Here is a 57543-nt window from a genome sequence, read left to right as displayed (position 1 = left end):
TCAGCGTGACAGTGGTGCCGATGTCCTCGGAGCGCAGGGAGCCTGCTGTGCGGGTTCGCAGCACGGTGCTGGATTCCTTCCGTGTGGGGCACTGTCCCGGTGCCCGTCGGGGCGCACCGCGAGACGGGCGGGCGCCGTCGGCAGTCTAGCCCGGGCTCCCAGGCGCCCCGATCAGGCGTGCAGCCCGCGCTGCGCCATCGCCCCCTGGCTCCGCTTCAGCTGGGCCAGGCGGCGCCGGTTGACCACGACGACGATGGACAGCAGCACCAGGAGCGCGCTGAGGGCCAGGATGGAGTGGCCCACGGCGGGAAAGGCGTCCGCGGCCGCGCTGCGCTGCAGGGCGGCGGGAGCCTCGGGCCGCGTGCCCGTCCCGGAGCCACCGACCGTGTTGGCCATGGGTGGTGGGGTGGGGTCCGGCTGCGGGGTGGGTGTGGGAATGGTCTCGGCCCCGCCGATGACGGTCACGCCCGCCACGGTGAAGTAGGGGCTCTTGTTGGTGTAATCGGCGGTGCGCACGGTGGAGGTGGGGACGTCCTGCCCCGCCGACACGCGGAAGCGCAGCCAGTGCGAGCCCAGCCCCACGTAGTCCGGCAACTCGAAGGAGCCCGAGGCGGTGCCGTCCTCCTCGATGCTGATCGTGGCCACGATGGCGGAGGCCTCCGGGGAGGCGGCCAGGGCTCCGTCGTCGATGAGGATCTGGACCGTGGCGCCGCGCGGGAAGCCCGACACGGTGAACATGAGGGTGCCTCCCACGGCCACGGTGGAGGGGCTGACGGTGGAGGCGGTGCCGCTGGTGGAGGGCCCGGTGGACGTATCGGCCCGGGCGGGGGCGCCCTCCGCGGACAGGATGAGCAGCGGGACCAGGGCGATGAGGCACACCGCGGCCAGATCGCGCCCGCTGCGGGGCGCACGGCTCACCGAAGCGATCACCGAGGCGATCCTCGCCAGGAGTACTTCCCGCATGCCCGTCCTTCCTTGCTCACACATCTGCCCATCCCCGGTCTCCTGCTGCAGCGGTGGTCTCATGCCCCGCTCCGGCCTTGCCTGCGGCGGCCGTCCCCCAGCGGCGCCGTGAGGGTCCTTGCGGCTGTCATATCGTCGTCAGCCCCGCAGCACGGCCACCCCTGAGCGGGCCGCCACCAGGAAGCTCGCGGCTCCCAGCACCAGCAGCCCGCCGGCCCCCACGAGCAGCCAGTCGTCGGGCCCGATGTACCCGGGCCCGTCGGCGACGTGGGCCCCGGGCAGGACGCGCGCCTGCCTGGTATCACCGGGCTTGTAGGCGGCCTCGGCGATCTCCAGGCGGGCCCAGCCCAGCAGGACGTTGTCCCGATCGGCCACCACGAGCTCATAGCTGCCCGAGCCGAGAGTGGAGATGTCGATGGCCACCGAGTTGGTGGAATCGACCTGCACCCAGCCCGGGCTCTGGGCCCCGGGGAAGACGAAAACCGAGACCCACTCCCCCTGCGTGACCGCGGAGGAGGGCAGGATGAGGGTCACCAGGTCGCCCTGGCGGGCCCCGGACAGGGCACCCGCATTGTCGGCGCTCAGCTCCGAGGCGCTGAAGACCGGGGCGCGCGGGGTCCCGGCGGGCCGCTGCTGGGGGTCGTCCTCGGCCGGGGGCGAGGGCTGAGCCTGCTGCGCCGCGCCGGGATCGGCCTCACGATTCTCGCCGCCCGGCTCCTGGGAGGCCCGGTCCTGCTCGGGGGCGGGCACCGGCGGGACGGTGGGCGCGGCGGCGGGCGGGGCGATGTCCTCGCTGTCCTTGCTCAGCGCCGAGGAGTGGTCCGGCGGCTCGAAGGGCTCGAGGGCCGGGGGCTCCTGGGGGTCCTGGGGCGCGAGAGGATCGGCCGAGGGCGTGGGCTCCGGCGCCGCGGGCGGGTCTGGGTCTGCGGGCTGCCCCGGGGGCGGCTCGGTGCCCGCTGACGTCGGCTCAGCACTCGGCACCGGCGACACCGTCGGCTGAGCAGTGGGCTGCGGCGAGGGCCCGGGGCCGGGCCTCGTCGTCGGCTCCGCCGTAGGGGCCGTGGTGGGACTCGGCGTGGGCACGGGCCCCGTGGTCGGGGCGGAGGTGGGGGAGGTCGTCGGCTCGGGGCTGGGCGAGGCGGACGGCTCGGGCGAAGCAGAGGGCTCGGGCGAGGGCTGCAGCGACGCAGAGGGCTGCGCCGTCGGCTCAGGACTCGGGGAGGCCGAGGGCTCGGGTGCCGGATCCGGGCTCGGCTCGGGCGAGGGGGACGGTGCCGGCTCCGGTTCCGGCGTGGGCGTCGGGCTTGGCTCCGGCCCGGGCGAGGGTGACGGGCCCGGCTCGGAGACGGTGAAGATGCCCGTGGTCACGACGTCCTCATCGCTGGTGAGGGTCAGGCTGAAGGTCCCCGTGCCGGGGATGTCGGCGCCGTGGTTGAAGGCACGGGCCTCCTCCAGGAGCTGGTCGAAGGGCAGGTCGCCGATGGCACTGCCGGCTTCCTCGCCACTGTCGGCGAGGTAGAGGACATTGCCGGTCTCATACCTCTTGAGCTCATCGGGGCCGTGGAGGTTGACCGTGATCTCGGGGTCGGGCAGTGCGGTGCCGGGAGTCTCGCACCAGCCGGTGGCCGCGATGGACAGGGCCTGGCCCACGGTGTAGGCGGGCACGGCGCCTCCGGCGGGCTCCCCTCCGGGGAGATTGACGACGACGGCGGGGGTGCAGGCCTCCTCGGGCACGTCGACGCCCCTCGGCCCGGGGAGCTCGTCACGCGCACCCGTCTCTTCGACCGCCCGTCCAGCGTCAGGGGCTCCGGTGGCCTGCGCGGTGGCGACGGCCTCGGGAGCCGCCTCAACGCCCGTGGCGGCATTGCCGGAGGCCGGAGCCACGAGCAGGACGCCGAGAGCAGCGGGCATGACAAGCGCAGCGCCGGCCCGCCTCCGCAGGGGGCCGGCCGCGCTCGGCCGCTGTAAGAGTCGCATCGGGTCGTACCGTTTCGTGGGCAGTTCTTGGGATGCTCCTGGATGCCCGATAGGCACCACCTGAGCACTGAGAAAATGAGTAGAATGAGTGGCCGTGTTGACCATCGGACCGTCACGGGACTGCGATCCGAAATCCTCGTCCCCAAGGCACCACGCACCCCATCACAGGCCCATGGTATCGCCATCGGTGACGCGATTCGATATCAGCCGGGCGGCGAAGGGGCCTCTGACCGGCAGCGCAGGATGCCCGGCGTCACAACATCATGAGATCGCTCATTCAGCGTCGACGACCTTTCACTGCGAGCACCTAGAACATCCACGACCCTCATCGTTTAAAAATATACGTTCGTTATCCAGGTCTCTATTCAGTCACAAATGGGCCTTTCTCATCGGGATGACCGGTCGAGCCGGGCCGGGGCGCCGGGGAGCGGCACGCCCGGGAGCAGGCGGGGCATCGACGGCATCGGGATGGTAACGGACCTCACCTGTGACCTGCCCCAGCACCACTGCCGTATCGATGAGGCCTGACGTAGAGTCGCCACCGGAGCGATCCGCGTCTGTTGACCCCGTTCGGGCCTCCCGGCACCGCAGTGCCCGGCGAGCACCCCGTGAGTCTGTGCGTCAAGTCCGTCAGTCACCGAGTTCCACACCGGTGCAGGGCGAGTGTGGTGGGCCAGGTGCGGCAAGAGCGGAGGGCACAAGTCCTCCCCCACACTCCTCAGCAGTCCCCTTCCACGCCATGGGGACAGAGACGGGAAAAACATCATGAGCACCAGCAACGAGCCCTTGAGTCTTGACGCCCTCTTCGCCGCGGAGGCCTCCCGCGGGCAGGACGAGGTCGTCCCACCCCCCACCGCCGAGCCCGGAGCGGCCTCCTCGCCGGATTCCCCCGGCTCACCCCAGGACTTCGCCACTCCCCCCTCCTCGGAGACCCCCGGCGATCCTGAGGACGTCGAGCACGAGGACGAGGAGGACGACGTCGAGCGCAACCTTCCCGAGGCCGACCCCGAGGGCCCCGAGGGCAGCGAGCAGGAGGACGACGGCACTGAGATGGATGAGGAGGAGGTCGACGGCCACGCCCCCTTCATCGACGACGAGCCCGCCGCCCCCGAGACGGGCACCGGCATCGAGGACGGCGGCGAGTCGCCGCAGGAGTCCGGCACCACTTTCGCCGACCTCGGCCTGCCCGCGGACCTGCTGCGCGCCGTGACCGACATGGGCTACGTCACGCCCACCGCCATCCAGAAGGAGGCCATCCCGGTGCTCCTGGCCGGTCGCGACGTCGTGGGCGTGGCCCAGACCGGCACCGGCAAGACCGCCGCCTTCGGACTGCCCCTGCTCGACGCCGTCGACGCCCGCGACCCCGAGGTCCAGGCCCTGGTCCTGGCCCCCACCCGCGAGCTGGCCCTGCAGAGCGCCGAGGCGATCACCGACATGGCCTCGCGCTCACGCGGCCTGGACGTGGTGGCCGTCTACGGCGGCGCCCCCTACGGCCCCCAGATCGGCGCGCTCAAGAGCGGCGCCCAGGTCGTGGTCGGCACGCCGGGCCGGGTCATCGACCTCATCGACAAGGGCGTCCTGGCCCTGGACCAGGTGCGCTACTTCGTCCTGGACGAGGCCGACGAGATGCTGCGCATGGGCTTCGCCGACGACGTGGAGACCATCGCGCAGTCCCTGCCCGCTGAGCGCCGCACCGCCCTGTTCTCGGCCACGATGCCCCCCGCCATCCAGGCGGTGGCACGCCAGCACCTCCACGAGCCGGTCCAGGTCGAGGTCTCGCGACCCTCCTCCACCGTGGCCACGGTCCACCAGACCTATGCCGTGGTGCCCTTCCGCCACAAGATCGGTGCGGTCTCCCGCGTCCTGGCGGTCACCGACGCCCAGGCCGCCATTGTCTTCGTGCGCACCAAGTCCACCGCGGAGGATGTGGCCATCGAGCTGGCCGGCCGCGGCATCCAGGCCGCCGCCATCTCCGGGGACGTGCCCCAGCGCGAGCGCGAGCGCCTGGTCGAGCGCCTGCGCGCCGGCACCCTGGACGTCCTGGTGGCCACCGATGTGGCCGCGCGAGGCCTGGATGTGGACCGCATCGGCCTGGTGGTCAACTTCGACGTGCCGCGGGAGGCCGAGGCCTACGTCCACCGCATCGGGCGCACCGGCAGGGCCGGGCGCAGCGGTGAGGCCGTGACCTTCCTGACCCCCAAGGAGAAGAGCAAGCTCCGCCAGATCGAGCGCCTCACCGGCACCCGCCTGGAGGAGATCACCCTGCCCTCCCCCGCCGACGTCTCGGAGCACCGCGCCGCCAAGCTCCTGAGCCGCGCCGCCGCCCGCCACGAGCGCGGCAGGCTGGGCATGTACCTGCCCCTGGTGCAGGCCACCGCCACGGACCTGGGCATTGAGGCCGAGGATCTCGCGGCCACGCTCCTGGCCCTGGCGGTGGGCGATGAGGGCCCCCAGCGCCGTCAGGACGGTGAGGAGCGCCGGCGCCCTCGCCGCGAGGAGAACCTGGACTCCGAGGGCACCTTCGTCTCGGCGTCCTTCGAGGGCAGCCGTCATGACCGCAAGCGCGGCGAGCGCCCCGAGGGCAAGCGCGGGGCCTCGCGCGGCGGGCGACGTGAGGACGAGGGGCCTGGCACCGTCTACCGGGTCGAGGTCGGCCACCGCGACCGCGTCCAGCCCGGGGCGATCGTGGGCGCCCTGGCCAATGAGGGCGGCATCAGCGGCTCGGATATCGGCAAGATCGACATCCTCCAGTCCTTCTCCCTGGTGACCATCCACACCGATCTGAGCCCCGAGCAGCTCGACATGATGGGTCGGGCGACCTTCGGCGGCCGCGAGCTGCGCATCCGCCCCGACCAGGGTCCCGGGCACGGCTGGTCCGGCCCCCAGGACCGTGGCGAGCGCCGCGCGGGGCCCCGCCGCGACGGCGAGCGCGGGGACCGCGGTGAGCGCGGCGGACGCTGGGACCGGGACGAGCGCGGCGGACGCCGCTGGCAGGACCGGCGCGAGCGCGGGGACCGCGGCGGGCGCTGGGACCGGGATGAGCGCGGCGGACGCCGCTGGGAGGACCGGGGCGGACGCGGTGGACGCGACGTCCGCGGCGGCGACGCCCGGGGCGGGTACCGCTCGGGACGCGACGACCGCGGCTCGGGCCGCTTCGGCGGCAACCGCGGCGGCGGCTACCGCGGCAACCGCGACGCCCGCTGATCCCGGGCTCCTCCGAGCCCGGCACCACTGGCCCGCACCCGCACCCCCTCCCGCGGCCGGAGCCCTGCTGAGACGGGCCCCGGCCGCGGGAATATCGCAGGTGGCGCCACTGTTGGCATCCTGTGACATCGCAGGAAACGGCGGGAAGGCACTCGTGATACTGGACACCCACGTCGCCGGTCTTGTCCCCGCGATCTACCTGTGCGCCGTCGTCGTCCTCGGATTCGCCGCCACCCTGCTGCGGCTGCCGCCTCTGGTGGGCTTCCTGGCCGCGGGCTTCCTCCTGGGCGCCTCCCACGTGCCCGCCCTGGAGGCCGTCCACGTCCTGGGCGAGCTGGGCGTGGCCGTTCTGCTGTTCATGATCGGGCTCAAGGTCGACCTGCGCATCCTGGCGCGCCGCGAGGTCGTGGGCACCGCCCTGGGCGCCATGGTGGGCCTGAGCGCGCTGGGCAGCGCCCTCATCGCGGGGCTGCTCGTCCTGGGCCTTAGGGTCGGGCCCATCACGCCCGCCGGCGTGCTCATCCTCGGCTTCGCCCTGTCCTTCTCCTCCACGGTCATCGTCGTCAAGCTCCTGGAGGAGCGCGACGACCTCAACTCCCTCTACGGTCGCATCGCCATCGGAGTGCTCGTCCTGCAGGACATCGCCGCGGTGCTGTACATGACCGTGGTCTCCGGCGAGATGCCCTCCCCGTGGGCGGTGGTCCTGGTGGGGCTGTGGCCGGCGCGCAGACTGCTGGGCACGGTCCTGGACCGCATCGACCACCGGGAGATGCGCACCCTGTTCGGCATCTCCATGGCCCTGCTGCCGGGCTACCTCCTCTTCTCCCTGCTGGGGATCGACGGCGACCTGGGCGCCCTGGTGGTCGGGGTCCTGTTCGCCTCCCACCCGGCGGCCAAGGAGCTCTCCAGCGCCCTGTTCACCATCAAGGAGCTGCTCCTCATCGGCTTCTTCCTGTCCATCGGCCTGGGCGGCATCCCCGGAGCGGGCGCCTTCGTCCTGGCCGGGGTGCTCCTGGTACTGCTTCCCCTGCGCGCGGTCGTCTACACCGGCCTGGTGCGCGTGTTCGGGATGCGACGGCGCACCTCGGTGCTCACGGGCCTGTCCCTGACCGCCTACTCGGAGTTCGCGCTCATCGTGGTGGCGGTGGCCGCCGAGCACGCCCTGGTGGGCCAGGAGTGGACGGCCGCGATCAGCCTGGCGCTGGCCCTGTCCTTCATCGCCTCCTCAGTGGTCAACCGCCACCCGGCCCGCCTGGTGCAGCGGATGACCGACCGCCTGCCCTCCCGCTCCGACGCCCGGCTCCATCCCGAGGAGCAGGCCCTGGACCTCACCGGGGTGCGCACCGTCATCTTCGGCATGGGCCGGGTGGGGCGGGCCACCTACCAGCGACTCATCGACGACCAGGAGCAGGGCGTGCTGGGCATCGACTCCGACACCACCAAGGTCGAGGAGCTCTCCCGGCGCGGGTGGCGCGTCATCGAGGCCGACGCCACCGACCAGTCCTTCTGGGACAAGCTGGAGGCGGTCCACGCCACCAAGGCGGTCCTGGCCATGCCCGAGCCCGGGGCCAACCTGCACGTGCTGGACTGGCTGGAGCGCTCGAAGTTCGAGGGCCAGGTCCTGGCCATCGCCCAGTTCGACGACGAGGCCCAGGCCATGCGAGAGCGGGGCGTGGACGCGGTGTTCAACATCTACGACTCGGTCGGCACCGCCCTGGCCGAGTTCACCGAGTCCCTGCCCCAGTCCGCCCTGCCTTAAGACGCCCTCTCGTACCTTAGAGCTCCGTCTCGTACCTCTGACCTACGAGATCGATGGCGAAGGTACGAGACGGTGGATGCCGAATACCACGCTGTCGTGGGCCTCGAGTTCCCGGCAGTGCCAGGGCTTGGTGATATGCGAGCGCGGGGTACGGATAGCGACTGCGGGGTGATCGCCATCCGTACCCCGTGATCGCATTCTGGATGGGGGCAGGCACTGGCATGGTCGCCGCGCCGAGGGCGCCCCGCGCCCAATGGCGCGAGGGACCGCGCTGCGTCCGGCATCGGTCGGTGAGTACTCCACGTGCAGGGGAACGGCCGGGATCACCTCCCGGTGCACCAGCCCATGGCTCCCCAGCCGGCGCAGCGTCGCGGTGAGCACCTTCGGCGAGATCCCCTGGAGCCTGCACTGAAGCTCACCGAATCGAAGCGCGCTCATCCAGGGCACCGATGGCCAGGGCCGAACACTTGTTCGCGACCACATCGAGCAGAGCGCGGCACGGGCAGTCCGCCGAGTAGACGTCACCGTGGGCCTGCGGCGGCCCTGCTGGCAGCCCTGTGGGTGGTTATCCCTGATCGCCACGCTCATACGCCCCTTCGCTGCCCGTTATCGTCCCTGGACCAGCCGGTCGAGCAGGCCGACCAACTCGCCCCAGGAGGCCAGCTCCTGGCGCAGAGGCGCCACCATGTGCTCCTCGATGACCCCGCTGATCCGCTGGCGCAGCCGGGCCCGGGCGCGCCGGGAGCGCCGGGAGGCGGCCACCCGGGCGATGCCGCCGCAGATGAGGGCCAGCACCAGGCCCAGGGCGAGGCCAGCCACCAGCAGGATGACGGGCCAGGGCACATGCCCCCACCGGGGCGGGTCGGCGGTGATGAGCAGGTAGCGGTCCATGAGGTGGAGGGCCACCAGCCACAGCCCGCCGACGAGCGCGGTGAGGAAGGCCAGCCATTGCAGGGCGTTGGCCGCCGACCACCATCGGGGCCGGGTCTGCTCCAGGTCGGTGGACACCACGGCCGCGTCCAGGTGCGGGGCCAGGGCCTGGGCGCACGCATCACTGCGGGCCACGGCCTCACCCGCCCACCGGGCGGGCAGGCCCGCGCAGGCGCGCTGGGCGTAGGTGTGGGCGGCGATGCGCAGGGCCCCGGCCGCCGCCGCAGGCGCCTGGGGAAGGGAGCTGGCCGGCAGGGGGGCGCCCTCCTCCCTGCTGCCCGAGGCCCGCCCGGCCGCGGCCTCCCGGCCTGCGCCGCCCAGGTGGAGGACCCCCAGGGGGTCGCGGCGCAGGCGCTCCACCCAGCGCACCGGCAGCCATCCCACGGCGATGCGCGCCCGGTGCCGGTAGGCGCCGGCCACAGCCTCGGCCACCACCTGAGCGCCCGAGGCCCTGAAGGCCGCCGCCTGAAGATCGGTAACGTCGTCGAGCGCTGAAGGATCCGCGCACTGCGGCGGAGCACCCGGCTGCCCCGGGCCCTCCAGCCCCAGTCCGGCGCTCAGGCCCCGCGCCGCGGTGCGGATGTCGGCGCTCAGGCGCCGCGCCGTCGCCGTGCGCGCCTGGGCCACCGAGGCGATGGCGCCGGCCAGCTCGGCCACGCCCTCGCCCGTGCGGGCGCTCAGGGCCATGACGGGCGCCGCGCCCATGCCCTCGCGCTCCAGGAGGCGGGCCAGGTCCTCCAGGACGGCGCTGCGGGCCTGGTCATCGAGCCGGTCCACCTGGTTGAGGGCCACGACGGTGACCTCGGCGTGGGCCGCCATGGGGGCCAGGAAGTCGTGGTGGACGACGCCGTCGGCGTACTTCTCGGGGTCGAGGACCCACACCAGGAGGTCGACCCTGCTGGCCAGGCGCTGGGCGATGGCCCGGTGCGCGAGCTCATCGGAGTCGATATCGGGAAGGTCCAGCAGGATCGTCCCCTCCCCCAGGGCCGGGGCCCCCGGGGAGCCGGGATGCTGGACCCGCTGGCCGATCTCCAGCCAGTCCAGCAGGGCCGTGGCGCCCGGGACCACCGGCCCGGGGCCGATGAGCGCCAGGGGCTGGGAGGTGGTGGGGCGGGTGGGGGCCACGCGGGCCAGCTCGCCGCCCGCCAGGGCGTTAAAGACACTCGACTTGCCCGATCCGGTGGCCCCCAGCAGGGCCACGACGGTGGCCTGGGGCGCCAGGCGACGGCGCTGGCCCGCCCGCTCGATGACCTCGCGCGCCGGGGCCAGATCTTCCTGGTCGATGCCCAGGCCTGCGGCCAGCTCCACGGCGCGCTGAAGGGCCTCCAGGTCTCCGGTGAGATCGGCGTCTGCGGCCGCGATCGCCGCGGCCCCCCGGTCCCCCTGCTCCGGGACGGGTGTGCGTGGGATGCGCATCAGTACTCCTCCCCCGCCCCGGGCCGGCCCAGGGCCTGCGCGGTGGCGTGGCGCGCCGCGGCCATCGCCTGGCGCAGCTCCTCGGCCGGTGGCCGGGGCCGGCGCAGCATCTCGGTCAGGGCCCGGCTACGGGCCTGGAGCAGGGCCTCGACGCGGGCGGTCAGGTCGTCGCGGGCGCGCCGGGTCATGGCGCGCATGGCCTGGTCCCCGAAGACCGCCTCCAGGAGGCGCTGGGCCAGGACGGCGGTGCCCCCCGCAATGCCGATCTCCCCACCGGTCAGGCCCCCGGTGTGGGCGAAGACCAGGATCATCAGCAGCACGCCCGCGCCGTTGACGCCCAGGGACAGCAGCCGGGCGGTCAGGCGCTTATCGGCCGCCTCGGCGCGGATGAGGCCCAGGACCTCCTGCTGCCACCGGCGCACCAATGCGGCGGCCTCATCCTCCAACGGCCCCTGGTGGGCCAGGGCGCCCAGGGCGGCCTCCAGCTGCCCGCCGGCGGTGCCCGAGCGCCTCCAGGCCCGCTCGGTCTCCAGGGCGGCGCGCTGGGCCTCGGCGGTGATGAGCCCCACCAGGGAGGACTCGATGGCCTCCTCCACGCGGGCCGCCGGGGTGGGCCGGCCCCGCAGGGCCGCGGTGAGCCGGTCGCGCAGGCGGCCCACGTGGGCCTCCAGGGAGCGCAGCAGGTCCCCGGTGCCCACGAACTCCTGCCAGCGGGCCAGGACCTCCCCGCGCAGCATGGAGCCGTCAGCGGTGGCCTCCACCACCCGCTCCAGGGCGCCGTCGTGCTCCTCGTGCGCCAGCCGCGAGAGGCGCTCGTACTCCGCCTCCTGCATCTCCAGCTCGACCACGAGGGACTGGCACTGGGCCAGGGCCGCCGCCAGCGCCCCGGCCAGGGTGCGCCGGGCGATGCGGCGGCGCGCATCGGCGTCGGCTGCCAGGGCCCCCAGCCACTGCTGGAGGGGTGCGATGACGTGGGCGGGCAGCAGGCCCCGCTCATCCATGGCGGTCTCGGCGATGGTGAAGACCGGGGAGTCGGCCAGGCCGGCCTCCTCCAGCCGGCGGCGCAGGTCGGCCTCCACCGGCTGCTGGGCGCCGGGCGGTACCCGGTCCAGCACGACGGCGGTGGTCACCTGCCGCTCAGATGCGGCCCTCAGGTGGTCCCAGGGCACGGCGTCGGCGTAGCGGGAGGCGGTGGTCACGAAGATCCACAGGTCGGCGCTGGCCAGCAGGCCCGCCGCCAGCTCCCGGTTGTCCTCGACCACCGAGTCGATGTCGGGGGCGTCGAGTAGGGCCAGGCCGTGGGGCAGCACCGAGCAGGCCCGCAGCTCCAGCTCGCGGGGGGTGTGGCTGGTCGGCGGGCTGGCGGGGGCGTCCTCGGGCACGCGCATGCGTGCCAGGGAGCCCAGGACCCGGTCCCCCTCGAACCAGGGGGCGTCCTCGGGGGCGTGCAGCAGGAGGGGGCGCCGCGTGGTGGGCCGGATCGCCGAGCTGAGGCTGACATGCCGGCCCACGAGGGAGGAGACCAGCGTGGACTTGCCCGCGCCCGTGGATCCTCCCACCACCGCCAGGACGGGGGCGTCCAGGCTGGCCAGGCGGGGCAGGATGTAGTCCCCCAGCTGGTCGCGGACCAGGCGGCTGCGGGAGGCGGCGGCCTGCGCCCCGGGCAGGGAGTAGGGCAGCTCCAGGCCGAAGAGGCGGTCGCGCAGGCCGGTGACGGCGGCCTGCGCCCCCGGCACGCCGGCGGCGCCCTGCCCCTGGGGCGCGCCGGCCGCGGGCTCGTGGGCCGCGGTGCTCATCGTGCCCCGTCGGCCGCCGGGGCAGGTGCAGTGGCGGGCAGGACGCGGGGGGCGGCGTCCTGCTGGGGAGGCTGCCAGGTGCCGGCGGCGGCCTCCACCTGCTCACCGCTGCGGATGTCCTTGACCGAGTCGGGGCCCTCCTGGCCGGGGAACCACACGTAGGGGATGGAGCGCTTGGCGGCGAACCTGATCTGCTTGCCGTACTTGGCGGCCGTGGGGGCGACGTCGGCGCTGATGCCGCGGGAGCGCAGGGTATCGGCCACGGCGTCGGAGGCGGCACGGTGCTCCTCGTCGGTGACGGCCACGAGCACGCAGGTGGGCACCGGCCGGCTGACCTCCAGCAGGCCGGCGCTGACGACCCGGGCCAGCAGGCGCGACAGGCCGATGGAGATGCCCACGCCGGGGAAGGTGCGCTTGCCGTTGGTGGCCAGGCTGTCGTAGCGGCCCCCGGAGCACACCGAGCCCAGGTCCTCGTGGCCCTCCATGAAGGACTCGTAGACGGTGCCGGTGTAGTAGTCCAGCCCGCGGGCGATCCTCAGGTCGGCCACCAGGGCGCCGGGGCGGCGCGCGGCCGCCGCGGCCAGCAGGTCGGAGAGCTCGGCCAGGCCCTGCTCGAGCAGGGCGCTGGGCTGGGCGCCGCCCAGGGCGCTGTGCACGGCCCGGGCCACCTCCTGGGCGTCGGTGCTGCTGATCCCGGCCAGCTCCAGGGCGCGCTCGGCCTGCTCGGGGGTGGCGCCCACCGAGGAGACGAGCTCGCCGCGCACGCCCTCGGCCCCGATCTTGTCGATCTTGTCCACCACTCGCAGCACCTCGATGAGCTGGTCCTGACCCAGGCCGATGGACTGGTAGAAGCCCTGGGCCACCTTGCGGTTGGACACGTGGATGGTCACCGCGGGGATGGGCAGGGCCGCCATCGCCTCGTGCATGATCAGGGGGATCTCGACGTCGTAGTGCAGGGGCAGGGCGCCGTCGCCCACGATGTCGATATCGGCCTGGATGAACTCGCGGAAGCGGCCCTCCTGGGGGCGCTCACCGCGCCAGACCTTCTGGATCTGGTAGCGCTTGAAGGGGAAGGTCAGGGTGCCGGCGTTGTCCACGACGTACCTGGCGAAGGGGACGGTCAGGTCGAAGTGCAGGCCCAGCTGCTTGGCCGGGTCCGCCCTGCCCTCCTGCCCGGCCTGCTCGGCGGGGTCGGCCTGCAGGCGGGTCAGGAGGTAGACCTCCTTGGAGGTCTCCCCCTTGCGGGTCAGCTCGCTCAGGGGCTCCACGGCGCGGGTCTCGATGCCGCTGAAGCCGTGCAGCTCGAAGGTGCGGCGCAGGGCGTCGACGAAGGACTGCTCTACCACCCGCCCCGCGGGGAGCCATTCGGGGAAGCCGGAGAGGGAGGATTGCGCGAGTCGTGCCTGTGCCCGTTCCTGTGCCATGGACGGCATTGTGTCATGGCGGCGGGGCCGGCCCGGACCCGGGCGGTGCGCCCGCCCCATGCGGCCCTTCCCGCGATCTCGCAGCCTCGCCGTCGATCCCGTGGGTCTGAGGGACCAGATGGGGACGAGGGCACGACACGGCGAGCCGCGGAGCGCGGTAGCGGCCGGCCTCAGGCCTTGAGGTCGCCCCCGCGGACCTTGGCCTCGGCCAGGTAGGGGTTGGCGTGGTGCTCGTGGGCCATGGTGGTGGCGGCTCCGTGGCCCGGCAGGAGCACCGTCTGCGGGGACAGGGCGGTGGCCAGGAAGCGCAGGGTCCCCAGCATCTGGACCTGGTCGCCGCCGGGCAGGTCGGTGCGGCCCACCGCTCCCTTGAAGATGACGTCGCCGTCGAGGGCCACGAGGTAGTCGCGGGGCTCATCGAGGGTGGAGGGGTCGGCCTCCATGAGCTCGGGCACCTCGGCCTCGTGGAGCAGGGCGCTCTCGGCCAGAGTGGCGTTGAGCAGGAACAGGCTGGAGCCCTCGGAGTGCCCGGGCGCGGCCACGGCCTGCACGGCGATGGAGGGCACGAGCTCCACGGTTCGGGAGAAGCCCTCGGCGGGGAAGGCCCGGATGTCCTGGGGGGCCAGCCAGGGGGTGCCGGCCAGATCGGCGAAGCCCAGGCCCTCGACGCTGATGCCGGTGGTGGCATCGGGGTCCTCCAGGCGGTAGAGGTCGGGGGCGGGGATGTGGACGGGGACATCGACGGCGTCCTCGGCGCACAGCAGGCCCTCGGCGTGGGCGGCGGCGATGAGCCGCTGGCAGTCCCACACGTGGTCGGCGTGCCCGTGGGTGAGCAGGATGGCGCCCAGGGTCAGGCGGTGGGAGCGCAGGAGCGCCAGGATGCCGGGCACGGCACCAGCCCCGGGGTCCACCACCAGGGCGGGGGCGCCCGGGCCGGGGGCCAGCACGTAGCAGTTGGCGGCGAAGACGGGGGCGATCGTGCGCTCGATGATCATGCCGCCCAGACTACGTGCCCGCGCTCTCCAGACGGAGGCGCCGGCCCCACCAGTGCTCGATGAGCCAGCGGTCGTGACTGGCCACCACCAGGGTGCCGTTCCAGGGCCTCAGAGCCTTCTCCAGCGCCTCCAGGGTGTCCAGGTCCAGGTAGTTGGTGGGCTCGTCGATGAGCAGGATCGCGGGCGCGGCGCCGGCTGCCAGGGCGAACTGGGCGCGCCGCTGGTTGCCCGCGGAGAGCTCGCCGATGGGCGTGGTCCACAGCCGGGGGTGGAGCACGCCCCGGCCGCATTCCCCCACGCCCCCGCTCCAGGTGGCCTCATCGATGCCCGTGTGCCCGGGCTGCGGCAGGTCCTGGGGGACGAGGTGGGCGGGTGAGGCGGTGATCGCACTGCCCGAGGACTGCGCCGTGGGCGGGGCGCCCGTGGCCAGCCACCGCAGGAGGGTGGACTTGCCCGAGCCGTTGGCGCCGGTGACCAGCAGGTGCTCTCCCGCGGCCAGGTCGAGTGTGACGGGGGCCAATCTTCCGGGCACGGCCGCCTGCCGCAGTGCGATGGCCAGCGCGCCATGCTCGGCGGCCGGTGGCAGGGGCGCCAGCCCCAGGTCCAGGGCGTAGCTCCGGGGCCTGCGGACCTCATGTCGGGCCAGGGCGGCCAGGCGCTCATCGTCCTCGGATCGACGGCGGGTGGCGGCCTTCTGGGTCCGATCGGCGTAGAATTTCCTGGCCATCCGGGCCTCGGTGCGGGCGGGGGCTCCCCGGTGCCCGACATGCTCGGAGCGGCGCCGGTGCTCCACCAGGGCGGCCTTGAGGTGCTGCTGGTCGGCGTGGATCCGCGCGTGGGCGGCCCGGGCACGGGCCTTGTCCTTCAGGTAGGTGCTGTAGCGCCCCGAGCACCGGTAGGCGCCGTGGAGGTCCTGCTGCCCCTGCGCCGTGTGGAGGGCGCGCCAGGCCTCGGTGTCCAGGTCGAGCAGGGCCGTGGCGGTCTCGTCGATGAAGGCTCGGTCATGGCTGGCGAAGAGCACCGGGCCCTGCCAGGAGCGTAGGACCTCGCCGAGGAAGCGTGAGGCCTCCTCGTCGAGGTGATTGGTGGGCTCATCGAGGACCAGTGCCTCGGGCCTGGCCAGGAGGGTGGCGCCCAGGGCCAGGCGACGGAGCTGCCCCGGTGAGAGTGACGCCAGTTGCCGGTCCCCCTCCAGGTGGCCCAGCCCCAGGCCGTCGAGCACCTGGGCGGTGCGCGCCTCCAGGGACCAGGCCTCCAGCGCTGTCGCACGGGCCAGGGCGGCGTCGTAGCGTGCCGCCAGGTCCGCCGGGTCCACCCGGTCCTGCCGCCCGGCCTGGGCCATCGCCTGGGCGAGCTCCTCCAGGAGGGCGGTGATCTCGTGGGCCTCGCGCGTCGCCTCGTGCAGGAAGGAGGCCACGGTGCCGGCGGGCCGGCCCTCCGGGCTCGGTGAGGTACAGGCGCCCGGTGCCGTGATGGTGCCGCTGTGCCCGCTCAGGCGCCCAGTGATGAGGTCCAGGAGGGTGGACTTGCCCGAGCCGTTGGGGCCCACCAGGCAGACCCTCTCGCCATCGGTGATCGTGGCGGTGATGTCGACCAGGAGGGGCTCAGCGCTGTGGCTGAAGGAGACGGAGTCCAGGGTGATCGGTGGCATCGTGATCCTCGCGCGCCGGAGTACCGGCGCTCGACGCAGGGGCATGGGGGCTGGGAGCGGATCACGCGATCATGGCCGCATAGTACTGCACCGGGCCACGGGCCCCTGCCGCAGGGCGCCGTGGGGAGCACCTGCGGGCCCGTCATAATCGACGAGCAGGGTGCTCCGTGACACATCCGTGATGCGGTAGGTCGTGGCGATCAGACAAGGATGAGGCGGTAGATTCTCCTTTCCCGACAAGGCAGGAAGAAGAGGCATGAGCATCTGGGGCATCCACAACACCACGATTCCGCACGGCGAGCTGCTGGGCGATGGCAGCACGGGCTTCGTCTCGGTGGGCTTCGACTCGACCCCCGACCTGCAGACCTGCGAGGCCTCCCCCGAGGCCTTCGCCGAGGCCGTCACCCAGGCCTACCCGCAGGCCCGGCCCGCGGTGGTCACCGACCGGGCCGACCAGCTCTACTGCTTCGTGCACGCCATGGCGCCGGGCGACGTCGTCATCGCCCCCGACCCCACCACCCGCACCCTGAGCTTCGGCCGCGTGGCCGGCCCTTACTACTACGAGTCCGAGGCCCCCGAGCACCGGCACCGGGTGGCGGTGCGCTGGCGGCGCACGGGTGTGGCCCGCTCCGTCTTCTCCCGCGACCTGCTCGACGAGATCGACGCGCGCTCCACCTTCTTCCAGGTCACGCTGAGCGCCCCGGAGATCGAGGCCTTCCTGTCGGCCCCCACCCAGGAGGCCTTCGTCGCCCAGCGCCGCGCGGCCCAGGAGTCGAGTGCCGACCAGGGCCAGGACTCCGCCTGGGACGCCCAGGAGACGCGCAGCCCCTTCCCCGACGCCGAGTGCATCGAGCAGCGCACCCTCGACGTCATCGCCGAGCGGCTCGTGCACGGCATCAGCCGCTCGGAATTCACCGCTCTCATCGCCGACCTCCTGCAGGCCATGGGCTACCACACCCGCCCCTGCTACCGCCCGGGCGAGGGCGCGGTGGACCTCCTGGCGCACCGCGACGCCCTGGGGCTGGAGGGGCCGGCGACCAAGGTCCGCTGCCTGCACACGAATATCTCCGCCGGCCGCCCCGAGGCCCAGGCGCTCCTGGGTGCCATGGTCGCGGGCGAGCGCGGGTTCCTGGTCACCCTGGGCTCCTGGACGAGTCAGGCGGCGGCCCTGGAGGCCGAGAACCCCGGCCTGCGGCTCCTGGGCGGCGCCGAGGTCACCGACCTGTTCCTCGCCCACTACGACCGGCTGCCCGCCAGGTGGCACTCCCTGGTGCCGTTGCGCCCGGTCCTGGCGCTGGAGTCCGAGGACGCCGAGGCCCAGGACGCGCAGTAGGGCGTCGGTTGGCGGATCGGGCGTCGCTTCGCGGAATGGACGTACCCTGTAGGTGTCGCCCTTTCCGCCAAGTGTCGCGCCTGTCGCGAAGTGACGCCCAACCTGCACGCCTCAGCCGGTAGCCGCCGGGCCGCGATCGGAGCCCATGCGGATGGGGGCTCGGATCGAGGCCTGACTGCCGCGGCGTGAGCACGTAGAATCCGGGGCACTGCCGCCCTCCGGCGGCACGTACACCACCCGGCGATGCCGGGCGCGCACGGAAGTGGAGCACCGCTCCCAACCCCGTCACAACATGAAGGAGCATCCCCGTGACCGAGCAGAACCAGCCCACCAGCGAGCTGAACCCCACTGCCGCGTCCACCGCGCAGGCGCAGGACCCCGCCGTCGACGACGCCCCCAGCACCAGCGGGGCCAGCGCCCCCGTGACCACCCCCACGGCTGAGCCGCGGGAGCAGCCGGCGGCGACCACCGAGGCCGAGTCCGGTTCCGAGCCTGAGTCCCAGGCGCCCGAGTCCCCCAGCGGCCAGTCCCAGGACGACCCGGCGATCACCGCTGCCGCCGAGCCCGCCCAGGACGGGGCTCCCGGCGCACCGGAGCCCACCGAGAGGCCGGAGCCCGCGCAGACGCCGGCGGCCACCCAGCCGGAGGACTCCGAGCAGCAGGCCGACCAGGGCGCTGCCGAGGAGACCGCCTCCCCCGAGGAGGGCGGCCCTGCCCCGACCCCCGCCCCCGGTGAGGTCCCCGCACCGGGGGCCGCGGCGCCCTCGGCCCCCGCAGCCCCGGCGGAGCCGCCCGTCGACCCCCAGGAGGCCATGGACGCCGCCAAGTGGGGGCGCGTGGACGGCGAGGGCCGGGTCTTCGTGCAGGACGGCGGCGCCGAGCGCGAGGTCGGCCAGTTCCCGGATGCCCCCGTGGCCGAGGCCATGGCCTTCTACGTGCGCCGCTACCTGGACCTCAAGGCCACCATCGACCTGTTCGCCACCCGCCTGCCCCACCTGAGCGTGCGCGAGATCGACTCCACCCTGAAGTCCATTGAGGAGTCCCTGGCCCAGCCCGCCGCCGTGGGCGACCTGGAGGGCCTGCGCGCCCGCTTCGCCGCCCTGCGCACAGTGGCCGCCGAGCGGCGCACCGCCGTGGCCGCCGAGCGGGCCGCCGCCAAGGAGCAGGCCCTCAAGGACCGCACCGCGATCGTGGAGCGGGCCGAGGCCATCGCCGCCCAGGACCCCGCCCGCACCCAGTGGAAGAACTCCGGTGCCGAGCTGCGCGAGCTGCTGGAGACCTGGAAGGAGGCCCAGCGCCGCGGGCCGCGCCTGGACCGCAGCTCCGAGGACGGCCTGTGGAAGCGCTTCTCCCACGCCCGCACCACCTTCGACCGCCACCGCCGCCAGTTCTTCAGCGAGCTGGATGCCAAGCAGTCCAAGGTCAAGGCCGCCAAGGAGGCCCTCATCAAGCGGGCCGAGGAGCTCCAGCACTCCACCGACTGGGCCGGGACCTCGGCGAAGTACCGCGACCTCATGGCCGAGTGGAAGAAGGCCGGGCGCGCCTCCCGCAAGGAGGACGACGCCCTGTGGGCCCGATTCCGCGCCGCCCAGCAGGTCTTCTTCGACGCGCGCCGCGCCAAGGATGAGGCCGTCGACGCCGAGTTCGCCGAGAACCTCAAGGTCAAGGAGGCCCTGGTGGCCAAGGCCGAGGCGCTCCTGCCGATCAAGGACATCAAGGCCGCCAAGAAGGCCCTGCGCCCCATCCAGGACGCCTGGGAGGAGGCCGGCCGCGTGCCCCGCTCAGCCCTGCGCCGCATCGAGGGGCGCATGCGCGCCGTCGAGGACGCCATCCGCGAGGCCGAGAACGCCGAGTGGCGCCGCACCGACCCCGAGACCAAGGCCCGTGCCGAGGGGCTCGCCGGTCAGCTGGAGGACGCCATCGCCTCCCTGGAGAAGGAGCTCGACGCCGCCAGGGCCTCCGGCGATGCCAAGAAGGTCGCCGAGGCCGAGGCGGCCCTGACGGCCCGCCGCGCCTGGCTCGACCAGGTGCGCCGCTCCGCCAAGGCCTGACCGGCCCCGGCACCGGGGGAAGGCCGTGCCGGTGCCGTACCCCGGCCCTCGATCCCGGCCCTCGACCCACGGGATCGAGGGCCGGGGTACGAGATCGAGGGGGCTGGCGGCTCAGCCCCACTGGGCGGCCGCGGGATCCACCCCCTGGGCGAGGGCGTTGGCGTCGATGATCTCCTTGAGCCAGGCCGCCAGGCCCTCGGCGCGCCGATCGTAGTGCCGGGCGAAGCGCTCATCGCCCACATATCCGCGGGCGATGATCACCTGCTTGGCCACGGTGACCTCGAACCAGCGATTGAGCTCGGCGCGGTGGCGCTCGGCCAGCGCATTGGCCTGTGCGCTTCCCGGGGTGACGCCCCGGACGAAGGCCTCGGCCAGGCCCGCCTCCAGGCTCTCTGTGGCCTCATGGGCCTCCATCCAGTCGGCCTTGGACATGCGCGCCTGGCGGCGGGCCGACTCGGCCCAGTCCTCGGTCTCGCCCCAGCGCTGCTCGGCCTCCTCGGCGTAGGCCGGATCCCAGTCGTCTCCCCAGATCTCCGCCTGCTCCTGGACGGTCAGTGCCATCCCGGTGTCCTCACGCTCCATCATGGCCTCCATCATGGTGTCCACGGCGCGGACCATCCGCGCCAGCCGTGCGATGCGCTCCTCCAGCAGCTCGCGCTGGCGAGCCAGGTGGGCTCGGGCATCCATCCCGGTCTCGTCGAGGGCCTCCTTGACCCGGGCCAGGGGCATCCCCGTGGCCCGGTAGACCAGGGCCCGCTGGAGACGGGAGACGTCGTCCTGGGAGTAGAGGCGGTAGCCCGACAGGCTGCGCCCCGAGGGCTTGACCAGGCCGATGGCGTCCCAGTGGTGCAGGGTGCGCACACTGATCCCCAGCAGGCCGGCGGCCGCACCCACGGTCATGCCCGCGCTGTCCTCCCAGGCGCCGGCGCCGCCGTCCTGAGGGCGGTGGTTGTCGTCCTTCATGAGCAGAGCATCTCGCACCCCTCCACCCTCGCGCCTGACGCTGCGTGAGGGTCAAGCAGGCCGCCCCGAGCGGTTTTCCACAGGCCTCCTGCTCGCGCTGCGCCCTGGAGCGGCCGGGCGCACCATGGGGCATGGCCTCCTCACCCGCGTCCCCGCCGGCTCCCCCTGCCCCGCCGCCGCCCGCGAGCCCCCCGGCGCGCCGTGGACGGCTGGGGGTCCAGGCCCTCTGCGTCCCCGGTCATGCCGCCCTGGCCCACCTGGAGCCCGAGCCCCTGGTCCCCATCCTGGAGGCGCCTGAGGACGACGAGCTGCGCCTGCTGCGCTGCCCCGGCCTCGATGAGCGGATCCTCGTGCCCGTCCTGAGCCGCCTCTACCCCGTCGACACGCTGCGCACCCCGGCCGGGCGCGTGGCGGCCCTGGCGCCCTTCCTGCTCACCGACTGCATCCTGCTGGGCGCCAATGCCCTGTGGGTGCACGCCGGCGGCCCGCCGCCGCGCAGCCTGGTGGTCAGCGTCGATGAGAAGGACCGGGCCCGGTGGAGGAGGCACCAGATCCACCGCGCCCACCTGCCGCGCATGGATATCGTCACGGTGGCGGGCCAGCGCTGCGCCACTCTGGCCCGGGCCGCCGTCGATGTCGCGCGCACCGCCCCCGCCGGCGAGGCCGTGGCGGCCATCGCGATGGCCCGGGGCGCGGGAGTCAGCCGGGTCGCCCTGTTCCTGGCACTGACCCACTGCCGGGGCGGGGCCGCCGCGGGGCGCCCGCGCGCCGCCGGGATCATCGAGTCCCTGCTGCCGGCCTCGCAGGAATCAGCCGCCGATCCGCCTCGTGGAGGACAGGGTGCGGCGGGCATCGAAGACGCCGTCGATGCGGCGCAGGGCTGAGAGCATGTGGTCGAGGTGCCCGGCCTCGGCCAGTTCGACGACGAAGCGGCCCTTGGCCACCCGGTCCCTGCTGGTGGCGATGTTGGCGCTGACGAGGTTGACATGCGCATCGGCCAGGGCCCGGGTGATGTCGGCCAGGAGCCCGCCGCGGTCCAGCGCCTCGACCTCGAGCTGGACCAGGTAGGCGGAGTGGGCCTGCTGGGCCCAGCTGACCCCCACGATCCGCTCGGGCTCGCGCTCGAGCTGCTCGACGTTCTGGCAGTCGGCGCGGTGCACCGAGACGCCCGAGCCGCGAGTGATGAAGCCGACGATCGGATCCCCGGGCATCGGGGTGCAGCAGCGGGCGAGCTTGACGTAGACGTCCCCCTCATCCATGCCGGCCACCACCACCCCGGCATCGGCCGTGCGGGGGCGCCGGTGCGCTGCCGCGCGGGTGGGCAGTACGCCCTCGGCCAGGGTCTCCTCGGCGCCGGCCTCCCCGCCCATGGCTGAGACCAGGGTGTCCACGACGTGCTGGGCGGAGATGTGCCCCTCGCCCACCGCGGCGTAGAGGCCTTCGATGTCCCCCTTGTCCAGGGTCTTGGCCACGTCCATGAGCGAGTCGTGGTTCATCAGCCGCTGGATGGGCAGGTTCTGCTTGCGCATCGCCCGGGCGATGGCGCCCTTGCCCTCCTCGATGGCCTCCTCGCGCCGCTCCTTGGAGAACCAGGAGCGGATCTTGTTGCGGGCGCGGGTCGAGCCCACGAAGCTCAGCCAGTCCCTGGAGGGCCCGGCGTTGACGGCCTTGGAGGTGAAGACCTCCACGGTGTCGCCGTTCTCCAGGCGCGTGTCCAGGGGCACCAGGCGGCCGTTGACCCGGGCGCCCACGGTGCGGTGGCCGACCTCGGTGTGCACCGAGTAGGCGAAGTCCACGGGTGTGGCTCCTGAGGGCAGAGAGCGCACATCCCCCTTGGGGGTGAAGACGTAGACCTGGGTGCCGGCCATCTCGTAGCGCAGCGCCTCCAGGAACTCGGCCGGGTCCTGGGTCTCCTTCTGCCAGTCCAGGAGCTGGCGCAGCCAGCCCATCTCGCCTTGGTCGCCGTCCCCGGGCGGGCCGCTCCTGGGGCTGGGGCCCGAGGCGTTGGGATTCTCCTTGTACTTCCAGTGGGCGGCCACGCCGTACTCCGCCATGCGGTGCATCTCGTGGGTGCGGATCTGAATCTCCACGGGGTTGCCGCCCGGGCCCACCACCGTGGTGTGCAGGGACTGGTAGAGGTTGAACTTGGGCACCGCGATGTAGTCCTTGAAGCGGCCGCTCATCGGCGTCCAGCGCGAGTGCAGCGCGCCCAGGACGGCGTAGCAGTCCTGGATGGAGTCCACGATGACCCGCACCGCCACCAGGTCGTAGATGTCGTCGAAGTCCTTGCCCCGCACGATCATCTTCTGGTAGATCGAGTAGTAGTGCTTGGGGCGCCCGGTGACCACGCCCTTGATCCTGTTGACCCGCAGGTCCTCCTCGATCTGGAGGCGCACCTGGCGCAGGTACTCCTCACGGGCCGGGGCCCGCTCGGCCACCATGTGCTCGATCTCCTCGTAGACCCCCGGGTAGAGGGCCTTGAAGGAGCGGTCCTCCAGCTCCCACTTGATGGTGTTCATGCCCAGCCGGTGTGCCAGGGGGGCGTAGATCTCCAGGGTCTCCTTGGCCTTGCGGGCGGCGCTCTCGGCCGAGACGTACTTCCAGGTCCGGGCGTTGTGGAGGCGGTCGCCCAGCTTGATGACCAGCACCCGGATGTCCCGGGACATGGCGATGATCATCTTGCGCACCGTCTCGGCCTGGGCGGCGTCACCGTACTGGAGCTTGTCGAGCTTGGTGACGCCGTCCACGAGCAGGGCGATCTCGTCGCCGAAGTCGGCACGCAGGCGCTCGAGGCTGTAGTCGGTGTCCTCCACCGTGTCGTGCAGGACGGCCGCCGCCAGGGTCTGGGGGGTCATCCCCAGCTCGGCGAGGATGGTGGCCACGGCCACGGGGTGGGTGATGTAGGGCTCCCCGGATTTGCGGCGCTGGCCCGAGTGGGCCTTCTCCGCCACCTCGTAGGCGCGCACGATGAGGCTGGTGTCGGCCTTGGGGTGGTTGGCCCGCACCGCGCGCAGGAGCGGCTCGATGGCCGCCGGGGTGGCGTGCCCGCGGGCGCCGAACCAGGCCAGACGGCTGCGCACGCGGGAGCCGGGAACAACACTGTCTCCCGCCGCGACCGGCTCGCTCTTAGTATCCGTCATTGCCGCATCATATCCGCGCTGGGGCGCTGGCCGCTCACTGGGCGGCTGGTGGCGGCCGTGTCCGGGTGGTCGCTCCGGTCGTGGTGGCGGGGCGCGTGGGCCTAGAAGATGACCACCGAGTCGACCTCGCGGCCCTCCAGCCTGGCGCGTCCTCCCAGGTCGCGCAGCTCCAGGAGCATGCAGATCGCCTCGACCCGGGCGCCGGCCTGCTCGATGAGGCTGATGGAGGCCGCGGCGGTGCCGCCGGTGGCCAGGACGTCGTCGATGACCAGGACGCGCGAGCCGGGCTGGACGGTCTCGGGGCGCAGCTCCATGCGGGCGCTGCCGTACTCCAGGTCGTAGTCCACGCCGATGACCGGGCCGGGCAGCTTGCCGCTCTTGCGCACGGTGAGCATGCCGATGCCCAGGCGCACGGCCAGCGGGGCGGCCAAGATGAAGCCGCGCGACTCCAGGCCGGCGACGGCGTCGATGCGGCCCCGGTAGTGGTCGGCCAGGCCGTCGACGAGCGAGACGAAGGCCGGGCCGTTGGCCAGCAGGGGGGTGATGTCCCGGAAGAGCACCCCGGGCTCGGGGAAGTCAGGGATCTCCCGCAGGTTGTCCAGGACCAGGCGGGTGAGGTCCTCGCAGATCGTCTCGCTGTGGCCGGCCGTGGTCGCTGATGTCATGAGCGCTTCCTCTTCCTCTTGGGCTGGGCGGTCACGCCCAGGTGGTGTCCTGGTACCAGGGGGGATGCGGCCGGTGCGGCGGCCAGGGCCTCCAGGGCCTCCTCGTCGTCGCCGGCCTCCTCCACGCGCTGGCGGCGGGCCTTGGCCACGCGCTCGGCCTGCTCGGTGATCGTCTTCTCGCGCGAGCGCAGGTCCACCAGCAGCGGGGTGGCCAGGAGCACGGAGGACAGGGTGCCGGCGATCATGCCGATGAACATGGTCAGGGCGATGTCGCGCAGGGTCCCGGCGCCCAGGAGGAAGGCGCCGACCACCAGCAGCGAGGCCACCGGCAGGACGCCGACCACGGAGGTGTTGATGGAGCGCACGAGCGTCTGGTTGATGGCGAGGTTGGCCAGCTCGGCGTAGGTCGAGCGGCTCTGGGACTCGAATCCCTCGGTGTTCTCGCGGACCTTGTCGAAGACCACGACGGTGTCGTACAGGGAGTAGCCCAGGATGGTGAGCACGCCGATGATGGTGGCCGGGGTGACCTCGAATCCGGACAGGGCGTAGATGCCCACGGTGATGACGATGTCATGGCACAGGGCCAGCAGGGCGGCCACCGCCATCTTCCAGGTGCGGAAGTAGGCCCAGATGAGCACGCCCACGAGGGCCAGGAAGATCGCCAGGCCCCGCACCGCCTTGGCGGTGACGTCGGCCGACCAGGTGGGGCCCACGGTCGTGGCGGTGATGGCCTCGGGCTGGACCGAGTAGGCCTCGGCCAGGTCGGTCGACAGGGCGTCGAGCCGGGGCTTGTCCAGGGCCCTGGTCTGCACCCGCACCCCGGAGGTGCCCATGGTGGTCACCGAGGCGCCGGTGTGCAGGTCCGAGGCCTCCAGGACCTTGTTGGCCGGGCCCACCGACGGCGAGCTCAGACCGGTGACGGAGACCTCGGAGCCGCCCTTGAAGTCGATGCCGGGGTTGAGGCCCACCGTGCCCAGGAGCAGCGCGCAGGCCGCGACGATGAGCAGGGCGATGGAGTACCACAGCCTCCGCTTGCCGATGAAGGGGATGGAGGTCCGCCCGGCGTAGAGGTCGTTGCCGATGGAGGCGAGGGAGGTCACTTGGCCTCACCGTCCTTTCCACTGGTGGTCGATGAGGCGGCGGCCTCGCCGTCGCGGGCGGCCCTGCGCTTGGCCGCCTTGCGCCGCGCCAGGGAGGTGGTCAGGCCCTCGGCCAGGGCCTCGCGGGCCCTGCCGTAGGTGGATCCGGAGGTGGCGCCCAGGTGCTCGGGGTCCATGCCGGAGAGGCGGTGGCCCTCGGAGTAGAAGCGGAAGCGCTGGAGCCACTCCATGAAGGGGTGGGTGAAGAGCACGACGACGGCCAGGTCCACCACGGTGGTCACCCCCAGGGTGAAGGCGAAGCCCTGCACGCCGCCGACCGCGAGGAAGTACAGGACGACGGCCGCCACGATGTTGACGATGTCGGAGACGATGATGGTGCGCCGGGCGTGCGTCCAGCCCTCGTCGATGGCGGCGCGCAGGGTGCGCCCGTGGCGGACCTCGTCGCGGATCCTCTCGAAGTAGATGATGAAGGAGTCCACGGTGATGCCGATGGCCACGATGAGCCCGGCCACGCCTGCCAGGGAGAGGCGGTAGCCCATGGCCCAGCTCAGCAGGGCGATGGTCAGGTAGGTGATGGCCGCGGCCACGATGAGGGAGGTGACGGCCACCAGCGCCAGGCCGCGGTACTGCCAGATGAGGTAGATGATGATGAGCAGGAAGCCGATGAGGCCGGCGATGAGGCCGTTGCGCAGCTGCTCGGTGCCCAGGGTCGCCGAGATCTGCTGCTCGGACTGGACGGTGAAGTTCAGCGGCAGGGATCCGAAGGACAGCTGGTTGGCCAGCGTGTTGGCGCTGGCCTGGTCGAACTGGCCGCTGATCTGGACCCGGCCGTCGGTGATCGCCGAGGTCACCTCGGGGTTGAAGCCCGAGGCCATGATGGTCAGGCCGTCCAGGACGATGGCGAACTGGGCCTTGGCGGCACTGTTGGCATCAGGGGCGCCTCCGCTCATGGCGGCGGTGGTGGCCTGATCGCGATAGGCCAGGAGCCGGCCCGACAGGTCGGCGAACTTCGTGGTGCCCTCGGAGTTGAACTCCAGGTTGACCACCCAGTTGTTGGTGGTCCCGCCCTGCGCGGTGGTCTCCAGGCCGGAGACCGCGTTGGACAGCTCGGTTCCCGAGATGTCGGCCGGGCCGAGGATGTAGGCGCCGGGCCCGCCTTCACGGGGGCAGGAGATGACGGCCACCGAGGGGTCCTGGGACTGCCCGGTGAGGTTGGCCGGGTCGCTGCAGTCGGTCATGTAGGCGTCGTAGATGAGCTGCTCGGTCAGCCACTGGTCGGAGGAGTTGTCCTGGGAGGTGGCCGGCAGCGGGTCGGAGGAGATGGTCCCATCGCCGTTGACGTCGGCGGCCTGGGTCGCGATCTGCTCCCGGTCGACGCCGGACCCGGGCGTGGCGCCCTCGGCAGGGGCGGTGGGGGCTGCCGGGGCGGGGCTCTCGCCGCCCTCCTGGGGGGCGGCCTGATCGGCGGTGGCCTGCGACTCGGGGTCGGCCTGGGGGTCCTCGGCCCGCCCCTCGCCCGGCTCCTGGGGCTCGGTGGTGGCGATGTCGACGGCGCGCGCCCCGCCCTCGGGCACGAAGACGGCCGGGTCGGCGCTGGCACCGGCGCCCGGATCGGGCAGCTCCGGATCGGCGGGGGCCGCTGACTCCTCCGGCTCCTCGGAAGCAGCGCCCTGGCCCGGGTCGGCGCCCGGGTCGGCCTGAGGGGCGATCTGGGCCTGCTGGAGGGCGCTGGCGGGGTCGACGATGCGCAGCACGGGGCGGAAGTACATGACCGCCGAGGTGCGGATGAGCTCCAGGGTGGTCTCGCTGGGCCTGCCGGGCAGGGAGACGACGATGTTCTGCCCGCCCTGCCGGGAGATCTGTGCCTCGGCGACGCCGGAGGCGTCCACGCGCTGGCGGATGACATCGATGGCCTGGTCCATGTCCGCATCGGTGATGGCCGAGCCGTCGGTGGTGGTGGGGGTCAGGATGATCTGCGTGCCGCCCTCCAGGTCGAGGGCCAGGCCTGGGACCATGGAGGTGCGGTGGGTGACGGTGCCCGCCACCAGTGCCCCCAGGCCGATGGCCATGATGAGGAGGAGCATCACGAGGCGACGCCCCGGGCGCATGCGCTTTGTTGTGCTGGACACGTGGTCCCTTCCTGAGGTGGTACGAGCGCTCTGGGCGAGAAGGCTCGAAACGTTCGGCTTGCGCCCCGGCCATCGAGCCCGGGGCAGGTGAGGCGCTCAGGCCTTGTCAGCGGTCTCCTCAGCCGCATCCTCGTCGTCGGCCTCCGGCTCCTGGGTGCCCTCAAGCTCGGAAGCCTCAGACTCGGCGGTCTCAGACTCTGCGGTCTCAGACTCGGCGGTCTCGGACCGGGCCTGCGATGCCGAGGCGAAGGGGGGATCCTCGGCCCCGACAATGGCGCGCTTGTCCCACAGGGTCTCATCGCCCAGGGGCGTGGCCAGGGTGACGACGTCGCCGTCGACCTCCACAACAGTGCCGTAGAAGCCGGAGGTGGTGCGCACCCAGGTGCCGGGGACCATGGCCTCCTCCGTGCGGCGGGCCTGCTCCTGCGCCATCCTCCTCTGCTGCTTGCGGGCGAAGAAGGACATCAACCACATCCCTCCGAGCACGACAATCAGCAAGATGGGCAGTTCCATGGGGGCGTCTCCGTTTCACATCGGTGGCGGTGGCCGGCACGGGCCGACGGTGGCGAGTCTAGGGCACGGGTGCTGGGCGGGGTCCAGCCCCTGGCGAGGAGTCGGGCACAAGACGGTCTCGAAGCAGCCGTGGCACCGGCCGCCCTCAGGAGAACAGCGTGCCCTCCGGGGGCGCGGGCAGTCCCAGGTGCTCGTAGGCCGAGACGGTGGCCGAGCGCCCGCGCGGGGTGCGCACGACCAGGCCCTCGCGCACGAGGAAGGGCTCGGCCACGGTCTCGACGGTCTCGGGCTCCTCCCCCACGCTGACCGCCAGTGTCGTCAGCCCCACCGGTCCCCCGCCGAAGCGCGTGCACAGGGCCAGCAGGACCTGCCGGTCGAGCCGGTCCAGGCCCAGGGCGTCGACCTCGAAGACCTCCAGGGCGGCGCGGGCGGCCTCCAGGTCCAGGCGCCCGGGGCTGCCGTGGACCTCGGCCCAGTCCTGGACGCGGCGCAGGAGCCGGTTGGCGATCCGGGGCGTGCCGCGCGAGCGGCTGGCCAGCTCGGCGGCCGCCCCCTCCTCGAGCGCCACCCCCAACAGGCCCGCGCTGCGCCTGAGGATGCGCGTGAGATCGGCGGGCCCGTAGAAGTCGAGGTGCCCGGTGAAGCCGAAGCGGTCGCGCAGGGGGGCGGGCAGCAGCCCGGCGCGGGTGGTGGCCCCCACCACGGTGAAGGGCGGCAGGGACAGGGGGATGGAGGTGGCCCCCGGGCCCTTGCCCACCACGATGTCGACCCGGTAGTCCTCCATGGCCAGGTAGAGCATCTCCTCCGCGGTGCGGGCCAGGCGGTGGATCTCATCGATAAAGAGCACATCGCCCTCCTCCAGGGAGGACAGGATCGCGGCCAGGTCGCCGGCGTGCTGGATGGCGGGCCCGGAGGTCAGGCGCAGGGAGCCGTCGAGCTCGGCGGCGATGATCATCGCCAGCGTCGTCTTGCCCAGCCCGGGCGGCCCCGAGAGCAGGACGTGATCGGCGCTGACGCCGCGGGCCAGGGCCGAGCGCAGGACCACGGAGAGCTGGCCGCGCACGACCTCCTGTCCGGTGAAGTCCTCCAGCCGCTTGGGCCGCAGGGCCGCCTCGGCGGCGGTCTCGCCCTCGATCGCCCCGGCGCCGACGACGCGCTGGTCATCCACGGCGGGCGCTCCCCAGCCACCGCAGTGAGGCGCGCAGCAGCGCCGCCGTATCCGCCGCGTCATCCACCGCGCTGTCGGCCGCCACGGCGGTGACCGCCTGGCGGGCGCTGGACTCGTTCCAGCCCAGCTGGGTCAGGGCGGCGACGACGTCGGGGTGGGGCTCGTCCCGGGCGGGAGCCTGCGCCTGGGGTCCGGCCGCCGAGCTCGGGGCGGGCTGCGAGCCGAGAGCGGGGCCGAGCCGGCCGGCCAGGTCGATGAGGATCCGCTGGGCGCCCTTGGGCCCCAGGCCCGGCACGCGCTTGAGGGCGGCCACATCCTCCTGCGCCACCGCGCGGCGCAGCGCGTCGGGGGTGTGGACGGCCAGCATGGCCAGGGCGAGCTTGGCGCCCACGCCCTTGGCGCTCATGAGGGTGGTGAAGACGTCACGCTCGTCGGCCTCGGCGAAGCCGAAGAGGGTCAGGGAGTCCTCCCGGACGATGAGCTCGGTGTGGAGGAAGGCCTCCTGGCCCACGCGCAGGCGGGACAGGGTGGTGGGGGTGGCCTGGACGCTGATCCCCACGCCGCCGGTCTCGATGACGGCGCTGGTGAGGCTGATGTCCAGAACAGTGCCGCGCAGTGAGGCGATCATGCGGGTGGCATCTCCTGGCTGAGACGGATTCGAACGGTTGTTCGGAGCCTAGCAGGCGCGGGCCTCAGCGCCGCGCACGGCGGGGGTCGACCGCGCCGGTGCGTCGCGCGGCCGCCTGGGCCGCCGCCCACTGGCGCTGGGCCGGGGTGCGGGCCGAGGCGCGCACCGCTCCGCCTGCGGAGACCATCTCGGCGGCGTCGTCGCTGCCCGTGCCCCCGCCCCTCCAGCCGTGGCAGATGGCCTGGGCCAGGGCGTCGGCGGCGTCCGCGGGCCGGGGCGGGGCCTCCAGGCCCAGGATGCGGGTGACCATGGCCTGGACCTGGGCCTTGTCGGCGATACCGGAGCCGGTGACGGCGGCCTTGGCCTCACTGGGCGTGTGCTGGGCCACCTCCAGGCCGGCGCGGGCGCCGGCGGTCATCGCCACCCCGATGACCTGGGCCACGGAGATGACCGAGCGCAGATTGTCCTGGGCGAAGACCCGCTCGATGGACACCACGGTGGGTCCGAGCCTGGCGATCCAGTCCTCGATGGCCTCGGCGATGGTCAGCAGGCGCAGCTCGGGGCTCTGGGAGGGCGGCGTGCGCACCACGCCGACCTCGACCAGCCGCACCTGGCGGCGCGCGTCGATATCCACGCATCCCAGCCCGCAACGGGTCAGTCCCGGATCGATGCCGAGGATCCGCTGCTGGGCGATGAGTGCGTGCCTGGAGCGCATGGGGCCGGTGGCGGGCACGGGAGGATCAGTCCTCGTGGGCGTCGAGCTCGGCCGCGACCTGGGGGGAGATGTCCACGGAGGTGAAGACGTTCTGGACGTCGTCGGAGTCCTCCAGGGCATCGATGAGGCGGAAGACCTTGCGGGCGCCGTCGGCGTCGACCTCCACCCTGGTGGCGGCCACGAACTGGACCTCGGCGGAGTTGTAGTCCATCCCGGCCTCGGTCAGGGCGGTGCGCACGGCGACGATGTCGCCCGGCTCGGAGTAGATCTCGAAGGCCTCGCCCATGTCCTCGACCTCCTCGGCGCCGGCGTCCAGGACGGCCATGAGGATGGAGTCCTCGTCGACGCCCTCGGCCTTGGCCACCTCGACCACGCCCTTGCGCGAGAAGTTGTAGGCCACCGAGCCGGGGTCGGCCAGGTTGCCGCCGTTGCGGGAGAAGGCCACGCGCACATCGGAGGCGGCGCGGTTGCGGTTATCGGTGAGGCACTCCACGAGGAAGGCCACTCCCCCGGGCCCGTAGCCCTCGTACATGATGGTCTGCCAGTCGGCGCCGCCGGCCTCCTCGCCGCTGCCGCGCTTGACGGCGCGGGTGATGTTGTCGGCCGGGACCGAGTTCTTCTTGGCCTTCTGGATGGCGTCGAAGAGGGTCGGGTTGCCGGTGGGGTCCCCACCGCCGGTGCGGGCGGCCACCTCGATGTTCTTGATGAGGCGGGCGAAGAGCTTGCCGCGCTTGGCGTCGATGGCAGCCTTCTTGTGCTTGGTGGTGGCCCACTTGGAGTGACCCGACATGTGCTCTCCTTGCGTATGTGCGATGAGTGCTGGTCAGCTGGTCCGCCCCGGCAGTCGCCGCAGCGCGGCGCTCATCGGTCGCACGCCGCCTCGCCGACCATCCCGACGAAGATGTCATGGACCCGGTGGTCCCCGCCGACCTCCGGGTGGAAGGCGGTGGCGAGCATCCGGCCCTGACGAACCGCCACGATCCTACCGCCTGAACCTGGAGCGTCATCCCCCGCCCGCCCCGCGCGGGTCGTGGCGAGGATCTCGACGCCGGGACCGACCTCCTCCACCCAGGGGGCCCGGATGAACACCGCCCGCAGGGGGTGGCCCTCGTCGGCCCCCAGGGCCGGTGCCACCAGGTCCTCCTCATAGGAGTCCACCTGGCGCCCGAAGGCGTTGCGCCGCACGGTCATGCGGATGCCTCCCAGGAAGGCCTGCCCCTCCTCGGCACCCTCGACCCGGTCCGCCAGCATGATCATGCCGGCGCAGGAGCCGTAGGCGGGCAGGCCCGCGGCGATGAGGCCGCGCAGCGGCCGGAGCATCCCGAAGGCGCTCAGCAGCGTGCTCATCGTCGTGGACTCCCCTCCGGGGATGATGATCCCGTCGAGGCGCTCCCCCGGCGCCGAGCCCAGGTCCCGGGCGCTGCGCACGCCCACCGCGCGGGCGCCGGCGGCCTCCAGGGCCAGGCTGTGCTCGCGCACATCCCCCTGGAGGGCCAGGACGCCGACGGTCGGCCGCCCATCGAGCCGGGAGGGCGCGGGGAAGAGCGCCCGGGGGGTGCGCCCGCCCAGTGTCGAGGGCCGCACGCCCCGGTCCTGCCGCCGATCGCCGGTGCTCACGCCTCATCCCCTCCCGTCATCGCTCCATCGCGGACTGATCGTGATCTCATCGCCGTCTCTTCGTGCCCGCCTGCCAGGCCGGCCAGGTCCCGGGCGTCCACGGGGTCGGTGAGGTCCCGGGGCCGCCCGTCCCAGCCGCCGGCGGCCAGCTCGGCCACCAGCCCGGGCAGGGCCACGGGGTAGATCTCCCGGCCCTGCCGCCTGGCCTGCTCCAGGTCCGCCGCGCCCCACCAGCGCATGGAGTCCACGGCCTCGCGCTCCAGCGCGGTCCACCCCGCCGCATCCAGGTCCGTGGTCGCCGGCAGTCGCAGCAGGAAGAGGCTCTCGTGCTGGCGGCACACCACCCGGGCGAAGCGGAAGACGGCGTCGCGCTGGGCGATGGGGCCCTCCAAGTCACCGGGCTCGACCCGCAGCCCGGTCTCCTCGGCCAGCTCGCGCACCGCCCCGGCGGCCGCCTCCTCCCCGGGCCGCAGCCCGCCGCCGGGTGTGAAGATCCAGCGGTGCTCGGGGTCGGCGACGTCGTGCCCCTCCATGAGGAGCACCTGGCCCTGGGCGGTCAGGGCCAGCACCCGCGCGGCGCGGCGGAAGGGCAGGCCGTCGGGGCCCAGACGCCACTCGGCGGGGTCGAGGATCTCGGCCCAGTCCTCGGGGACGGCGGGGTGGCGCCGGTGGCCCGGTCCCGGGGGCCGGGCCTGCCGGGCGGCGCGCGGGCGGCTCACCAGCCGCGCTCGGCCAGGCGGTGGGGGGCCGGGACGTCCTCGACGTTGATGCCCACCATGGCCTCGCCCAGGCCGCGCGAGACCTCCGCGATGACCGCGGGGTCATCGAACTGGGCGGTGGCGCGCACGATGGCGGCGGCCCGCTTGGCCGGATCCCCGGACTTGAAGATGCCCGAGCCCACGAAGACGCCCTCGGCGCCCATCTGCATCATCATGGCGGCGTCGGCGGGGGTGGCGATCCCCCCGGCGGTGAAGAGCACGACGGGCAGGTGCCCGGTGGCGGCCACCTCGGCGACCAGGGGGTAGGGGGCGCCCAGCTCCTTGGCAGCCACGTAGAGCTCGTCGTCCGGCAGGGAGGTCAGCCGGCGGATCTCATCGCGGATGGTGCGCATGTGGGTGACGGCATTGGACACATCCCCCGTGCCGGCCTCGCCCTTCGAGCGGATCATGGCCGCGCCCTCGGTGATGCGCCGCAGGGCCTCGCCCAGGTTGGTGGCCCCGCACACGAAGGGAACGGTGAAGGCCTGCTTGTCGATGTGGTGGGTGTAGTCCGCCGGGGTGAGGACCTCGGACTCATCGATGTAGTCCACTCCCAGGGACTGGAGCACCTGGGCCTCGACGAAGTGGCCGATGCGGGCCTTGGCCATCACCGGGATGGAAACCGCATCGATGATGCCGCTGATGAGGTCGGGGTCGGACATGCGGGCCACCCCGCCCTGGGAGCGGATGTCGGCGGGGACGCGCTCCAGGGCCATGACGGCCACGGCCCCCGCGTCCTGGGCGATGCGGGCCTGCTCCGGGGTGACCACGTCCATGATGACGCCGCCCTTGAGCATGTCGGCCATGCCGCGCTTGATGGTGGGGGTTCCGGTAGTCGCATTCGTCGTGCTCATCGTGCTCATCATGGTCCTCGCGATGGGTGCCTGTGGAAGAGGGCCCTGGGGGCCGGCGGGCCGTGCCGATGCTACACGCTGGGCGCTCAGGCCTGTCCCAGGAAGACCCTGCGGGAGTGGGTGATGCTCTCCAGGGCCCGGCGCTCCTCGGCGGCGAAGTCGCCTCCGGCGTGTCCGTCCACCGCCTGCTGGCGCAGCTGGGCCAGCGCGGCGGCGCCCTTCTGGAAGTCGGCCATGGCCCTGGCGGCCGCCGGGCCGCGGGCGGTGGCCCAGCGCCGCCCCTGGGCGCGCCCCGCCCCGGTGGTGAGCATGGCGACCTCCCCGGGGGAGAACCAGCCGGCCCGGGAGTAGTCGGCCAGGCGCCTGCGCATGTTCATGCGCTCCGCCCAGCGCAGCCAGATGATCATGCCGACGCAGGAGATGAAGAAGGGGATCCCCACAAGGAAGTAGTACTGGGGGGCGGCGGCGATGACACCGTTCCAGAAGGCGTGCAGGACGATGGCGCACACCAGGCCGATGGGGGTGCACCACAGCCAGGCGGCCCGGGATCGCCGTCGGGCCGAGAACCCGATGGCGGCCCCGGTGAAGGCGGTGAAGATCACATGGGTGAAGGGCGAGAAGACGCCCCGCAGGATGAAGACCTCCACGATGAGGTCGTAGTACCTCACGAAGTACAGGATGTTCTCCGCGAAGGCGAAGCCCCCGGCCACCACCGCGGCGTAGACGATGCCGTCGACCGCGCCGTTGAAGGTGCGCCGCCAGATGAGGAAGACCACCAGGACGCCCAGGCCCTTGGTGAGCTCCTCGATGATGGGCGCCGAGACCACGGCGGAGACGAGCATCGCCCCCTCCAGGTCATAGCTGGACTCGGCCACCAGAACGGTGGTGGTGGTGTTGACCACCAGGGAGATGACGGTGGAGAAGCCCGCCCCCCACAGGAAGGCCAGGAGCATCATGCCCCAGGGCTCGCGCTCCCACCGGTCGATCCAGAACACGACCAGCAGCACGATGCCCAGGGGGATGAGGGCCAGCAGGGTGGCCAGGGCCACCTGGGACATGTCCGAGGCCGAGGCGGAGACCACCACCAGGACGACCACCAGGCCCAGGGCGCACAGCACCGCCAGGATGGTGCTGACGATCCGGCGCCATCCTCCTGAGCTCCCGGTACCCGAGGCGCTCCACGGCGGGGGACCGGAGGGGCTCATCGGGGGGTAGGGCCCCAGGCCCTGGGGCGGGGCCGCCGCACTGTGCGGGGCCCCCGAGGCCGTGGTGGACAGCTGGGGCAGCCTGGCCCGCTGATATCCGGGGCGCGGCGCCCAGGGGCCCTGGCCGGGGGTCGGTGTGCTCATCGCTGTGGGTCTCCTGATGCTCCGTCCTCCGGGAGCCGCGGGGACTCGGGGAAGGGACGGGTCTCGTCGTCAGCCTCGAAGGTCGCCGGCATGGGGGCGTGCCCGGCCAGGTGGAACAGCCTGACCGTGGCCTTGGCGCGCAGGGCACGGGCCTGGCTGACATGCGTGTTGTGGAAGCGCCGCGCCAGCACCAGGCGGTAACTGGCCCGGTCCAGGCGCGCCAGGGCCGAGGCGGCCCCGGGGCCGGCCAGGGCGGCACGGGTGGGCTCATCCAGGACGGTGCGCAGGACCCGGCTGAGGTCGGACTCCACGACACTGCGCTCGCGCATGCCGGGCCGGGGCGCGTCGAGCCGGGGGGCGGGGTCCAGTCCGTCGGAGACGATGGGGCCCTCGGCCTCCAGGGCGTCGTGGGCGGCCCGGCTCAGCAGGAGGGCCGAGGCCGGGTCCAGGGCGCCGCAGTCGGCCAGCTCGGCGGCCGCCTGGGCCCGGTGCAGGAGCTGGGCCTCCAGGGTGGCGCGGGCCCCCAGGACCTGGCGGTGGAGGCGGTCCACGCGCACGGCCCGGGCGTACAGCGCCCAGCCGCACACCAGCAGGGCGATGAGGAGCACGACGGCGCCGCTCCAGGTGCCCAGGATCTCGGGCGTCACAGGCATCATCCGTCCTCCCAGGCGTCGCGCAGGCGGGCCACCATGGTCCTGGTCCCGGGGGCCAGGGTCACGCGGGTGTGGCTGGCCGACAGCGCCATGTCGTAGACGTCGAGGATCTCGTCGGTCACGGCCGACCAGTCGTAGCGGCCCACCCTCGCCGAGGCTGCCCGGCAGCGGGCACGGGCCCCCTCATCGTCGGTGAGGGTCTCGATGATGACGCGGGCCAGGTCGGCGCTGTCCTCGTTGCGGAACAGGGCGCCGTAGGCCCCCTGCCCCAGGACGTCGGAGAAGGCCGTGATGTCCGAGGCGATGACGCGGGTGCCGGCGGCCATGGCCTCGACCAGGACGATGCCGAAGGACTCCCCGCCGGTCTGGGGGGCGACGTAGCAGGTGGCCGAGGCCAGCATGGCGGCCTTGTCCTCGTCGCTGACGCCCCCCAGGAAGACCACGGAGTCCCCCAGGTGCGCCAGGGCGGCGCGGGTCTCCTGGGCCTGGCCGCGCCCGGCGATGAGGAAGCGTGCGCCCGGCAGCGCCTCCAGGACGGCGGGGATCGCGGCGGCCAGCACCTGCAGTCCCTTGCGGGGCTCGTCCAGGCGCCCCAGGAAGGAGACGGTGGGGGCCTGGGCCGTGCCCTGGAAGCGCGGGTCGTCCTTGGGCGCGGACAGGAAGGGCCCGGTGCTCACGCCGTTGGGGATGACCACGGCGTCGCCGCCGTGGTACTGGATGAGGGTGCGCCTGGCCTCCTCGGAGACGGCGATGCGCCCGGAGAGCTTCTCCATGAGCGGGACCGCGGCCAGGGAGAGCAGCTCCCTGGCCAGGGAGCGATCCATGGCGGCGTGGAAGGTGCCCACGATGGGGCCGCTGGCGGCCTGCAGGGCCAGGACGCCGACGCTGGGGGTGATGGGCTCGTGGATGTGGAGCAGGTCGAAGTCGCCCTCCTCCAGCCACCGCCGGGCGCGCCGGGCCACAACCGCCCCGAAGTTGAGACGCGCGATGGAGCCGTTGTAGGGGATGGCGATGGAGTCCCCGGCGCTGGTGACCCAGTCGGGCAGCTCGGTGTCCTGGCCCGCCGGGGCCAGGACCCGCACCTCGTGCCCGCGCCTGCGCAGCTCGGCGGCCAGGTCCATCACATGCACCTGGACGCCGCCGTGGGCGTCGAAGGAGTAGGGGCAGACGATTCCGATCCTCATGGGGCCTCCTGGGTCATCCCGGCGCTCTGCGCGGGGGCCGGGGTCGCCGTCCCGCCGGCCTCGCGGGCGCGCCCGCGGGCCAGGCGCTCGGGGTCGAGGTCGGCCTCGAAGACGGGCTGGAGCATGTGCCAGTCCACGGCGTGGTCGATGAGGAGCGGTTCCAGGGCCGCCACCCAGGCGCGGGTGGCCTGCACGACCTGCTCGCGCCTGTCCTGGGCCGCGGGCGGCTCCTGGCAGGAGCCGCCCGCGGCCCACGGCACCGGGACCCGGCGCACGGTGAGCACCAGTCCCCAGGCGCCCCCGGCCCGGCGTCGGCGCTGGCCGGTGAGCCGCTCGTAGTGGATGGCGGCGACGTACAGGGGCAGGTCGAGCCGCTGGGCGATGGCGGCGGGACCGGCGGCCACATAGGCGGGGTGCCCGGCGATGCCGGTGCGCACCCCGCTGGAGGACAGGTCGCGGTCGGCCAGCAGGGCGATGGCGTAGCGGCCCTCCTGGGCGGCGGCCACGAGGGGCTCGAAGACCTTCTCGCCGCGGGCCTGGCCCAGGATCCTCATCCCCAGGCCCTGGCGGAAGGCGGTGAACTGCTCGAACAGGTCGGGGGGCTCCAGGCGCTCGGCCACTGTCAGCACCGGGGCGAGCTCCCGGCAGGCCCAGGCCCCGGCCAGGTCCCAGTTGCCCATATGGGGCAGGGCCAGCACGACGCTGGAGCACTGGAGATCCTGGCGGATCCGGGGGTCGAGGTCCTGACGGACCCGCGCCCGGAGCTGCTCCCCACTGATGCCGGGCAGGGCGAAGGCCTCATAGAAGTAGCGCATGTAGGAGCGCATTCCCGCCCGGCTCGCCCGGCTCAGGGTGCGCCGGGAGCCGCCCTCGGGCAGGAGGCGGGCCAGGTTGCGCTCGAGCTGGCCCACTCCCCCGGCCCGGCCGACCCCGGACCGCAGTCGGTGCAGCGCCCAGGCCACGTCGGCGCCGGCGTGGAAGAGGGCGTAGCCCAGGGACGGGGGCAGGTGCCGCACGCCGCGCCAGGCCAGGCGGTAGAGCGTCTCGACAGGGATCGGGCTCACGGATGCTCCTCCCCCGGGGCCCCGCCCATCTGCCGGGCCACGGCGCTCACGCGCTGGATGACGGTGATCAAGGAGGCCAGGGCCACCCAGCCCAGGCCCAGGGTCAGCACCCACGGGGGCGCCCCCAGCCCGACGGCCAGGCAGGCCCCCAGGGCCACCAGGAGCCGGTCGGTGCGCTCAGCGATGCCCATCGAGGCGGTGGCTCCCACGGCCTCCGCGCGGGCCCGGGCGTAGGGCACCGCGGCGGCCAGCACGATGACGGCCAGAGAGACCACCACAGTCGCGGTGCGCAGGGCGCCCGCCTCCAGGCGCAGCGCGGCCCAGGCGGCCAGGGAGGCGAAGACGGCGCCGTCGGCCAGGCGGTCCATGGTGGAGTCCAGGAAGGCCCCGAACTGCGAGGAGGTGCCGGTGGCTCGCGCCAGGACGCCGTCGAAGGAGTCGGCGGCCAGTACCGCGACCAGCAGGAGGGGGCCGGCCACGAAGCTGCCGCGGGGCAGGAAGGCCACGGCCACACCCACGCTCAGGACGGTGCCGCACACCGTCAGGGTGTTGGGCTTCACGCCGGTCCTGGCCAGGGCCAGGGCCAGGGGGGTGAGCACGGTGGTGGTCAGGCCTCGTCCGTGGGTGCCGAGCATCTTGTCCTCATCAGTGATGGCGTCGATGGCCGCGGGGCCGGGCGGCTCACGCCTCGTCCCGGCAGCCGGTGGGGGCCGCCTCCCAGGCGGCGGCCAGCATGTCGCGCTGCTCGCCCAGGAGCTGGGGCACAGGCTTGGTCCGGCCGATGATGGGCATGAAGTTAGCATCCCCCATCCACCTGGGAACGATGTGCTGGTGGAGGTGGGCGGCGATGCCGGCGCCACCGACCTCCCCCTGGTTCATCCCCAGGTTGAAGCCGTGGGGGTGGGCCACATGGCGCACGACCTCCATGGCGCGGGCGGTCAGCTCCCCGATCTCGATGCGCTCCTGGGCGGTGGCCCGGGTCCAGTCCGAGACGTGCCGGTAGGGGCACACCAGGAGGTGCCCGGTGTTGTAGGGGTAGAGGTTCATCAGCACGTAGCAGGCCCGGCCCCGGTGGACGACGAGCGCCTCCTCGTCCCCGCGCCCCGGGAGCCGGCAGAAGGGGCACTGGGAGACCGAGTCATCGGTGGGCTTGTCCTGGCCGCCGATGTAGGCCATGCGGTGGGGGGTCCACAGGCGCTGGAAGGGCGAGGGCGCCCCCTCGTGGTAGAAGGGCTCCTCCGCCGGGGGGCCGGGCCGCCCCGCCGCCTCAGTCCCCTGGCCCATGGCCCGCTCCTCACTCACGGCTGAGCCTCTCCCCCTCCGGGTCGTTGATGCGCTCGGAGATGACGGTGGTGATGTGGGCGATGGCCTGGTCCACGGGCACGCCATTGACCTGCTCGCCGCCGCGCAGGCGGAAGGAGACGGCGCCGGCCTCGGCGTCCTGCCCACCGGCGATGAGGGTGAAGGGGACCTTGTCCTTGGCGGCGTTGCGGATCTTCTTGCCGAAGCGGTCGTCGGAGTGGTCGACCTCCACGCGCACGCCCTGGGCGCGCAGCCTCGCGGCGACGTCGTCGACGTAGTCGTCGAAGGCCTGCGCCACGGGGATGAGCCGGACCTGCTCTGGGGCCAGCCAGGCGGGGAAGGCCCCCGCGTAGTGCTCGGTGAGCACCCCGATGAAGCGCTCCAGGGCCCCGAACTTGGCGGAGTGGATCATCACCGGCTCGCGGTGGGAGCCGTCGGGGGCGGTGTACTCCAGGCCGAAGCGGTGGGGCTGGTTGAAGTCGTACTGGATGGTGGACATCTGCCAGGTGCGGCCGATGGCGTCCTTGGCCTGCACCGAGATCTTGGGGCCGTAGAAGGCGGCGCCGCCGGGGTCGGGCACCACGGTCAGCCCGTTCTCAGCGGCGCATTCGGCGGCGATCCGCTCCAGGATGGCGGTGGCCTCGGCCCACTGCTGGTCCGAGCCGATGAACTTCTCGCGCTTGGCCCCGTCCTCGTCGCGGGTGGAGACCTCCAGGTAGAAGTCGTCCATGCCGAAGTCCGCCAGGAGGGTGAGCACGAAGCGCAGCAGGTGGCGCACCTCGTCGGGCGCCTGCTCGGGCATGCAGTAGGAGTGGGAGTCGTCCTGGGTGATGGAGCGCACGCGGGTCAGGCCCTGGAGCACCCCGGACTTCTCGTTGCGGTAGACGGTGCCGAACTCGAAGAAGCGCAGCGGCAGCTCGCGGTAGGAGCGCCCGCGGCTGGCGAAGATGAGGTTGTGCATGGGGCAGTTCATGGCCTTGAGGTAGTAGGCCTGGCCCTCGTCGTCCATGGGCGGGAACATGCCGTCGGCGTAGTAGGGCAGGTGCCCGGAGATGTGGAAGAGCTCCTCCTTGGAGATGTGGGGGGTGCCCACGTACTGGAAGCCGGAGGCGATGTGGGCGGCGCGCACGTAGTCCTCCATGACGCGCTTGAGGACCCCGCCCTTGGGGTGGAAGACGGGCAGGCCCGCGCCCAGCTCCTCGGGGAAGGAGAACAGGTCGAGCTCGGCGCCCAGCCTGCGGTGGTCACGCCGGGCGGCCTCGGCCATGCGGGCCTGGTAGGCCTTGAGGTCGTCCTTGGAGGCCCAGGCGGTGCCGTAGATGCGCTGGAGGGAGTCCCCGGACTGGTCTCCCTTCCAGTAGGCCGAGGAGGACTTGGTCAGGGCGAAGCCCTGCCCGATGTGGCGGGTGGAGGGCAGGTGGGGGCCGCGGCACAGGTCGGTCCAGGCCACGGTTCCGTCGCGCCGGACGTTGTCGTACATGGTCAGGCCCCCGGAGCCGACCTCCACCGAGGCGCCCTCGGCGCCGGTCCCCTTGGTGGTGATGAGCTCGAGCTTGTAGGGCTGGTCGGCCAGCTCGCCGGCGGCCTCGGCCTCGCTGATCTCGCGGCGGCGGAAGCGCTGGCCCTCCTTGATGATGCGCTTCATGCGCTTCTCGATCTCGCGCATGAGCTCGGGTGTCACGGCGTCGATGCCCCCGAAGTCGTAGTAGAAGCCGTCGGTGATGAAGGGGCCGATGCCCAGGTCGACCTCGGGGAAGATCTCCTGGACGGCCTGGGCCATGACGTGGGTGGCGCTGTGGCGCAGGATGCCCAGCCCGTCCTCGGAGTCCAGGGTGATGGGCTCGACGACGGCGCCGGCGGGGATCTGGCGATCCAGGTCCCAGGGCTCGCCGTTGACGCGCATGGCCACCACGCCGTCCTTGAGCGAGGACTCGAACAGCTCGGTGCCCGTGGTGCCCGCCCCGATGCTCCGCTCGACGCCGTCAACGGTGATCTGGGAGGTGGGCTGCGATGACATGGACATGGTCTCCTTGGGCGGTCGTGCTGTTCGGGCGCTGCACTGGTGCACCCGGTGGCGGTGAGTCTACTGGCCTCGGCTGGCCTGGGCGTCCTGCGGGGGCCCGGCTCAGTCGACGGCCTCCTGGTGGCGCGAGCGCAGGGCGTCGCGCAGGCGCTTGGCCCTGACCATGAGGCGGTAGGCCATCGTGGAGACGGGCACGTCCCAGGCGCCGTCGACCTCGGTGACGTGCTGGGCGTAGCGCTTCTTGTACTGGCCCACCGTGTACAGGGAGGGCACGCGGGTCGAGCCGGCCCCCATGAGGTCCAGGCCGCGGTAGCCCTCCTGGGCCAGGGTGCAGGCGGCCCACCAGTCCAGGGCCTCGGCGCCCCGGAAGGTGCGCGACTCGTTGGAGGAGGCCCCGTAGTAGGCCACCGCGTCCTTGCCGGAGGTCAGGATGAGGTCCCAGGCGTGGGGCCGGCCGTCCTTGCGCAGGACGAAGAGCCGGGCGTGCTCGGCGCCCAGGGTGGTCAGCATCGTCCAGTAGACCTCGGAGTCGTGCGGGGTGAAGCCGTCGCGCTCGGCGGTCTCGCGCAGGACCTCGTAGACCTCCTCGAAGTCCTGGCGGCTCAGGCCGGTCTCGTCGCTGATGGTGCAGCCGGCCTCCCGGGCGACCCTCTCGGCGCGCTTGACGGCGCGGCGCCCGTCCTTGGGCATGGCGGCGGCCATGGCCTCGGGCTTCTTGGGGGTCAGGTCGATGACGAAGGTGCGGTCGTAGGTGATGGTGGAGATGAGCTCGTGCAGGTCCTTGGCACCGTAGCGGGCGTGCATGCGGATGAAGCGGATGGAGCGGTCGCGGCGCCTGACCTCGGTGCGCAGCAGCTCGCGCAGGTGGGCCTCGCGCTGGGGGGACTGCTCCTTGAGCCAGACCGGCCCGTGCTTGGCCCACAGGAAGGCCTGGCCTGCCAGCTCGTAGCGGTACAGCGCGATGGCGGCCACGGGCTTGCCCGCGTCCTCGTAGAGGTAGCGGCCCCACAGGGGGCGGCCCATGGCCTCCTCGAAGCGCTCCCAGCAGTCGGTCTGCTCCACGGCGGCGGGCGTGTTGCCCACGGCCAGGCGCATCCCGCGCGCATCGGTGGGGCGCAGGGTCTCGCTGAATCCCGGCGTGCTCAGGGCCCCGGAGGGGCGGGGTGCGGGCTGCGCCGCAGTGGCAGCCGCAGTGGCAGTGGCGGCGGGCCGGGGTGCGGCGGTACCGGTGGAGGGCTGAGGCGTGGTGAGTGACATCACAGGACCTGTCAGTCGGTGGGGGTGGAGGAGTGGGAGGAGGGCTCGGAGTAGAACCGGGCGAACTTGCGGTACTGGTTGAGTCGCTGGAGCTCGATGGTCACCCGTCGTCGCAAGGAGCGCTCCGAGGGATCGCGCAGCGGGTCGGCGGCGGTCGATGCCAGGGCGCGGGCGCGGTGGCGCAGGCCCGGATCCCTGAGGTAGCGGTACAGCAGGCGCAGGGGCACCAGGGAGTAGAGCACCTGGCGGGTGACCTCGGTGCGCGGGCCCCGCTGGTCGGCCACGAGGTCCTCGAGCATGATGGTCATGGGGTTGGCCCCCGCGGCGGTCAGGTAGAAGGAGTTGCGGCCGATGCGCGGGTTGACCTCGAGGAACAGCTCGCGCCCGTCGCGGGGGTCGACCTTGATGTCGAGGTTGGCGAAGCCCCGGTAGCCGGCGTGGGCCAGCAGGCGCTCGGTGGCCCGCCACAGGCTGGGGAAGGGCTCGGTAATCATGGCCACCGGATTGCCGATGAGCCAGGGGGCGTGGTCCTGGAGGAGGACTCGGGCGGAGGCCACCAGCCGCATGGCCCCGGTGGAGTCCATGTAGACGGTCACCGAGCGCATGGCCGTGTCGTCCCCGGGGATGTGCTCCTGGAGCAGGAAGGGCGAGCGGTAGCCGGCCCGCTGGAGGGCCTGCCACATGCCGGCGAGCTCCTCGGCGTCGTCGATGAACCAGATCTTGCGCTTGCCGGGGAAGGAGACCCGGTCGTAGTCCGAGCCGATGGCGGCCTTGGCCACCAGGGGGAAGGCCAGCCCGTGCTCGGCGGACCGGGTGGGGGGCTGGCACTGCGGGTCGGCCAGGTCGACGACGACCTCGCGGGGGGTGCCGACCTCCACCTGGGCGCACAGGCGGGAGAAGGAGGCCTTGTCGCTCACGCGCTCCAGAACCTCGATGTCGGGGAAGGGCAGGACGTAGGTCGGCTCGAGCTCGTCGCGTCGCGAGGCGATGAGGGCCGCCGCGGCGTCGGTGTTGGCCATGAGCACGGCACTGCGCTCGCCCCGGCCGGCCACGAGCCTGCGCAGCAGGGCGATGGTCTCATCGTCACCGGCGCCCGCGGGCAGGGCGAGAACGTCGATATAGCTGGAGCGGGAGATGGCGACGATCGGCTCGGAGGCCACCAGGGACACCCGCGCTCCGGTGGCCTCGTGGAGCTGGCGGGCCAGCGCGTAGGCGCCGATATCCCCTCCGAGCACCACTGGGAGCAGGTGCGTGAAGCGTGCTGCCATTCCTGTCTGTTCTCCATCCTGCCGGTCTGCGGCGCCGTTGTGCGGCGGCGCGCGCGATCGCCCTGCCCGCGGACGCAGGCGTTCTACCCATAACCCTAGGGCACGAGCAGTTGTCCGCCTCTCCTCCGCCAGGGGGAACTAGGACACAGCGCCCTCCTCCTCCCGCAGGCCGGCAGGGCTTCAGCGCCGCAGACTCGGCGGTCACGGCACAAGAGCCCAGCCCACGTCCAGCACGGACCCGGCACAGAAAAGCCCGGGACTGCGAGTCCCGGGCCTCATCCCCATGTGCTGGCGCCGCCGGTGCGGGCCTGGTGGGCGATACTGGGATCGAACCAGTGACCTCTTCCGTGTCAGGGAAGCGCGCTCCCGCTGCGCCAATCGCCCGAGCGGATGACGGGACTCGAACCCGCGACCCTCACCTTGGCAAGGTGATGCTCTACCAACTGAGCCACATCCGCGTGGCACCCTCATCAGGTGCGGGAAGAAAGTTAGCAGAGGGCCGGCGCGCGGGCAAAGCCAACACCCCCACCTCCTTCATGACGTGGGTCACTGCCGTCGACGGCGATAGGCGCCACCCGGCGGCCCCACCACCTGCGCGCCGCCCCCGGGAGGGGCTCTGGGCGAACAGATTGCGCGCCTCAGCGCCCACCCACTGCACTGCTCCAACAGCCCGGACGTGGCAAGGTTGTGCCATGGCAACACTTCAGACTCCACAGATCTGGCCGGGCCAGCCCTACCCCTTGGGCGCGACCTACGACGGGGCGGGCACCAACTTCTCCCTGTTCTCCGCCGCGGCCACCGGAGTGGAGCTGTGCCTCTTCGACGACCAGGGCGCCGAGCACCGCATCCCGCTGACCGAGGTCGACGGCGATGTCTGGCACACCTACCTGCCCGGGATCGCGCCGGGGCAGAAGTACGGCTACCGGGTCCACGGCCCCTACGACCCGGCCAGCGGGCACCGCTGCGACCCCTCCAAGCTGCTCCTGGACCCCTACGCCAAGGCGATGTCGGGAGAGGTCGTGCCCTCCCAGAGCCTGTACTCCTACCAGTTCCTCAGCCCCCAGGAGCGCAACGAGGAGGACTCCGCGGGGCACACGATGCGCTCGGTGGTCATCAACCCCTTCTTCGACTGGGGGCATGACCGTCCGCCGGGCTACGAGTACCACGAGACGATCATCTACGAGGCCCACGTCAAGGGCCTGACCCGGCTCCACCCCAAGGTTCCCGAGCAGCTGCGCGGGACCTATGCGGGCCTGGCCCAGCCCGCGGTCATCGAGCACCTCAAGACCCTGGGCATCACCGCCATCGAGCTCATGCCCGTCCACCAGTTCGTCAACGACTCCCACCTCCAGGAGAAGGGGCTGTCGAACTACTGGGGCTACAACACCATCGGGTTCTTCGCCCCGCACAACGCCTACGCGGCCCACGGCACCGACGGCCAGCAGGTCCAGGAGTTCAAGTCGATGGTCAAGACCCTCCACGAGGCCGGCATCGAGGTCATCCTGGACGTGGTCTACAACCACACCGCCGAGGGCAACCATATGGGACCCACCCTGTCCTTCCGGGGCATCGACAACGCCTCCTACTACCGGCTGGTCGACGGCGACCAGGCCCACTACTTCGACACCACCGGCACCGGCAACTCCCTGCTCATGCGCTCCCCGGCCGTGCTGCAGATGATCATGGACTCCCTGCGCTACTGGGTCACCGAGATGCATGTGGACGGCTTCCGCTTCGACCTGGCCTCCACCCTGGCCCGCCAGTTCCATGAGGTGGACAAGCTCAGCGCCTTCTTCGACATCATCCACCAGGATCCGGTGCTCTCCCAGGTCAAGCTCATCGCCGAGCCCTGGGACGTGGGCGATGGCGGCTACAACGTGGGCGGCTTCCCGGCGCTGTGGAGCGAGTGGAACGGCAAGTACCGAGACACCGTGCGCGACTTCTGGCGCGGGGAGCCCTCGACCCTGGGCGAGTTCGCCTCCCGGATCACCGGCTCCTCCGACCTCTACCAGCACTCGGGGCGCACCCCGGTGGCCTCGGTCAACTTCGTCACCGCCCATGACGGCTTCACCATGCGGGACCTGGTGTCCTACAACACCAAGCACAATGAAGCCAACAAGGAGGGCGGGGCCGACGGCGACTCCAACAACCGCTCCTGGAACTGCGGGGTGGAGGGCCCCACGGACGACCCGGCCGTCACCACTCTGCGCGCGCGCCAGATCCGCAACTTCCTGGCCACCATCCTGTTCAGCCAGGGCGTGCCCATGCTCTGCCACGGCGATGAGATGGGCCGCACCCAGGAGGGCAACAACAACGTCTACTGCCAGGACAACGAGCTGTCCTGGGTGCACTGGGACCTCAACGAGCAGCAGCAGGAGCTGCTGGACTTCACCCGCACCATGGTATGGATGCGCCGGGACCACCCGGTGCTGCGCCGTCGCCGCTTCTTCTCCGGCGATGCCGGGCACGGGGGCGAGAGCGAGCTGGGGGAGATCGAATGGCTCACCCCCTCGGGCCAGTCCATGACCGAGCAGGACTGGGGCACCTGGTACGCCCGCTCCATGATGGTCTTCCTCAACGGCGAGGCCATCGCCGAGCCCGACGCGCGCGGCCAGCGCATCGTGGACAGCTCCTTCCTGGTGCTCATCAACGCCTCCGCGGAGGACATCGAGTTCACCCTGCCCACCCGGGGCTACTCCCCCGCCTGGGAGGTCGCCCTGGATACCGCCCCCGAGGTCGACGGCGACTCCGACCCGCTGCTCGGGGCCGGGGAGAGCGTCACGGTCGAGGCCCGCTCGATGCTCTTCCTCATCAGCGCCCCGGAATCGAGAGTCCCGGAGCAGGTGCCCGCCGGCCCGGCGCAGACGGGCACGAGCCCCGTGCCGGTGGCCCCTCGGGGCGCGGGCGCCTGAGCGCCGGGCACTGCGCCACCACCCACCGACCCGACCGAGCCGAGACCGACGGAGCTGGACATGGACAACACGAAGCACGCGCAGACCGCGGCCCCGGGGCGTGAGACCGCCGAGACCGGTGCCGGGGTGAGCCCCGGCGGGCAGGCCGCCGGCTACGCGCCCTGGTCGGGGCACGTGCCCCAGGAGGGGCGCCGCACCCCGGTGACCACCTACCGCCTCCAGCTGGGCGAGCAGATGACCTTCGCCGACGCCCAGGCGCTCATCCCCTACCTGTCCGCCCTGGGGGTCACGGACCTGTACCTCTCCCCCGTCCTGACCGCCGCGCCGGGCTCGACCCACGGCTACGACGTCGTGGACCACCGGCGCATCAGCGAGGTCATGGGCGGGCGCCGGGGCCTGGAGGCGCTGGCCCGCAGCGCCCACGAGGCGGGCATGGGCGTGGTGGTGGATATCGTCCCCAACCATATGGCGGTGCCCACCCCCGCCTGGCACAACCTGCCCCTGTGGTCGGTGCTGCGCGAGGGCGCCCAGTCGCCCTTCGCCGCCTGGTTCGACGTCTCGGTCGATGAGCCCATCCTCATGCCGGTGCTGGGGGCGCGCATCGGCCAGGTCCTGGCCGATGAGGAGCTGGTCCTGGAGCAGACGGTGGTCCCGGGCCAGGAGGAGGAGGGCGAGCAGTGGGTGCTGCGCTACTACGACCAGGCCTTCCCGGTGGCCGAGGGCACCGAGCAGCTGCCCATGCACGTGCTGGTCCAGCGCCAGCACTACCGCCTGGCCTACTGGAAGGTGGGCGACGAGGAGATCAACTACCGCCGCTTCTTCGACGTCGGCACCCTGGCGGCCATCCGGGTGGAGGACCCGGAGGTCTTCGCCGGCTCCCACGCCCTGCTCCTGGAGCTCATGGACCAGGGGGTCATCGACGCCCTGCGGGTGGACCACCCCGATGGCCTGGCCGATCCCGGCGGCTACCTCGACCAGCTCTTCACGGCCACCGGGGGCGCGTGGATCGCCGCGGAGAAGATCCTGGCGCCCGCCGAGTCCCTGCCCCCCGCCTGGAATGTGGCGGGAACCACAGGCTATGACGCCGCCTGGCGCATCGACCAGCTCCAGGTCGACGGCTCGGGCGCCGGGCACCTGGGCGCCCTCATGCAGGAGCTCACCGGTGAGGCGCCGACCTCCTACGAGCATGTGGTGGAGAGCGCCAAGCGCGAGATCATCACCGGCTCCCTGGCCTCCGAGGTCGACCGCCTGGCCCGCATCCTGTCCTCCCTGACCTCACAGGACGTGCGGTTGCGCGACCACACCTTCCGCGACCTGCGCGACTGCGTCATCGAGCTGCTGGTGGCCGCCGACCAGTACCGCGCCTACGTGGTGCCCGGGACGGCACCGAGCCCCGAGACGGCCGCGATCCTGCACAACGACGCCGAGCGGGCCCGCGCCCGCCTGGAGGCCGACCAGGGCCAGACCCTGGACCTGGTGGTGGCCATCCTGCTGGGCGAGCCCGTGGGCTCCGAGGGCCTGTCCGACTCCCCCGAGCGCGCCGAGGCGGTCATCCGCTTCCAGCAGGTGTGCGGGGCGGTGACGGCCAAGGGCGTGGAGGACACCGCCTTCTACCGCTGGACCCACCTGACCAGCCTCACCGAGGTCGGGGGGAACCCGGCGGGCTTCGACATGAGCGCGGATGAGGCCCATGCCTGGGCCAGCCGCACCCAGGAGGTCTGGCCCAGCACCATGGTGGCCTCCACCACGCATGACACCAAGCGCGGGGAGGATGTGCGGGCCCGCCTGGATGTGCTGGCCTCCTACTCCCAGGAGTGGGTGGACCTGGTCCACCGCCTGCGCGCCGCCACGGCCCAGGCCCGCCCGGTGGACCTGGATGGGCGCAGCGAGAACCTGCTGTGGCAGACCCTGTGGGGCACCTGGGCACCGGACTCCGCTGACCCCATGGATGTCGAGCGCCTGAGCGCCTACCTCATCAAGGCCTCGCGCGAGCAGAAGACCTGGACGAGCTGGACCGCCCCGGATGAGGCCAGGGAGAGGGCCCTGACCGACTACGCCGCCCACCTGCTCACCGATGAGGATGTGGCCCGGGAGATGGGGGCCTTCGCGGCACTGACCGCCCGCGCGGTGCGCTCGACCATCCTGGCCAGCAAGGCGGTGGGACTGACCTGGCTGGGGGTGGCCGATGTCTACCAGGGCAGTGAGACCACCCGCACCTCCCTGGTGGACCCCGATAACCGCCGCCCGGTGGACTACACCGGAGCCTCTGGCCTCGTCCCCACGCTGGAGCGGCTCGACGCCGGGCAGAGCCCCCGGAGCCTGGATGAGGACAAGCTCTTCCTCGTCTCGCGCCTGGCGCGCCTGCGGGCCGCCCGCCCCGACACCTTCGTCGGGCCGCGCTCGGGCTACCGGGCCATCCCGGTGACCACCTCCCTGGCCTTCGCCTACGCCCGCCTGCTCGACGGGCAGCCCGATGTCGTGGTCATCGCCAGGCGCCTGCACCGGCGCCTGGAGCAGTTGGGCGGATGGCGCCAGGAGACCGTCGTCCTGCCCGAGGGCGCCTGGCAGGACGTGCTCTCCGGCGCCTGCTGCCAGGGCGGATCCCAGCAGCTGTCCGAGGTCATCGGCGATGAGCCGGTGGCCGTGCTGGCCCGCATCGACCAGTACGAGGACCCCGGCGCCCCCGCAGCGCAGCGCACGGCCGGGCAGGACGCGGATGCGGCTGGAGGCCGATCATGAGCGCCCGCCTCTCCCCGGCACCCGCCCCGGGCCCCCGCGTACCGGTGTGGGCGCCCACGGCCTCACGGGTCGAGCTGCACCTGCCGGCCACCGGTGAGCTGGTGGCCATGGAGCGGGGCGAGGGCGGCTGGTGGTCCTCCCCGGTGGAGGTCGGCGACGGCGTCGACTACGCCTTCCGGGTGGACGGCTCCCCCGACCGCCCCGATCCGCGCAGTGCGAGCCAGCCCCACGGCGTGCACGGCCCCTCGCGCCGGGTGGATACCGCCGCCTGGGATGAGACGCTGTGGAGCGACGCCGCCTGGCCGGGGCGCGAGGCGCTGGGCAGCGTCTTCTACGAGTTGCACGTGGGCACCTTCACCCCCGCCGGCACGCTGGAGGCCGCCGCCGAGCATCTGGACCACCTGGCGGCCCTGGGGGTGGACATGATCGAGCTTATGCCGCTGGCGCCCTTCCCCGGCCGGGCCGGCTGGGGCTATGACGGGGTGAGCCTGTGGGCGGTGCACGAGGGCTACGGCGGGCCGCGGGCCCTGGCGGCCTTCGTCAACGCCGCCCACCGGGCCGGGATCGGGGTGTGCCTCGACGTGGTCTACAACCACCTGGGGCCCTCGGGCAACTACCTCAGCGTCTTCGGCCCCTACTTCACCGGAGCTCACCACACGCCCTGGGGCGAGGCGGTCAACTTCGACCAGGCGGGCTCGACCCAGGTGCGGGCCTATGTCATCGATGCCGCCCTGCGCTGGCTGAAGGACTTCCACCTCGACGCCCTGCGCCTGGACGCCATCCACGCCATCATCGACGACTCCGAGCGCCACGTGCTCGCCGAGCTCTCCGACGCGGTGGCCGAGCTCTCCGAGAGGCTCGGGCGGCCACTGGGCCTGGTGGCCGAGTCCGACCTCAACGACGTCGCCGTCATCTCCCCCACCGCGACGCGCTCGACCACCAGCGTGCCGGCCCTGGGCATGAGCGCCCAGTGGGCCGACGACGTCCACCACGCCCTGCATGCGCGCCTGACCGGGGAGTCGCAGGGCTACTACGCCGACTTCGCCGAGCCCGGCGCCTGGCTCAAGGCCTACCGCCGGGCCTTCCTGCACGACGGCGGCTGGTCGAGCTTCCGGGAGCGGTCCTGGGGGGCGCCGGTGCCCGAGGGGACCGACCCACGACGCTTCGTCGTCTTCGCCTCCAATCACGACCAGGTGGGCAACCGGGCGGCGGGCGACCGCCCCTCCCAGGGCCTGGACGACGCCGTGCTGGCGGCGCAGGCGGCCCTGGTGCTGCTCAGCCCCTACACCCCCATGATCTTCATGGGCGAGGAGTGGGGGACGCGCACCCCCTTCCAGTTCTTCACCGACCACGACGACCCGGCCCTGGCCGAGGCGGTCAGCGCCGGGCGCATCCAGGAGTTCGCGGACTTCGGGTGGCGGGCCGAGCAGATCCCCGACCCTCAGGATCCGGCGACGGTGGAGGCCTCCCGCCTGGACTGGCAGGAGCCCGCCCGGCCGGAGCATGCGCGCCTGCTGGAGTGGTACCGCCGCCTCATCGCCCTGCGCCGCCGCCTGGAGTGGTCCCAGCGCCGGGCCTGGCCCCGGGTCGAGGAGGCCGAGGGGCTCATCACCGTGGCCTACGAGGACCTCGTGGTGGCCGTCAACCTCTCCGGCTCCCCGCGCGCCCTGCCCGGCGGCCTCCAGCCGCTGCTGTCCTGGGAGCCGGGGCTCCTGGGTCCTGAGGAGCTGGGGCCCGGGGCCAGCCTCATCGCCCGCCCCGGGCCCTCATCATCCTGAGACCCGGGGGCCTCACGCCGAGATCCTCTCACCGCCCTTGTCCTCGGCGGACTCGCCCTTGCCGGTGATCCTGTCCGCCTGGGCCCCCAGTCCCCGCTTGAGGCCCCATTTGAGGCCCATGGCCTTGACCAGACCGGTGTAGAGCAGGGGGCGCACGGGCACATCCCAGGCCCCGGGGACATCGACCGGCCCCTGGGGCGCGAACTTGCTCTTGAACTCCCGGACCCCGGCCAGTTCGGGGACGCGCTTGGAGTCCACGCCCATGAGGTCGTAGTGGCGCACGCCCTCGGCGCGCAGCCGGCAGGCCTCCTGGTACAGCAGGGCGTCGGTGGCCCGCATCCGGCGTCCCTGCGCCGAGGAGCCGGCGTAGTAGCGCACGGCCTGCTCGCCGTAGACCGTCACCAGGGACCAGGCCAGCGCCTCCTCGCCGCGGCGCCGCGCCACGAAGAGACGGGCGTGCCTGGGGCCCAGGGCGCGCAGCATGGTGCGGTAGGTCCTCTCGGGCGCGGCCCTGAAGCCGTCGCGCTCACCGGTCTCGGTGAGGATCTCGTAGAGCTCGCCGAAGACGTCCTCGGCCTGGAGGGTCTCGTCGTGGAAGCTCAACTCCTCGTTGCGCAGCGCCTTGCGCACATCGCGCCGGCCACGGGATTTGAAGGAGGCCAGGAGGGCCTCGTCATCGTCATGGTTGAGATCGATGATGACGGTGCGGTCGTAGGTCATCGTCTGGAGCAACTCGTGGCAGTCCGGCCCCGGCGTGGCGGCGTGCAGGCGCAGGAAGACCACCCGCGGGTCGCGCCGCCGCACCCCGCGGGTCAGCAGCTCGCGCAGCTCCTGCTCCTCACCTGCGGTGGGCTCGGCCCCCAGCCACACCGGGCCGTGGCGGGCCCACAGGTAGGGAAAGCCCCGCACACTCATGCGCGCCAGGGACACCAGCGCCCGATCACGACCCTGGCGGTCGCGGTAGACCACTCTGCCCCAGGGCTCGCGGCCCTGGGCGGTGATGTCGAAGGAGTCCCACACCGAGGTCTGCTCGATCGGCAGGCTGGCATGGGCGCGGGCGGCGATGGCTCGGAAGGTCTCCCAGTCCACCTCGCGTATGCGCGCGCGCTCGCTGCCGGGGGGTCGGGTACTGGTCATGGTGGGCCTCTCGTCGCTGGTCATCAGTGGGTGGTGTCGGCGGTCGGAAGGATCAGAAGGAGGAGTCGGTGGGGCGGGGGTAGTAGCGGGCGAACTTGCGGTACTGGTTGAGCTCCTGCGCGGCCACCACCAGGGCGCGCCGCGGCGAGCGGTCCTGGCGGTAGCGCAGGGGGTTGGCGGTGCGGCCCTGACCGATGAGCTCGCCGACCCGCCGGCTCAGGGCCGGGTCGAGGAGGTAGCGGCGCAGCAGCCGGTGGGGCACGAGGCTGTAGAGGACCTCCTCCTCCAGGCTCTCCGGGGCCGGCTCACGGCCCAGGACCAGGTCGCGCACCGCCGGGATGATCGGGTTGCGCCCGGCTGCGGCCATGTAGTAGCAGTTCCGGCCGATGCGGGGGTTGATCTCCAGGAACAGGGCCCGCCCGGTGCGCGGGTCGACCTTGATGTCGCAGTTGGCGAAGCCGGTGTAGCCCAGGTGGGTCAGGAGGCGGATGGCCGGCTCCATGAGCTCGGCGAAGGGCTCGGTGATCATGGCCACCGGGTTGCCCAGCATGGTGGGGGCGTGGTCCTCCAGGAGCACGCGGGCCGAGCCGGTCAGGGCGGCGCGGCCCCGCGAGTCGAGGTAGAGGGTCAGGGAGCGCATGGCGGTGTCATCGCCCTCGATGAGCTCCTGGGCCAGGAACCGGCCCCGGAAGCCAGCCTGGCGCAGCTGCTCCCACAGGGCCGAGGCCTCGGCGGGGTCCTGCAGGACGAAGACCTTCTTCTTGCCCGGCATGCGCAGGTCGTTGTACTGGGCGGAGGAGGCGGGCTTGGCGATGAGCGGATAGCCCAGGTGGTCCACCTCGGCGGGCCGCCAGTCGGGGTCCTGGGCGGCGGCGAAGTCCTGGATCACGGTCTCAGGGGTGTGGACGCCCAGCCGGTGGCACAGGTCGGCGAAGACGGCCTTGTCGCAGACCGCGGCGGTGGCCCGGGGGCCGGGCACCGGGAGGGCGAAATGCTCCTCCAGGGCATCGCGGTGGTCGTTGATGAGGCGGATGTGCCAGTCGGTGTTGGCCATGAGGATGCGGCGGGCCCCGGGGGTGCGCCTGGCCTCCTCCAGGGCGGCCGCCACATAGTCCTGGGGCTCGCTGCGCTCCCCCAGGGCCACGGTGCGCACGATGCTGGAGCGGGTGAGGACCTCGGTGGGGTGCGGGGCGATGCACACCGGGCGCACGCGGTAGGCCTCGTGGAAGCAGCGGGCCAGGGCGTACACGCCGATGTCCCCGCCCAGGAGGACCGGGACCAGACCGGGCGCACGCCCCTCCTCCGGGCGAGCGCGGCCCTGCTGTGCGCGGGTGGATGTCTCCACACCAACCTCCTGGCTGAGTCTGCGGCTGACTGGGCGGGCGAGTGCCGGGTCACTGCCGGGCACCGCCCGGATGACGCCGATATCCCCTCCGGCGCCGCCCAGGAACCACTGCGCTCCGCCTGTGCTGTGCAGGAGCGGAGCACGTGCTGGCCATGGAAGGCGACCGGGTTGATCACGATAACGCAACGCATCACCCCCCTTGGGGTCATCACGCCGCACGGGGCGCACGGGGTTCGCGGTGAGCGTTCACAGGCGGATTCACAGGGGTGCTCGCGGGCGCGCCCCCTTAGCGGGCCGCTGCCGCCGGGTGGCGCCGGCGGCGGATTGCCGATTGCAATCATCCGTGCGCGGCGTGGCACCGCTGGGCCCAGGCGGCGCCCCGCTAGCGTTCATGCCGTGACAGGCAGTCGTAGGCCGCAAGATGACGAGGCACAGGAGAGTCCCGAGCGCTTCAAGGAGGCGCTGCTCTCTGTGCGCACCACGCCCCGCCCGCGCAGTCTCCTGCTGGAGGAGGTCCCCGGCCCTGCGCGCATGGCACCCTACACCGCTGCGCTGACAGCGGAGACTGTCCGGCATGCGGGCGGCACCCCGGTGGGCTCCGGGCGCCTCGTCATCCTCCACGACCCATCCGGGCAGGAGGCCTGGAACTCCGACTTCCGCATGGTAGCCATGGTGCGCTCCCAGCTCGACGACGAGATCCAGGACGATCCCGCCCTGGGGCCGGCGGCCTGGTCCTGGCTCACCGATTGCCTCGACGACGCCGGTGCCGGCTACCATGACCTGGTGGGCACGGTCACTCGAGTGCTGTCGGAGACCTTTGGCGGACTGCAGATCAGCGACGCCTGCGGTCATGCTGAGATCAGGGCGTCCTGGTCCCCCACCACGGCCGATCTCGGCCCTCACCTGACCGCCTGGTACGAGCTGGTCCTCATGGCCTCGGGCCATGAGCCGGCGCCGGTGCGCCCCTTCAGCCTGGCCGGGGTCCGCAGGTGAGCCACCGCGGCGCCGTGCCCGCCGATACGCCGGGTACGACGGACCACCCTGTTCCCGCCGACCAGGTCGTCGATTACACCGTCCCGCGCGAGGGGCTGCCCGAGGTCACCGATACCCCCCAGGCCCTGGCCGCGGCAGTCGCGGCGCTCTCGCGGGGGTCGGGCCCGGTGGCCGTTGATGCGGAGCGCGCCTCGGGCTTCCGCTACGGCCAGGACGCCTACCTCGTCCAGCTGCGTCGCCAGGGCGCGGGGACCCTCCTGATCGACCCGGTGGGCACCGGGGACCTCAGTGGGCTGGGGCTCGCTCTGCGCGAGCCGGAGTGGATCCTGCATGCCGCCGACCAGGACCTGGCCTGCCTCAAGGACCTGGGCCTGCACCCGACCCGCCTGTTCGACACCGAGTTGGCGGCCCGCCTGCTGGGCCGGGCCCATGTGGGCCTGGGCGCGGTTGTCGAGGAGACGCTGGGGCTGCGTCTGGCCAAGGACCATGCGGCCGCCGACTGGTCGACCCGCCCGCTGCCGCGCTCGTGGCTCATCTACGCCGCCCTGGACGTCGAGCTCCTCATCGAGCTGCGGGCGGCGCTGGCCCAGGAGCTGGAGGACGCCGGTAAGGCGCCGTGGGCGGCCCAGGAGTTCGAGTACGTACGCACCCGCCCGCCACGGCCGGCCAAGATCGACCCGTGGCGCAAGACCCCGCGGGCGGGCCGGGCGGTGCGCTCCCCCAGGTCCCTGGCGATCCTGCGCGAGTTGTGGACGGCCCGTGAGCAGCTGGCCGCCGAGCTGGACCGCACCCCCTCCAAGGTGCTGCCCCATCAGGCGCTGGTGGCTGCGGCGGTGGCCCGTCCCACCTCCCGGCGCAAGATGAATGCCCTCAAGGAGTTCTCCTCCCGTCAGGCCCGCCAGCACCAGGAGTTGTGGTGGCGCGCCATTGAGCGGGCCATCCAGATGCCCGATGAGGATCTTCCCCCGGCGCGTGCGCCCCAGGGACCACAGTCCCTGCCGCAGCCGCGCTCCTGGCAGCGCCACCACGCCGAGGCGGCCTCGGCCCTGGAGCTGGTGCGCAGCGCGGTGCGTGAGCGCGCCGAGGCCATCCGGGTGCCCCAGGAGCTCCTCCTGGCCCCGGAGGCCCAGCGCCGCCTGGCATGGGACCTGGGCGTGAATGGGGCCGCGGGCGCGGTGCCGGTCAGTGCTGCCGCCATCGGAGAGCGCCTGGAGGCGCTGGGGGCCCGGCCCTGGCAGGTTCAGCAGGTGGCGCCCCGGATTGCTGAGCGCCTGGCCTGAGCCCGTACCGCCGCGGCGCCCGGCTCAGTGCACGGTGAAGCCGTGGGAGCGGAGGATGGCGCGCGTGGACTCCACGAGCTCGGGCTCGGGGGGCCGGGTCTCGCGCAGGGTGTAGGTCAGCCCCAGGCTGTCCCACTTGTCGGTGCCCATCTGGTGGAAGGGCAGGACCTCGACGCGCGAGACGGTGTCCCAGCGCTCGATGATGCGGGCGACCCTCTCGACATTGCCGGGGTCGTCGGTCAGGCCCGGGACCAGGACGAAGCGGGCCCAGATCTCGATGCCCCTGGCGGCCAGGCGGTCGCCGAAGGCGATCGTGGGGGCCAGGGACCGCCCGGTCACCCGCTTGTAGGTCTCCTCGTCCCCGCTCTTGACATCCAGAAGCACCAGGTCGATGTTGTCCAGCATCTCGTCGCTGGCGTTGGCCCCCAGGAAGCCGGAGGTGTCGATGCAGGTGTGGATGCCCATCGCCTTGGCCCCCGACAGGAGCCGGCCGGCGAAGGCCGGCTGCATGAGGACCTCTCCCCCCGACAGGGTGATGCCGCCCTTGGAGGCGCGGAAGACGCCCCTGTAGCGGCGCATGCGGCGCAGCAGCTCGGCGGCCTCCACCGGCTCGCCGTCCTTCATGAGGAAGGTGTCGGGATTGTGGCAGTACTGGCAGCGCAGAGGGCAGCCGTTGAGGAAGACGGTCATCCGGGTGCCCGGGCCGTCAACGGCGGTGACCAGCTCCCAGGAGTGGATCGAGCCGAGCTCGCCACTGCGCATCCGCTCCAGGCGCTCGGAGCGCTCGAGGTCGGTGAGCTCCTCGAGCCCTCCGATGCCCGCGCCGCGCAGGCGGGCGGCCGGAGCCAGGAAGTCCTGGTCCCGGCCGCCCGCCTGCGCGGCCGTCGTCGTCTCAGACATGGGCGACCGCTGCTGATACTCCGGGCTCAGGCCTGGGAGTGGAAGGTGCGGTCGAGGACGTCGAGCTGCTGCTCCCGGGTGAGCTTGACGAAGTTGACGGCGTAGCCCGAGACGCGCACCGTGAGGTTGGGGTACTTCTCGGGGTTCTCCATCGCGTCCTCGAGGGTGTTGCGGTCCAGGACGTTGATGTTGGCGTGGTAGAGGCCCTTGACGCCGCCGTTGTTCTGGCGCTGCGCCTTCATGGAGGCGAGGCGCTCTTCGTATGTGGCCATGATCGGCCCCTTTCGTGAGATGGGTTCTATCGGTGTCGTGTTGGGTCAGCCGCCCGGGCGGCTCAGATGTCGGCGCAGTCCTCGGGGACGAATCCGGCGTCGAGGATGCCCACGAGGTTGGCCACCCGCTCCTCCTCGGTGCGGCCCAGCCCCTGGGGGGTGATGGTGTTGGTCAGCGAGATGCCGTCCAGCGCGTCGTTGTAGTCCAGCTTGCCCACCGAGAGCATGGAGGCGACCATGCCGTGGGTGTCCATGCCGTTCTCGGGGTTGGCGCCCGGGGAGAAGGGCGTGCCCTTGCGGTGGCCCGAGGGGAAGTTGCCGGTGGCCTTGCCGTAGAC

The 57543-nt window shown here is 72.6% G+C and carries 46 protein-coding genes and 2 tRNA genes (2 of these 48 only partly in view); 10 read left to right on the top strand and 38 right to left on the bottom strand.

The features are described from left to right. The 3 genes from aspS to MANAM107_RS11750 all read right to left on the bottom strand — a co-directional run. Positions 1-64, bottom strand: the 5' end (the start) of a protein-coding gene (gene aspS / locus MANAM107_RS11760; protein ID WP_223908815.1) for an aspartate--tRNA ligase. Its footprint begins 1703 nt before the window's first position; the window shows 64 of its 1767 coding nt (coding positions 1-64); it begins with the start codon at positions 62-64; the stop codon falls past the left edge of the window. A gap of 107 nt (positions 65-171) precedes the next feature. Continuing rightward, positions 172-963, bottom strand: a complete 792-nt coding sequence (locus tag MANAM107_RS11755; RefSeq protein ID WP_223908812.1) for a DNA-directed RNA polymerase II — start codon at positions 961-963, stop codon at positions 172-174. A gap of 138 nt (positions 964-1101) precedes the next feature. After that, positions 1102-2874 carry a hypothetical protein gene (locus tag MANAM107_RS11750; protein WP_223908810.1) on the bottom strand — a complete coding sequence of 591 codons (1773 nt, stop codon included), beginning with the start codon at positions 2872-2874 and terminating at the stop codon, positions 1102-1104. A gap of 831 nt (positions 2875-3705) precedes the next feature. On the opposite strand from MANAM107_RS11750, the gene MANAM107_RS11745 reads away from it, so the two are divergent. Together MANAM107_RS11745 and MANAM107_RS11740 are read left to right on the top strand one after the other, a co-directional pair. After that, positions 3706-6144 (top strand): DEAD/DEAH box helicase, encoded by a 2439-nt coding sequence (locus MANAM107_RS11745; protein ID WP_223908808.1) that lies wholly within the window; start codon positions 3706-3708, stop codon positions 6142-6144. A 154-nt stretch (positions 6145-6298) separates the two neighbouring features. Beyond that, the gene (locus MANAM107_RS11740; protein WP_223908800.1) at positions 6299-7903 is read left to right on the top strand and encodes a cation:proton antiporter domain-containing protein; all 1605 of its coding nucleotides are present in this window, start codon (positions 6299-6301) and stop codon (positions 7901-7903) included. Positions 7904-7945: 42 nt separating this feature from the next. Here the strand turns inward: MANAM107_RS11740 and MANAM107_RS11735 are convergent, their stop codons facing one another. The 6 genes from MANAM107_RS11735 to MANAM107_RS11710 all read right to left on the bottom strand — a co-directional run bounded on the left by MANAM107_RS11735 (position 7946) and on the right by MANAM107_RS11710 (position 16115). Next, the gene (locus MANAM107_RS11735; RefSeq protein ID WP_223908791.1) at positions 7946-8341 is read right to left on the bottom strand and encodes a winged helix-turn-helix transcriptional regulator; all 396 of its coding nucleotides are present in this window, start codon (positions 8339-8341) and stop codon (positions 7946-7948) included. Positions 8342-8509: 168 nt separating this feature from the next. Then, complete coding sequence (locus MANAM107_RS11730) at positions 8510-10249, bottom strand: GTPase (protein WP_223908785.1); 1740 nt, start codon at positions 10247-10249, stop codon at positions 8510-8512. Next, positions 10249-12045, bottom strand: coding sequence for a dynamin family protein (locus tag MANAM107_RS11725; RefSeq protein WP_223908783.1), 1797 nt, complete (start codon positions 12043-12045; stop codon positions 10249-10251). Before MANAM107_RS11725 ends, MANAM107_RS11730 begins: the two co-directional genes overlap by 1 nt. Then, positions 12042-13478: a histidine--tRNA ligase gene (gene hisS, locus MANAM107_RS11720; RefSeq protein WP_223908747.1), complete on the bottom strand. Its 1437-nt coding sequence runs from the start codon at positions 13476-13478 to the stop codon at positions 12042-12044. The genes MANAM107_RS11725 and hisS overlap by 4 nt, the downstream gene beginning before the upstream one ends. A gap of 161 nt (positions 13479-13639) precedes the next feature. Next, the gene (locus MANAM107_RS11715) at positions 13640-14464 is read right to left on the bottom strand and encodes an MBL fold metallo-hydrolase (protein WP_223908743.1); all 825 of its coding nucleotides are present in this window, start codon (positions 14462-14464) and stop codon (positions 13640-13642) included. Positions 14465-14474: 10 nt separating this feature from the next. Continuing rightward, positions 14475-16115: an ATP-binding cassette domain-containing protein gene (locus MANAM107_RS11710; RefSeq protein ID WP_223908739.1), complete on the bottom strand. Its 1641-nt coding sequence runs from the start codon at positions 16113-16115 to the stop codon at positions 14475-14477. A gap of 256 nt (positions 16116-16371) precedes the next feature. On the opposite strand from MANAM107_RS11710, the gene MANAM107_RS11705 reads away from it, so the two are divergent. Both MANAM107_RS11705 and MANAM107_RS11700 read left to right on the top strand, forming a co-directional pair. Further along, complete coding sequence (locus MANAM107_RS11705; protein WP_223908736.1) at positions 16372-17448, top strand: restriction endonuclease; 1077 nt, start codon at positions 16372-16374, stop codon at positions 17446-17448. 308 nt (positions 17449-17756) lie between these two features. Continuing rightward, a complete protein-coding gene (locus tag MANAM107_RS11700) occupies positions 17757-19499 on the top strand; it encodes a DUF349 domain-containing protein (protein WP_223908718.1) in 1743 nt (580 codons plus the stop codon). Positions 19500-19610: 111 nt separating this feature from the next. Here the strand turns inward: MANAM107_RS11700 and MANAM107_RS11695 are convergent, their stop codons facing one another. Beyond that, a complete protein-coding gene (locus MANAM107_RS11695) occupies positions 19611-20462 on the bottom strand; it encodes a MerR family transcriptional regulator (protein WP_223908716.1) in 852 nt (283 codons plus the stop codon). A 131-nt stretch (positions 20463-20593) separates the two neighbouring features. Between MANAM107_RS11695 and MANAM107_RS11690 the strand changes: the two genes are divergently transcribed. Then, positions 20594-21346, top strand: a complete 753-nt coding sequence (locus tag MANAM107_RS11690; RefSeq protein ID WP_223908708.1) for a hypothetical protein — start codon at positions 20594-20596, stop codon at positions 21344-21346. Here the strand turns inward: MANAM107_RS11690 and MANAM107_RS11685 are convergent. From MANAM107_RS11685 to MANAM107_RS11575, 23 genes are all read right to left on the bottom strand, one after another. Then, positions 21272-23602: a RelA/SpoT family protein gene (locus MANAM107_RS11685; RefSeq protein WP_223908705.1), complete on the bottom strand. Its 2331-nt coding sequence runs from the start codon at positions 23600-23602 to the stop codon at positions 21272-21274. The genes MANAM107_RS11690 and MANAM107_RS11685 overlap by 75 nt on opposite strands. 101 nt (positions 23603-23703) lie before the next feature. Then, entirely contained in the window at positions 23704-24267 is a 564-nt protein-coding gene (locus MANAM107_RS11680) for an adenine phosphoribosyltransferase (RefSeq protein WP_223908702.1), read from the bottom strand. After that, positions 24264-25367 carry a protein translocase subunit SecF gene (gene secF, locus MANAM107_RS11675; RefSeq protein ID WP_223908691.1) on the bottom strand — a complete coding sequence of 368 codons (1104 nt, stop codon included), beginning with the start codon at positions 25365-25367 and terminating at the stop codon, positions 24264-24266. Before secF ends, MANAM107_RS11680 begins: the two co-directional genes overlap by 4 nt. Beyond that, entirely contained in the window at positions 25364-27451 is a 2088-nt protein-coding gene (secD, locus tag MANAM107_RS11670) for a protein translocase subunit SecD (protein WP_223913156.1), read from the bottom strand. The genes secF and secD overlap by 4 nt, the downstream gene beginning before the upstream one ends. Before the next feature lie 141 nt (positions 27452-27592). Next, positions 27593-28009 carry a preprotein translocase subunit YajC gene (locus MANAM107_RS11665; protein ID WP_223908689.1) on the bottom strand — a complete coding sequence of 139 codons (417 nt, stop codon included), beginning with the start codon at positions 28007-28009 and terminating at the stop codon, positions 27593-27595. A 145-nt stretch (positions 28010-28154) separates the two neighbouring features. Then, a complete protein-coding gene (ruvB, locus tag MANAM107_RS11660) occupies positions 28155-29177 on the bottom strand; it encodes a Holliday junction branch migration DNA helicase RuvB (RefSeq protein ID WP_223908683.1) in 1023 nt (340 codons plus the stop codon). After that, a complete protein-coding gene (gene ruvA / locus MANAM107_RS11655; protein WP_223908674.1) occupies positions 29170-29805 on the bottom strand; it encodes a Holliday junction branch migration protein RuvA in 636 nt (211 codons plus the stop codon). Before ruvA ends, ruvB begins: the two co-directional genes overlap by 8 nt. A gap of 64 nt (positions 29806-29869) precedes the next feature. Next, complete coding sequence (ruvC, locus tag MANAM107_RS11650) at positions 29870-30520, bottom strand: crossover junction endodeoxyribonuclease RuvC (protein WP_223913152.1); 651 nt, start codon at positions 30518-30520, stop codon at positions 29870-29872. 25 nt (positions 30521-30545) lie between these two features. After that, positions 30546-31310, bottom strand: a complete 765-nt coding sequence (locus tag MANAM107_RS11645) for a YebC/PmpR family DNA-binding transcriptional regulator (RefSeq protein ID WP_179899349.1) — start codon at positions 31308-31310, stop codon at positions 30546-30548. Between the two features lie 71 nt (positions 31311-31381). Next, positions 31382-32089, bottom strand: a complete 708-nt coding sequence (gene pdxT, locus MANAM107_RS11640; protein WP_308443661.1) for a pyridoxal 5'-phosphate synthase glutaminase subunit PdxT — start codon at positions 32087-32089, stop codon at positions 31382-31384. A 44-nt stretch (positions 32090-32133) separates the two neighbouring features. Beyond that, the gene (locus MANAM107_RS11635) at positions 32134-32856 is read right to left on the bottom strand and encodes an NUDIX hydrolase (protein ID WP_223908672.1); all 723 of its coding nucleotides are present in this window, start codon (positions 32854-32856) and stop codon (positions 32134-32136) included. Further along, the gene (pdxS, locus tag MANAM107_RS11630) at positions 32853-33758 is read right to left on the bottom strand and encodes a pyridoxal 5'-phosphate synthase lyase subunit PdxS (RefSeq protein ID WP_223908665.1); all 906 of its coding nucleotides are present in this window, start codon (positions 33756-33758) and stop codon (positions 32853-32855) included. Before pdxS ends, MANAM107_RS11635 begins: the two co-directional genes overlap by 4 nt. A gap of 77 nt (positions 33759-33835) precedes the next feature. Then, a complete protein-coding gene (locus MANAM107_RS11625) occupies positions 33836-35098 on the bottom strand; it encodes a PrsW family intramembrane metalloprotease (protein WP_223908663.1) in 1263 nt (420 codons plus the stop codon). Continuing rightward, positions 35095-35751 carry a hypothetical protein gene (locus MANAM107_RS11620; RefSeq protein WP_223908659.1) on the bottom strand — a complete coding sequence of 219 codons (657 nt, stop codon included), beginning with the start codon at positions 35749-35751 and terminating at the stop codon, positions 35095-35097. The genes MANAM107_RS11625 and MANAM107_RS11620 overlap by 4 nt, the downstream gene beginning before the upstream one ends. Beyond that, positions 35751-36935 carry a glycosyltransferase family 4 protein gene (locus tag MANAM107_RS11615; protein WP_223908656.1) on the bottom strand — a complete coding sequence of 395 codons (1185 nt, stop codon included), beginning with the start codon at positions 36933-36935 and terminating at the stop codon, positions 35751-35753. The genes MANAM107_RS11620 and MANAM107_RS11615 overlap by 1 nt, the downstream gene beginning before the upstream one ends. Next, positions 36932-37999, bottom strand: coding sequence for a phosphatidylinositol mannoside acyltransferase (locus MANAM107_RS11610; protein WP_223908653.1), 1068 nt, complete (start codon positions 37997-37999; stop codon positions 36932-36934). The genes MANAM107_RS11615 and MANAM107_RS11610 overlap by 4 nt, the downstream gene beginning before the upstream one ends. Continuing rightward, positions 37996-38634 (bottom strand): phosphatidylinositol phosphate synthase, encoded by a 639-nt coding sequence (gene pgsA / locus MANAM107_RS11605; RefSeq protein ID WP_179899354.1) that lies wholly within the window; start codon positions 38632-38634, stop codon positions 37996-37998. The genes MANAM107_RS11610 and pgsA overlap by 4 nt, the downstream gene beginning before the upstream one ends. Positions 38635-38680: 46 nt before the next feature. After that, positions 38681-39283: an HIT family protein gene (locus tag MANAM107_RS11600; protein ID WP_223908651.1), complete on the bottom strand. Its 603-nt coding sequence runs from the start codon at positions 39281-39283 to the stop codon at positions 38681-38683. Positions 39284-39293: 10 nt separating this feature from the next. Beyond that, complete coding sequence (gene thrS, locus MANAM107_RS11595; protein WP_223908648.1) at positions 39294-41318, bottom strand: threonine--tRNA ligase; 2025 nt, start codon at positions 41316-41318, stop codon at positions 39294-39296. Between the two features lie 108 nt (positions 41319-41426). Further along, on the bottom strand, positions 41427-42581 hold the full coding sequence (locus tag MANAM107_RS11590) for a lipid II:glycine glycyltransferase FemX (protein ID WP_223908641.1): 1155 nt from the start codon (positions 42579-42581) through the stop codon (positions 41427-41429). An 11-nt stretch (positions 42582-42592) separates the two neighbouring features. Further along, positions 42593-43849 carry a carboxylate--amine ligase gene (locus MANAM107_RS11585; RefSeq protein ID WP_223908638.1) on the bottom strand — a complete coding sequence of 419 codons (1257 nt, stop codon included), beginning with the start codon at positions 43847-43849 and terminating at the stop codon, positions 42593-42595. A 309-nt stretch (positions 43850-44158) separates the two neighbouring features. Further along, positions 44159-44233: transfer RNA gene (locus MANAM107_RS11580), tRNA-Val, on the bottom strand. A 1-nt stretch (position 44234) separates the two neighbouring features. Next, positions 44235-44307, bottom strand: a tRNA-Gly gene (locus MANAM107_RS11575). A 234-nt stretch (positions 44308-44541) separates the two neighbouring features. Between MANAM107_RS11575 and glgX the strand changes: the two genes are divergently transcribed. From glgX to treZ, 3 genes are read left to right on the top strand one after another with little or no spacing between them, the layout of a single operon-like run. Beyond that, on the top strand, positions 44542-46761 hold the full coding sequence (gene glgX, locus MANAM107_RS11570) for a glycogen debranching protein GlgX (protein ID WP_223908636.1): 2220 nt from the start codon (positions 44542-44544) through the stop codon (positions 46759-46761). Positions 46762-46821: 60 nt separating this feature from the next. Further along, positions 46822-49500 (top strand): malto-oligosyltrehalose synthase, encoded by a 2679-nt coding sequence (gene treY / locus MANAM107_RS11565; RefSeq protein ID WP_223908620.1) that lies wholly within the window; start codon positions 46822-46824, stop codon positions 49498-49500. Beyond that, on the top strand, positions 49497-51278 hold the full coding sequence (gene treZ / locus MANAM107_RS11560) for a malto-oligosyltrehalose trehalohydrolase (RefSeq protein ID WP_223908617.1): 1782 nt from the start codon (positions 49497-49499) through the stop codon (positions 51276-51278). Before treY ends, treZ begins: the two co-directional genes overlap by 4 nt. A 12-nt stretch (positions 51279-51290) precedes the next feature. Here treZ and MANAM107_RS11555 read toward each other — a convergent pair whose 3' ends face one another. Next, positions 51291-52439: a lipid II:glycine glycyltransferase FemX gene (locus MANAM107_RS11555; RefSeq protein WP_223908609.1), complete on the bottom strand. Its 1149-nt coding sequence runs from the start codon at positions 52437-52439 to the stop codon at positions 51291-51293. 28 nt (positions 52440-52467) lie between these two features. Next, positions 52468-53760 carry a carboxylate--amine ligase gene (locus MANAM107_RS11550; RefSeq protein ID WP_223908606.1) on the bottom strand — a complete coding sequence of 431 codons (1293 nt, stop codon included), beginning with the start codon at positions 53758-53760 and terminating at the stop codon, positions 52468-52470. 396 nt (positions 53761-54156) lie between these two features. On the opposite strand from MANAM107_RS11550, the gene MANAM107_RS11545 reads away from it, so the two are divergent. After that, positions 54157-54753, top strand: coding sequence for a DUF3000 domain-containing protein (locus MANAM107_RS11545; RefSeq protein WP_223908603.1), 597 nt, complete (start codon positions 54157-54159; stop codon positions 54751-54753). Further along, positions 54750-56033: an HRDC domain-containing protein gene (locus MANAM107_RS11540; protein ID WP_223908599.1), complete on the top strand. Its 1284-nt coding sequence runs from the start codon at positions 54750-54752 to the stop codon at positions 56031-56033. Before MANAM107_RS11545 ends, MANAM107_RS11540 begins: the two co-directional genes overlap by 4 nt. A 24-nt stretch (positions 56034-56057) precedes the next feature. Here the strand turns inward: MANAM107_RS11540 and pflA are convergent, their stop codons facing one another. The 3 genes from pflA to MANAM107_RS11525 form a co-directional block, all read right to left on the bottom strand. Further along, positions 56058-56933: a pyruvate formate-lyase-activating protein gene (pflA, locus tag MANAM107_RS11535; RefSeq protein ID WP_179899364.1), complete on the bottom strand. Its 876-nt coding sequence runs from the start codon at positions 56931-56933 to the stop codon at positions 56058-56060. Positions 56934-56959: 26 nt separating this feature from the next. Continuing rightward, a complete protein-coding gene (grcA2, locus tag MANAM107_RS11530; RefSeq protein ID WP_179899365.1) occupies positions 56960-57205 on the bottom strand; it encodes an autonomous glycyl radical cofactor GrcA2 in 246 nt (81 codons plus the stop codon). Positions 57206-57267: 62 nt separating this feature from the next. Continuing rightward, positions 57268-57543, bottom strand: partial view of a pyruvate formate lyase family protein gene (locus tag MANAM107_RS11525; RefSeq protein WP_223908597.1) — the 3' end only. It continues 1839 nt past the right edge of the window; 276 of the gene's 2115 nt are visible here — the last part of the coding sequence; its start codon lies beyond the right edge, outside the window; its stop codon occupies positions 57268-57270.

Origin of the sequence: Actinomyces capricornis (genome assembly GCF_019974135.1) — a bacterium.
Classification (GTDB): domain Bacteria; phylum Actinomycetota; class Actinomycetes; order Actinomycetales; family Actinomycetaceae; genus Actinomyces; species Actinomyces capricornis.
Note: the sequence above shows the minus strand (reverse complement) of the source record. Positions and strands in the feature narration are given on the sequence as shown.

Excerpts from the sequence above, each read along its gene's own strand:
- MANAM107_RS11755 (WP_223908812.1), bottom strand. The coding sequence starts at position 963 with ATGCGGGAAGTACTCCTGGCGAGGATCGCCTCGGTGATCGCTTCGGTG.
- MANAM107_RS11750 (WP_223908810.1), bottom strand. The coding sequence starts at position 2,874 with ATGCCCGCTGCTCTCGGCGTCCTGCTCGTGGCTCCGGCCTCCGGCAAT.
- MANAM107_RS11745 (WP_223908808.1), top strand. The coding sequence starts at position 3,706 with ATGAGCACCAGCAACGAGCCCTTGAGTCTTGACGCCCTCTTCGCCGCG.
- MANAM107_RS11735 (WP_223908791.1), bottom strand. The coding sequence starts at position 8,341 with ATGAGCGCGCTTCGATTCGGTGAGCTTCAGTGCAGGCTCCAGGGGATC.
- MANAM107_RS11730 (WP_223908785.1), bottom strand. The coding sequence starts at position 10,249 with ATGCGCATCCCACGCACACCCGTCCCGGAGCAGGGGGACCGGGGGGCC.
- MANAM107_RS11725 (WP_223908783.1), bottom strand. The coding sequence starts at position 12,045 with ATGAGCACCGCGGCCCACGAGCCCGCGGCCGGCGCGCCCCAGGGGCAG.
- hisS (WP_223908747.1), bottom strand. The coding sequence starts at position 13,478 with ATGCCGTCCATGGCACAGGAACGGGCACAGGCACGACTCGCGCAATCC.
- MANAM107_RS11715 (WP_223908743.1), bottom strand. The coding sequence starts at position 14,464 with ATGATCATCGAGCGCACGATCGCCCCCGTCTTCGCCGCCAACTGCTAC.
- MANAM107_RS11710 (WP_223908739.1), bottom strand. The coding sequence starts at position 16,115 with ATGCCACCGATCACCCTGGACTCCGTCTCCTTCAGCCACAGCGCTGAG.
- MANAM107_RS11705 (WP_223908736.1), top strand. The coding sequence starts at position 16,372 with ATGAGCATCTGGGGCATCCACAACACCACGATTCCGCACGGCGAGCTG.
- MANAM107_RS11695 (WP_223908716.1), bottom strand. The coding sequence starts at position 20,462 with ATGAAGGACGACAACCACCGCCCTCAGGACGGCGGCGCCGGCGCCTGG.
- MANAM107_RS11690 (WP_223908708.1), top strand. The coding sequence starts at position 20,594 with ATGGCCTCCTCACCCGCGTCCCCGCCGGCTCCCCCTGCCCCGCCGCCG.
- MANAM107_RS11685 (WP_223908705.1), bottom strand. The coding sequence starts at position 23,602 with ATGACGGATACTAAGAGCGAGCCGGTCGCGGCGGGAGACAGTGTTGTT.
- MANAM107_RS11680 (WP_223908702.1), bottom strand. The coding sequence starts at position 24,267 with ATGACATCAGCGACCACGGCCGGCCACAGCGAGACGATCTGCGAGGAC.
- secD (WP_223913156.1), bottom strand. The coding sequence starts at position 27,451 with ATGCTCCTCCTCATCATGGCCATCGGCCTGGGGGCACTGGTGGCGGGC.
- MANAM107_RS11665 (WP_223908689.1), bottom strand. The coding sequence starts at position 28,009 with ATGGAACTGCCCATCTTGCTGATTGTCGTGCTCGGAGGGATGTGGTTG.
- ruvA (WP_223908674.1), bottom strand. The coding sequence starts at position 29,805 with ATGATCGCCTCACTGCGCGGCACTGTTCTGGACATCAGCCTCACCAGC.
- ruvC (WP_223913152.1), bottom strand. The coding sequence starts at position 30,520 with ATGCGCTCCAGGCACGCACTCATCGCCCAGCAGCGGATCCTCGGCATC.
- MANAM107_RS11645 (WP_179899349.1), bottom strand. The coding sequence starts at position 31,310 with ATGTCGGGTCACTCCAAGTGGGCCACCACCAAGCACAAGAAGGCTGCC.
- pdxS (WP_223908665.1), bottom strand. The coding sequence starts at position 33,758 with ATGAGCACGATGAGCACGACGAATGCGACTACCGGAACCCCCACCATC.
- MANAM107_RS11625 (WP_223908663.1), bottom strand. The coding sequence starts at position 35,098 with ATGAGCACACCGACCCCCGGCCAGGGCCCCTGGGCGCCGCGCCCCGGA.
- MANAM107_RS11620 (WP_223908659.1), bottom strand. The coding sequence starts at position 35,751 with ATGCCTGTGACGCCCGAGATCCTGGGCACCTGGAGCGGCGCCGTCGTG.
- MANAM107_RS11615 (WP_223908656.1), bottom strand. The coding sequence starts at position 36,935 with ATGAGGATCGGAATCGTCTGCCCCTACTCCTTCGACGCCCACGGCGGC.
- pgsA (WP_179899354.1), bottom strand. The coding sequence starts at position 38,634 with ATGCTCGGCACCCACGGACGAGGCCTGACCACCACCGTGCTCACCCCC.
- MANAM107_RS11600 (WP_223908651.1), bottom strand. The coding sequence starts at position 39,283 with ATGGGCCAGGGGACTGAGGCGGCGGGGCGGCCCGGCCCCCCGGCGGAG.
- thrS (WP_223908648.1), bottom strand. The coding sequence starts at position 41,318 with ATGTCATCGCAGCCCACCTCCCAGATCACCGTTGACGGCGTCGAGCGG.
- MANAM107_RS11590 (WP_223908641.1), bottom strand. The coding sequence starts at position 42,581 with ATGTCACTCACCACGCCTCAGCCCTCCACCGGTACCGCCGCACCCCGG.
- MANAM107_RS11585 (WP_223908638.1), bottom strand. The coding sequence starts at position 43,849 with ATGGCAGCACGCTTCACGCACCTGCTCCCAGTGGTGCTCGGAGGGGAT.
- glgX (WP_223908636.1), top strand. The coding sequence starts at position 44,542 with ATGGCAACACTTCAGACTCCACAGATCTGGCCGGGCCAGCCCTACCCC.
- treY (WP_223908620.1), top strand. The coding sequence starts at position 46,822 with ATGGACAACACGAAGCACGCGCAGACCGCGGCCCCGGGGCGTGAGACC.
- treZ (WP_223908617.1), top strand. The coding sequence starts at position 49,497 with ATGAGCGCCCGCCTCTCCCCGGCACCCGCCCCGGGCCCCCGCGTACCG.
- MANAM107_RS11555 (WP_223908609.1), bottom strand. The coding sequence starts at position 52,439 with ATGACCAGCGACGAGAGGCCCACCATGACCAGTACCCGACCCCCCGGC.
- pflA (WP_179899364.1), bottom strand. The coding sequence starts at position 56,933 with ATGTCTGAGACGACGACGGCCGCGCAGGCGGGCGGCCGGGACCAGGAC.
- grcA2 (WP_179899365.1), bottom strand. The coding sequence starts at position 57,205 with ATGGCCACATACGAAGAGCGCCTCGCCTCCATGAAGGCGCAGCGCCAG.